Source organism: Streptomyces sp. E11-3 (assembly GCF_046540415.1).
In the GTDB taxonomy this organism is placed as follows: Bacteria; Actinomycetota; Actinomycetes; order Streptomycetales; family Streptomycetaceae; genus Streptomyces.
Genome location: NZ_JAZGRL010000001.1, coordinates 781113 through 838783, shown reverse-complemented (window position 1 = coordinate 838783; position 57671 = coordinate 781113). Strand labels below are relative to the sequence as shown.

The following is a 57671-nucleotide window of genomic DNA, read 5'->3' as shown; positions in this document are numbered from 1 at the left end:
ACGGGCCTGGGGGGCGAGGGAGCGCGCCGACGAGATCGAGCTGATCGCCGACGAGCTGATCACCAACGCGCTCCTGCACACCGAAGGCGCCGCCGTCGTCACCCTGCGCGTGCTGACCGGCGCGGCGAGGCGGCTACGCGTCGAGGTCGAGGACACCTCCAGCGCCCTGCCGCGCCGCCGTGAGGCGGGCGAGTCGGGGGTCTCCGGGCGCGGACTGCTCCTGGTCGACCGGCTGGCCGACGTCTGGGGCGTGGAGTCACGCGGCACCGGCAAGTGCGTGTGGTGCGAGTTCACGGTCCCGGACCGCGAGTAGCCACGGGCCGGGGTGCGTTGGGCCCGGGCCCGCGCGCCCTCGCGCCCGACCGCGAACAGTCCGCGCGCCTGCCGCCCGCAGCCGGCGCGAGACGAGGCGTCTGTGCGCGCCCGCGCCGACGGTGAGCGGCTCGCGTGCCTGCGGCTCGGAGCTGGTAGCCGCCGCGGCACGAGGCGCCCGTGCGCACCCGCACCCGACCGCGGCAGCCCGCGCGCCCGCAGCCCGGAGCCGATGGCCGCGACGCGAGGCGGCTGTGCGCGCCCGACCGTTGGGAGCCCGCGCGCCTGCACCCGACTGTGAGCGGCTTGCGTGCCTGCGGATCGGGCTGGTCGTCACCGAGGCACGAGGCGCCCGTGCGCGTCCGCACCCCGCCGTGAGCAGTCCGCGCCTGCGGCCCGGAACTGGTGGTCCTTGCGGCGCGGGACGCCCGTGTGCGTCCGACCGTGAGAGGCTCGTGCGCATCTGCGCCCGACGGCGAGCAGTCCGCGCCCGCGGCTCGGAGCTGGTGGTCGCCGCGACGCGAGGCGCCCGTGCGCGCCCGCGGCTCGGAGCTGGTGGCCGCTGCGCCGCGAGGCGGCCGCGCACCCGACCGCTGCAGCCCGCGCGCACCCGCAGCCCGGAGCCGGAGGCCGACGCGGCGCGGCGGGGTCGGGCGCGCCCAACCCCGCCGTGCCCGCAGCCCAGAGCCGGCGGCCGCCAACGGAGCGAGGCGCCCGCGCGTCCGTCGCCGCGTGGGACCCGAACGGCCCGACCGTAGCCCGGTGGGGGCACGGCCCGCGCGTACCCGCGTGGCCCCGCACCCGGGACGCCGCCGCGTCGACCCCGCGTACCGGATTGGCCGCTGCCGGGTGACCCCATACACTCCACCCGCATGCTGCGCATACTGGCTGTCGACGACGAGGAACCCGCGCTCGCCGAGCTGCTCTACCTGCTGCGGGCCGACCCCCATGTGCTGAGCGCGGAGGGTGCCACCGACGCCACCGACGCGCTGCGTCGGATCTCCCAGGCCATCGACGCGGGGGCGGACAGCCCGGACGCGATCGATGTGCTCTTCCTCGACATCCAGATGGCCGGGCTCACCGGACTCGACGTGGCACGGCTGCTCGCGGGGTTCGCCAGGCCGCCGTTGATCGTTTTCGTCACCGCGCACGAGGGGTTCGCCGTCCAGGCCTTCGACCTCAAGGCGGTGGATTACGTACTCAAACCCGTGCGCACCGAGCGCCTCGCCCAGGCCGTGCGACGGGCCGCCGAGCAGCTCGCCGCGCAGGAGAACCGGCCGCGCCCCGTGCCGGAGACCGCGGCCGGGCACATCCCCGTTGAACTGGGTGGGGTGACGCGGCTCGTGGCCGTCGCCGACATCGTGTACGCCGAGGCGCACGGGGACTACGCACGGCTGTACACCGGAGCGGAGAGCCACCTCGTCCGGATACCGCTCACCACCCTCGAAGAGCGCTGGCAGCCGCACGGGTTCGTCCGCATCCACCGCCGCCACCTGGTCGCCCTGCACCGCATCGACGAACTCCGGCTCGACGCGGGCAGCATGAGCGTGCGCGTCGGCGGCGCGGAGCTGGCCGTCTCGCGGCGGCACGCCAGCCGGCTGCGTGACCTGCTGATGCGCACCGACCGCCGCTGAGAGCCAGGGCTTCCGCCACGCCGTCCGCGCTGCGTACACTCCACGCCGTGTCCGCAGAGCCCGCGCCCCGCCGCGAAGTCGTGACCGGGGAGCCCCGGCGGGTGCACCTGCCGCCGGGCCACCGAACCCAGTCGGAGATCGACGAGCAGACCACCCTCGGCGCCGCCTACGTCCGCTCACTGATGCGCAGCCAGCTACGGGCCGGGCTTTCCGCCTTCGGGGTGCTCGCCCTCACCGTCGCGACCCTGCCGCTGTTCTTCGACGCGCTCGGCAAGCCCGCGGTGGTCTGGACCGTCCTCGGCTTCGGCTGCTATCCCGTGCTCGTACTCATCGCGTGGTGGTACGTCCGGCGCGCCGAGCGCAACGAGCGCGACTTCGCCCGCCTGGTGCAGGGCGCCGAGGGCGCGGAAGGCCGCTGAACCGGCCGTGCACCAGTCGTACGCGATACCCGCCGTCGCCGCCGTCGTCCTCGCCACCGTCCTGATCGGCGGCTTCGGCCTGCGGATCTCCCGCACCACATCGGACTTCTACGTCGCGTCCCGCACGGTCGGCCCGTCCCTGAACGCCGCCGCGATCAGCGGCGAGTACCTGTCGGCCGCCTCCTTCCTCGGCATCGCGGGACTGCTGCTCCTGCACGGCCCCGACATGCTCTGGTACCCGGTCGGCTACACCGCCGGATATCTCGTGCTGCTGCTCTTCGTCGCCGCCCCGCTGCGCCGCTCGGGCGCGTACACCCTGCCGGACTTCGCCGAGGGGCGGCTGGAGTCGCGCCAGGTCCGCAGGCTGGTCAGCGTGTTCGTGGTGGGCGCGGGCTGGCTGTACCTGGTGCCCCAACTCCAGGGCGCCGGGCTGACCCTGGAGATCCTTACCGGGGCGCCGCGCTGGCTCGGCGGCACCCTGGTCGCCACCGTGGTGGTGCTCGCCGTCGCCGCGGGCGGGATGCGCAGCATCACCTTCGTCCAGGCCTTCCAGTACTGGCTCAAGCTCACCGCCCTGCTGGTGCCCGCCCTGTTCCTGGTCCTGGCCTGGCAGGGCGACGGCCGTCCGCAGGCCGAGTTCGACGAGCCGGCCCACCTCCGCGCCCAGCAGTCGGTGCGGGTCGCGGAGCGGGTCGACATCCGGTTGAACGCCCCGCTCACCGTCACCGTGGACGGCACGGTCGACGGCCGCGCGTACGACCACGCGCGCGTGAACCTCGACGACGGCACCCACCGCATCGACGGCGGCACCCACCTGACGTTCCCCGAAGGCTCCCAGGTCCCCGGCGCCGAACCCGGCTCCAGCGCCAGCCGCCCGCTGGCCAGCAGCCGCGCCGACCACCCGCTGTACGCCACGTACGGACTGATCGTCGCCACCTTCCTGGGCACCATGGGCCTGCCGCATGTGGTGGTGCGCTTCTACACCAGCCCCAACGGCCGCACCGCCCGCCGCACCACCGTCGTGGTGCTCGCCCTGATCGGCGCCTTCTATCTGCTGCCACCGCTGTACGGCGCACTCGGCAGGCTGTACGCCCCCGAGCTCACCCTCACCGGGCACGCCGACGCCGCCGTACTGCTGCTCCCCGAGCGGGTGATCGGCGGGCTCGGCGGCGACCTGCTGGGCGCGCTGGTCGCGGGCGGCGCCTTCGCCGCGTTCCTGTCCACCGCGTCGGGACTGACCATGGCCGTCGCCGGGGTGCTCAGCCAGGATGTGCTGCCCTCGCGCGGGGTACGGCACTTCCGGCTCGCCACGGTGCTGGCCACGCTGGTGCCGCTGGCCGGTGCGCTGCTGGTCACCGGGGTCCCGGTGGCCGACGCGGTGGGGATGGCGTTCGCGGTGTCGGCGTCGTCGTTCTGCCCGCTGCTGGTGCTCGGCATCTGGTGGCGGCGGCTCACCCCGCCGGGCGCCGTCGCCGGGCTGCTCCTCGGTGGTGGCTCGGCGACGGTCGCGGTGGGCCTCACGGTGGGCGGCGTGGTCGGCTCGGGCTGGCCGCACACCCTGCTGGCCTGGCCCGCCGTGTGGTCGGTGCCGGTCGGGTTCCTGGCCATGGTGCTCGGCTCGCTCGCCACGCCCGGCAGCGTGCCGCCGCACACCAGCGCCACCATGACCCGGCTGCATCTGCCCGAGTCGCTGACGGTGCGGCAGACCGCCGCAGCGGCGGAAGGAGACCACAAGTGAGCCCCGCCATCGCGGATGGAGAGCGGCCGTGACCGTCGCCATCCTGCTCGCCCTGTGCCCGCTGCTGCTCGCGGGCGGCTTTCTGCTCGGCCGCCGCACCGCCCACCCGCTGGGCCGCAGCGACGTCGGCACCCCCGTCGAGCGCGCCACCTTCGACACCCTGCACACCGCCTCACTGGCCGCGCCCCCGCTGCGTGCCGGACTCACCGACGACACCGCGCGCAAGGCCGCGGGACGGCTGCGCTCCCTGCTCGGCACCGACGCGCTCTGTCTCACCAACCGCAGCGCGGTGCTCGCCTGGGACGGCGCGGGGGAGCAGCACGGCAAGCACGTCATGGGGGCGCTCGGCGCCCTCCTGGACTCCGGGCGGAGCGCCGCCTTCGACTGCGCCTGCGGGGACCTGGACTGCCCGCAGCGCTGGGCGGTGGCCGCCCCGATCGTCGTCGACCAGCGGGTCCTGGGCGCCCTGGTGGCGTACGCGCCACGGGAGTCGGCGGTGCTGGCCAGAGCCACCGACGAGGTGGCCCGCTGGGTTTCCGTACAGCTGGAACTCGCCGAGCTGGACCGCTCCCGCACCCGGGTCATCGAGGCGGAGATCAAGGCGCTACGGGCGCAGATCTCCCCGCACTTCGTCTTCAACTCCCTCGCCGCGATCGCGTCGTTCGTCCGGACCGATCCCGAGCGGGCCCGTGAGCTCCTCCTGGAGTTCGCCGACTTCACCCGCTACTCGTTCCGCACGCACGGCGACTTCACCACCCTCGCCGACGAGCTGCACTCCATCGACCAGTACCTGGCCCTGGTCCGCGCCCGGTTCGGCGACCGGCTGTCGGTGACCCTGCAGATCGCCCCCGAAGTGCTGCCGGTGGCGCTGCCGTTCCTGTGTCTGCAGCCGCTGGTGGAGAACGCCGTCAAGCACGGCCTGGAGGGCGCGGTCACCCGCAGCCGGATCACCATCGGCGCCCGGGACGCGGGCGCCGACGCGGAGGTCGTCATCGAGGACGACGGCGTCGGGATGGACCCCGAGCGACTGCGGCGGATTCTGCGCGGGGAAGGCGGGCCCTCGGCAGGTATCGGCCTGTCGAACGTGGACGACCGGCTGCGGCAGGTGTTCGGTGACGGATACGGGCTGGTCATCGAGACCGGGGTGGCCGCGGGGATGAAGATCACGGTACGGATCCCCAAGTACCGCGCGGGCGTGCACTCCTCGCCCACGGAGCACTCCGAGGGCTGAGCAGGGGGCCGAGAGCCCCGGTCAGAACAGGTGGATCGCCAGATGCCCCAGCGGCAGCCCCAGCTGCCAGGCGGGCGTCCACACCTGCGGCCCGCCCTCCTCGCCGTGCGGCGCCCCGCCGTCCAGGACCACCGCGTCCAGGTCGGGCGCGAGCAGCTCGGTCTCCTCCAGCCACTGCCAGGCCAGCTGCGCAAGCCGCAGATCGGGCCCGCCGCGGCCGGGGCCGAACGCCTCGCCGGCCAGCCGCTCCCGGACCCAGTCCTGCCACGGCTGGTCGTACGCGGTCAGCGAGAGCCAGGTCTCCAACTGGGTGATGACGCGGATGCCGGAGAGCTCGCCCCCGGAGTCGGCCAGGAAGATCGTCAACGCCAGCGCGTCGCGTCCCGCCCGGTACTCGAAGGACGTGGGGGGCATCAGATCGCCGGTGCGTAACAGCTCGTCAGCGATGTACTCGGCGTACAACCACGCCATCGGGACGGTCAGTTCGGCACTGCCGCCGGTGTCGTCGTCGGTGCTTCTGTGTGGCATCCTCTTTCGCCTTCCTCCGGTCTGTGACGCAGCGAGGCCCCTGGGGACCGTCGTCAGACTCCCGCCTGCCGCGCGACGCCATGCACGCACTCTCGCCGCACCGGGCACAGACCCGAGTACGTCCAGTACGAGGGCCTGCACCCGGCACGCCGAGAGCACGCACCTGACGCCGCGCGGCCCGCCCTCCGGGCGGACGGCGGGAGTCTGACGACGGCCCCCAGCTCTCGTACCGAAACACGGATGGGAGTAGCCGATTACTCAATCGGCCGATGAGCAAGGGGCTTTGCGGAGGTTTGACCCAGCCGTTTGTTTCACCGCAGGTCACCCGCGTAGCCCGGAAGGACTCGCCGCAGCGCGCGCAGAGCGTAGTACGCACGGGACTTCACGGTACCGGTCGGGATGCCGAGCTCTTCGGCCGCCTCCGCCATGCTCGCCCCGCGAAAGTACACCTGATGGAGCACCGCACGGTGCTCGGGGCTGAGTGTCCCTACGGCCTGTCGTACGTCGAGCACCGCCGTGGCGCGCTCCGCGTGGTCCGCGCAGACCGGGGCGCTCTCCAGGACCTGGCCGCCCACCTCCAGGGGCCTGGCCTGCCGCTGGCGGCGCGCGTCGATGGCCAGTCGGCGGGCCACGGTGAACAGCCAGGGGCGGATGGACGCGTGTTCGGAGCGCAGGGCCTCGGGGTGCTGCCAGGCGCGCAGCAGCGTCTCCTGGGCCAGGTCCTCGGCGCGCTGCCGGTCGCCGAGTGTGAGCCGGTGCAGAAAGCAGAGCAGGGCCTGTCCGTGCTCGCGCTGCAGCTCGGCCAGGGTGCGTTCGTCGGTGCGGGTCGCCGTCGTCATGGCGGTATGGCAGCGCAGCGCGCGGCGCACGCACATACGGCGTACGGCGGTGTGCGGCGGGCGGTCGAAGGGGTCGACGAGCGGTGCGGCGAGCGGGCCACCGGACGGGCGAACGACCGGGCGTGAGTCCGATTCAGGGACTGCGGCGGCCTTGATCCTTGACGCCTCATTCATCCCATTATCTCTTGATATGGCCGATATCCCCGAATGACGGAGCCCGGTCGATGACCCAGCGCACCTCGCCCACGTCGCCCACCCCGCCCGCGCGAGGGGCGGCGACCGCCCTGGTCGCCGTACTGATCGGGGCCGCGGGCTGTGCGGCACCGCAGGACCCGCCGAAGGCCCCGGCCTTGAAGGCCGCCGCCTCGGGCAGTCCATCGGCGGCCAGTGGCGCCAAGGCCGAGCAGCGGGCCTTCACGTTGGTCGCCACCGGCGATGTGCTGCCGCACTCCTCGATCATCGAGCAGGCGCGCGCCGACGCGGGCGGCGACGGATACGACTTCCGCCCGATGCTTGCCGGGGTGAAACCGCTGATCTCCAAGGCCGACCTGGCGATCTGCCACATGGAGACGGTCTACGGCGCGGACGGCGACTACACCGGCTACCCCACCTTCAAGTCGCCGCCCCAGGTGGCCGCGGCCCTCGCCGCCACCGGCTACGACTCCTGCTCCACCGCCTCCAACCACACTCTGGACGACGGGACCGAGGGGCTGCGCCGCACCCTGGACGCGCTCGACGAGGCGGGCGTCAAGCACGCGGGCTCGGCCCGCTCGGCCGCCGAGTCCCGGCAGATCACCCTGCTCAAGGCGGGCGGGGCCAAGGTCGCCCATCTCGCGTACACCTACGGCACCAACGGCTTCCCGCTGCCCACCGGCCGTCCCTGGGCGGTCAACCTCATCAACGAGCAGAAGATCCTCTCCGACGCCCGAGCCGCCCGCAGAGCGGGCGCCGACGTGGTGGTGGTCAGCCCGCACTGGGGCACGGAGTGGCAGGACGAGCCGAGCGCCCAGCAGCTCCGGCTCGCCAAGGCGCTCACCGCCGCCACGACCGACGGCCGCCCCGACATCGACCTGATCGTCGGCACCCACGCACACGTCCCGCAGGCGTACGAGAAGGTCAACGGCTCCTGGGTGGCGTACGGCCTGGGCGACCAGATCGCCGGAGCCATGAACAACCACTCCGGCGCGTACGACCCGCGCGGTAACCAGGGCACCATCGGCCGGTTCACCTTCACGCCCCCGGCGAAGCCCGGCGGCCGCTGGGAGGTCACGAAGGCCGAGTTCATCCCGCAGTGGTTCGACACGAACGCCGGGCGGGTGGTGAACCTGAACGCCGCCATCGACCGCGGCGCCGACCACACGGCCCTGCGCGACCGCATCAAGCGCGTCGTGCTGAGCCGTGACGCGGCCAAGGCGGGCCTGGTGATGGGAAAGTAGCGGAGCCCGGGGCGTACGTACGCACGTACGCCCCGCTCGACAGGCGGCGGTGCCAGCGCCTTCCTAGAGTCGGACCATGAGCGCCAGCGTCCAGGAATCCGGGCCCGCCACAGGCGAACCAGCGCCGCGGGACACGCGCGGGAACCGCCCCGGCGACCGCTTCCTGCGGAAGGTCCCCGAGGGCTTCGCGACCTTCTTCGGGCTGCTCGGGGCGTTCTGTGCGCTGCTCGCGCTGATCCACCCGCTGCGCCGCCTGCTGCGCCCCTTCACCAACCTGCTGGACACCCTCACCGTCCCGTTCAGCGCGAACCTCGCCTACGCGGTGTTCCTGTTCCTGCTGGCCGCGGCCTGCGCGTCCCGCAAGGCCATCGCCTGGCGGATCGTCGTCGTCTATCTGTCCCTGCTGCTCATCGCCGATGGCGTGTGGATCGCCGTGGGACTGTGGCAGGAGGCGCTGCCGTCGGCGATCGTGTGCGGCGCCGCGCTGGTGCTGCTCGCCTCGGCACACAAGGAGTTCTCCGCGGACGCCCGGCGCGGCGCCTTCCTGCGGGCGCTCGCCGTCCTGGCCGGGGGACTGGTCGTCGCGATCCTCGTCGGCTGGGGCCTGGTCGAGCTGTTCCCCGGCACCCTGGAGCGCGGCCAGCGGCTGCTCTGGGCGGTCAACCGGGTCTGCGGGGGACTGGTCAGCACCGGCCAGTTCGACGGCAGAGCGGCGCGCCCGGTGAACTTCTTCCTCGGTCTGTTCGGCGCCCTGGCCCTGCTGAACGCGGTGGCCGTCCTCTTCCGCTCCCAGCGCATGGAGGCCGCCCTGCACGGCGACGAGGAGGCCCGCATCCGGGCCCTGCTCGGCGCGTACGGCGGCCAGGACTCGCTCGGCTACTTCGCCACCCGCCGCGACAAGGCCGTCATCTTCGCGCCCAGCGGCAAGGCCGCCGTCACCTACCGCGTGGAGGCGGGCGTCTGCCTGGCCAGCGGCGACCCCGTCGGCGACGTGGGGGCCTGGCAGCCCGCCATCGAGGCGTGGCTGGCCGCGGCCCGCCGCTACGCCTGGGCGCAGGCCGTGATGGGCGCGTCCGAAGAGGGCGCCAAGGCCTACGCGCGCGCCGGACTCGGCGCCCTGCAACTCGGCGACGAGGCGATCCTGCACACCGCGAAGTTCGACCTGGACGGCCGCGACATGCGGGTCACCCGACAGGCCGTCAACCGGGTCCAGCGCACCGGCGCCAGCTGCCGGGTGCGCCGCCACGCCACCCTCTCCGACGCGGAGATGCGGGAGGTCATCGACCGGGCCGACGCCTGGCGGGACACCGAGACCGAGCGGGGCTTCTCGATGGCGCTGGACCGCCTCGGCGACCCGGCCGACGGCGACTGCCTGCTCGCCGAGGCACACGGCGCCGACGGCAGACTCCTTGCCCTGCTGTCCTTCGTGCCCTGGGGCAGGGACGGTATCTCCCTCGACCTGATGCGGCGCGACCGCAGCGCACCCAACGGCGTCATGGAGTTCATGGTCGCCGAAGTGTGCGCCCAGGCGGGCAAGTTGGGCGTGCGCCGGATCTCCCTCAACTTCGCCGTGTTCCGCTCCGTCTTCGAGGAGGGCGCCCGCATCGGCGCGGGCCCTGTGCTGCGCCTGTGGCGCAAGCTGCTGCTGTTCTTCTCCAAGTGGTGGCAGCTGGAGGCCCTCTACCGCTCCAACGCCAAGTACGACCCCGAGTGGTACCCGCGCTTCATCTGCTACGGCGACGCGGGCTCGCTGGCCCGGGTCAGCCTGGCCTCCGGCATCGCCGAGGGTTTCGTCTCCGTGCCGAGCCTGCGCAAGCTGTGGGGCAACGGCCATCGCTCGGCCGCGTTCTCCGTACGCCCGTCCACCACCGAAGGCCTGCCGTCCCTCACCGCGCTCGGCCTGACCGGTGACGCGCCGCAGGCCGACCGCGACCCCGTCGACGACCTCCCCGAACAGGTCCGCGTCCGGCACCGCAAGCTGGAGCGGCTGCGCGCCGACGGCACCGACCCCTACCCGGTCGGCATCGCCCAGCGCACCCACACCCTGGCCGCCGTCCGCGCCGCACACCCCGCACTGGCCGCGGGGACCCGCACCGGGGAGCGCACCACCGTCGCGGGCCGCGTGATGCTCGTACGCGACCTGGGCGGCGTCGTCTTCGCCGTACTGCGCGACTGGTCGGGCGACCTCCAACTCGTCCTCACCCGCGTCGACTCCGGCGCCGGGCTCGACGGTTTCACGGCCGACACCGACATCGGCGACCACATCACGGCCAGCGGCGAGATCGGCGCCAGCGACCGGGGCGAGCTCTCCGTCTTCGTCAGCGACTGGCAGCTCACCGGCAAGTGCCTGCGCCCGCTGCCCGACAAGCGCCGGGGCCTGGCCGACCCCGAGGCCAAGGTCCGCCGCCGCTATGTGGACCTCGTCGCCAACCCCGACGCCCGCGCGGTCGTACGCAACCGCTCCACCGCCGTCCAGGCCCTGCGCCAGGGCCTGTTGGAGCGCGGCTACCTGGAGGTCGAGACGCCGATGCTCCAGCAGATCCACGGCGGCGCCAACGCCCGCCCCTTCACCACCCACATCAACGCCTACGATCTCGACCTGTACCTCCGTATCGCCCCCGAGCTATACCTCAAGCGGCTGTGCGTGGGCGGCCTGGAGAAGGTCTTCGAGATGGGCCGCACCTTCCGCAACGAGGGCGTGAGCTACAAGCACAACCCCGAGTTCACCATGCTGGAGGCGTACCAGGCCTTCGCCGACTACGACGTGATGCTCGACCTCACCCGCGAACTCATCCCGGGCGCGGCCACCGCCGCCTTCGGCTCACCCATCGCCCACAAGCCCGACGCGAGCGGCCGCCTCGTCGCCCACGACATCTCCGGTCCCTGGCCGGTCAAGACGGTGTACGGCGCCGTCTCGGACGCGCTCGGCGAGGAGGTCGACGCCGACACCGAGCTGGCCGCCCTGCACCGGCACTGCGACCGGGCGGGAGTCCCGTACACCGTCGACGACGGCCGCGGCGACGTCGTCCTGGAGATGTACGAGCGCCTCGTCGAGGAGAAGACCACCCTGCCCACCTTCTACAAGGACTTCCCGACCGACGTCTCGCCGCTCACCCGCCAGCACCGCCATGACCCACGTCTGGCCGAGCGCTGGGACCTGGTCGCCTTCGGTACCGAACTGGGCACCGCATACTCGGAGTTGACCGACCCGGTGGAGCAGCGCCGCAGGCTGACCGCGCAGTCGCTGCTGGCCGCGGGCGGCGACCCGGAGGCGATGGAGCTGGACGAGGACTTCCTGGACGCCCTGGAGTACGCGATGCCGCCCACCGGTGGCCTCGGCATCGGTGTGGACCGCCTCGTCATGTTCCTCACCGGCCTCACCATCCGCGAGACGCTGCCCTTCCCCCTCGTACGCCGCCGCTGAGCATCCCGCATCCCGAGCCGGTCCCATCAGGTGCTTTCGTACGCGCCGCCGTGTTGGTGAAGCCCGCCGGGACGCGGCCGTGCGAGGTAGTAGTCATGAAAAACGATGAACTGCCCGCCATGCTCCAGGGGCGGCTGCCAGCTCGGCGGGTGCTGCTGCGCGGCGCGGCCCTCCTCAGCCTCACCGCCGCGGCCGGCTGCTGGAGCGCGGACCGGGCGGGCACGCCGACGAAGACACCCGCCGCCTCACCGCCGCCCGCGCCAGGACCCCCGGCCGGCCGCCCTCGCAACTCTGCCGCCTACCGGCTGCGCCCCATGACCGGCTACGGCCCGCAGCGGGAACTGCCCGCCAGGCCCGCCGTGCGCAAAGCGCCGATCCTGAAGATGGCGGACTCGGAGCGCCGGATGGTGCTGACGTTCGACGACGGGCCCGACCCCCGCTACACCCCCGGCATCCTGAAGACCCTGCGCCGCTACGACGTACGGGCGATGTTCTTCGTCTGCGGCGAGATGGCCGAGGCCAACCCGGACCTGATGCGGCGGATGGCCGACGACGGGCACACCGTCGGCAACCACACCTGGTCGCACCCGCAGCTCACCCTGCTCTCCCGGTCCGCGATCCGCCGCCAGATCGAGCGCACCAGCGACGTCGTGGACGACCTGGTGGGGGAGCCGCCGCGCTGGTTCCGCGCACCGTACGGGGCCTGGAACCGGGCGACGTTCCAGCTGGGCTCCGAGTTCGGTATGGAGCCGCTCGCCTGGACCGTGGACACCCTCGACTGGCGCGAGCCGGGCACCGGCACGATCGTGCGGCGGGTGCTGGACGGCGCGGGCCCCGGTGTCGTGGTGCTGTCGCACGACGCGGGCGGCGACCGCTCACAGAGCGTCCAGGCGCTCAGGACGTATCTGCCGCGGCTCCTTGACGCGGGCTACCACTTCAGCGCGCCCCGAAGCATGGCGGTCTGAGCCCCCCCAGCGGACATTCGCCCCCCAGCGGACATTCGCCCTTCAGCGGGCGTTCGCCCGCCCGGTCAGCGGGTGCTGGCCAGGCGGGCGAACACCACGACGTTTCCGTCGTAGCCCTCGCTCTTGGAGAAGCCGCCGCCGCAGGTGATCACCCGCAGTTCCGCGGCGCCGGTGTTTCCGTAGACCCTGGTGCCTGGGAAGTTCCGCTTTTCGAACACCTCGATGCCGTAGATCTCGAAAACGGCGGTGCGCCCGTCCTTGCGCAGGACTTCGACGCGATTGCCCTTCTTCAGCGAACCGAGCCCGTAGAACACGGCCGGGCCCGAGTCGTTGTCCACATGGCCGTCGATGACGGCGGTTCCCTTCTCGCCAGGCGATACGGCACCGGTGAACCAGCCCGCGAGGTTGGGCTCTTCGGCGGGCGGCGCGTCCACCCAGCCGTCGGGGTCCAGACCCACGGGCTGGACCGGCGCGTCCACCTGGATCGCGGGAATCCTGATGCGGTCCGCCAGCGAGAAGGGCAGCGGCGCGGGGCCCAGGTTCTTCCGCGCGGCGGGGACACTGCTGTCGGCGGCGGCAGCACTCGCGGGCTGCGGCGGCCCTACGGCGAATTCGCCGGACCCATTCCGTATCAGAGCGAGGCCGGTCAGCAGGACAAGCGCTATCACGCCCCAGGGCGCGCGCCTGCGCTGCGGCTCCTCCTCTTCGGCCGGGTGGGACGAAGGCATCTCTATCCCCTCTCGACGCGGCGGGGCCGCCACGTCCGTTGCACATGGCAGAACGCTAAGCGCGCGGCGCGAGAGTGGCGACAGAGCGCGGGCGAACGGGTGGTGGACCGTGGTGCGGTGCGCCATCCGAGTTGCGTGCGGCAGGAGATTTCTGACGGTCCGTGACCTGCGGGTACGTCATTTTGTATGGACTTCGCTCGGCGTGTCGGCTCACCGGTACGGCGGATCCCCGAAATGCGGGCCCAGGCAAGGCGCCTGAGGGTCTTTCTGGGAGGCGCTCTCGCCAATCGACCGGGGACGGTTCCCCGGGGCGCCTGCCGCGGAGGTCCCAATGCGTACTACTCGTGCCCTGGCGGTCGCGGCCGTCGCCGGTACGTTCCTCGGGCTCGCAGCGCCTGCTGCCAGCGCCTGGGACGCCAGTGCTGTCAGCGTGTCCCCGAGCGTCGTCCCACGCGGCGGCACGGTGACCATCTCGGTCAGGGAGCACGCCTGCTCCGGCGGGAGGGTGTTCTCGGACGCGTTCCCCACGGCGAGGCTGCGGCACCACCAGGGCGATGTGTTCCGGGCCCGCGCCACGGTCAACAGCAACGCCACCGTGGGGGCGAAGGACGTGACGGTGCACTGCGGCAGCAGCACCGTCACCAAGAACGCCGCCTTCACCGTCATCCACGGCGGCGTGCGCGGCGGTGTCGGCGGCAGCAGCAGCACCGGCGCGACGCCGACCGACATGGCGATCGGCGGCGGTCTGGTAGCGGCCGCGGCGATCGGCGGTGGCGTGTTCTGGATGCGCCGCCGCGGTGAGTCCAGGGCCTGACACCCCGCCGCCGTCCGTGCGGTCGGCGCGGCGCCGTAGACAGCACTTCGCCCCGGGATTCCCTCGAATCCCGGGGCGAAGTGCTGTGTGGTGGTGGGTGGTTCAGGCTTCGTCCTCGCCGGGGCGGCGACGCGCCCAGTACACGGCGGAACCCAGCGCCCCGACGATCAGCGCGGCGCCCAGGGCGATCTCGCCGATGTCCAGGTTGCCGAAGCTGCCGCCGGCGCCCGCCTTGACGCCCCGGTGGATGGTGCCACCGGTGGTGTTCTGGTGGTTGCCTCCGGCCGCGATGGTGAGGTCGGTGGTGCCCGTCTCGCCCTTGCAGTCGAAGGTGATCTCGTACGTCGCACCCGGCTTGGCGTCCCAGTCCACCTTGGCCGAGACCGTGTCGCCCTTGGGGATCTTGACGGTGTCGAAGACCCCGGAGGTGACGGTGACCGGCTTGTCGCAGCCGTCCGCCTTGAGCGTGACATGGCCACCGGCCGCGACGGTCGACGGCGTGACGCTGAAGCCGAACGACGTGATGTTGCTGGTGTCGCCCGTTATGGCCGCACTGGCGGTGGTGGAGCCGAGCGCCAGGGCGCCGGCCGAGAGCAGTGCGACGGACGCCGTCCGTATCGCGCGCATGGTGAATCCTCCGGGTCCCCGAGGAGCAGCCGCGGACCTCTTCCACGTATGCCGTCAATGCACCTCGATGAGCGAAACGCTAGGGAATGCGCCGAGTGGCCGCGATCGCAGTCGAGCGAATGGGGCATCGGTGTCCCCCGGTCAGGGGACCCCGGCGGCGAGCCGCCGAGGAGAGCCGCCGAAAAGAAATCACCGCTCGCGTTGAACACATCCGCACCCCGCTCCCGTACCTAGGGCCATGTGCGGCGCATCCGAGCTCCGCGACATCCCGGAGAACGGCAGGAGTTGACGGACGATGAATACCTGGCGCAGCGCCTCGATGGCGGTGGCGGCCGCGGCCGTGTTGACATTGACGGCGGCGTGCGGTCAGGACAAGGGCTCGGACTCCCCCAAGGGGCAGTCCGTGGGCAATGCCGTCCCCGCGGAAGGGGGCGGATACAGCTCGGGCGGCGGATACGGCGACGGGGCCGCGGACGGCGCGAGTGGCCAGGCCGAGGCGAAGCCCGCGGGCCAGCTCGGGGTCTGGGAGAGCAAGAAGCTCGGCAAGGTGGTCACGGACAGCGCGGGGCTCACCCTCTACCGCTTCGACAAGGACACCGCCGAGCCGCCCAAGTCGAACTGCGAGGGAGACTGCGCCAAGACCTGGCCCGTGGTGTCCGCGGACGACGCCAAGGCGCCCCCCGGCGTGGACGTCGCACTGCTCGGCTCCATCGAGCGCAGTGACGGCACCGAGCAGTTGACCATCGCCGGGTGGCCGATGTACCGCTATGCCCAGGACAAGAAGGCGGGGGACGCCAAGGGGCAGGGAGTGGGCGGTACCTGGTACGCCGCGGCGCCCGACGGCAAGAAGGCGGCACCCGGGAGTGGGGGCGACGCCGACGCCGGTGACCAGGCAGACGCCGGCGACCAGGCAGGCGCCGGTGAGCCGGCAGAAGGGGGCGACGTGGCCGACCTGCCGGGGATGTCGACCCGTAAGGACCCCAAGCTCGGCGAGATCGTCATCGACAAGAACGGCATGACGGTCTACCGCTTCATGAAGGACTCCGCCTGGCCCATGAAGACCGCCTGCACCGGCGAATGCCTGAAGAAGTGGCCGGTGGTCGAGCCCGTCGAAGCGAACGACACCAAGGGCATCGATCTCAAGGGCAGCGGAGAGAACCGGGGCTTTGTCGTCTTCGACCGCCCCGACGGTGCCAAGCAGCAGACCATCGACTGCTGGCCGCTCTACACCTTCGCCGCGGACAAGAAGCCCGGCGACACCAACGGCCAGGGGGTGGGCGGCACTTGGTACGCCGTCTCGCCCGAGGGAAAGCCGGTCGGCGCCCCCAAGAGTTGACCTCGCGCAGGAAGGAGTGATCCCTCGGTAGGCCCCTCTTCCGCTTGGCGGAAGAGGGGCCTACTCATGGGTTTTTCCAGGGAATCGAGAGCCTGCACGTGCAGCTGCAGATGCATTTGCCGCAGGCAGTGACCGAGAACGGACGAGCAATTTCCGGTTCTACTCGACCCGTTGGCGAGCGATCAGTAGCCTCAGCTCGAACACTGGCACGCCAATTCCTTGGAGACACCATGGAGCGACCCGCCTGGGCCCCCCAGGGCATCGACATCTCGGTCCCCAGCGTGGCCCGCGTATACGACTACTACCTGGGCGGTTCGCACAACTTCGAGGCGGATCGCGACGCGGCCCGCAAGGCCATGGAGTTCATGCCGGGACTGCCGAAGATCATGCAGGCGAACCGTGCCTTCATGCGGCGGGCCGTGCGGTACGCGGTCGGGCAGGGCGTCACCCAGTTCCTGGACATCGGCTCCGGCATCCCCACCTTCGGCAACGTCCACGAGGTCGCCCAGGGAGCGCACCCCGGCGCCCGCGTCGTCTACGCCGACCACGACGAGGTCGCCGTCGCGCACAGCCGCGCGGTGCTTGAGGGCAACCCCGACGCCGGCGTCGTGGCCGGTGACCTCAGAAAGCCCCAGGAGATCCTGGGCAGCGCCCCGGTCACCGAACTGCTCGACCTGGACCGGCCGGTGGCGCTGATGCTGGTCGCCGTGCTCCACTTCGTCGAGGACGCGGACGACCCGTACGCCGCGGTGACCGAACTGCGTGACGCGCTGGCGCCCGGCAGCCTGCTGATCCTCACCCACGCCTCGTTCGACGGCGTTCCGCTCCCCGAGGAACAGGCCTCCGGCACCGTCGGTGTATACAAGAACATCCGCAATCCGCTGATCATGCGCTCGCGCGAGGCGATCGCGCGATTCTTCGAGGGGTACGAGATGGTGGAACCGGGACTGGTGTCGATCGCGCGCTGGCGGCCGGAGGCACCGCTCGATCAGGAGGACCCCTTCGCCTTCTCCGGCTATGCCGGGGTGGGGCGCACGGCGTGAACGACGAGCAGGACGGGCCGGAGGGGAGACTGCGCCGGTTCGCCACGATATGGAGCCGGGCGATCTTCCCCGTCACAGCGACGTCGCTGACCCGCCAGGAGTTCGAGGAGGAGCTGCTGCCCCACGCGCGCGTGCTGCGGGACGCCCTCGCGGCCCGCGCCTTCGACGCGGCCGCCGGACACGCGGTGGGTGCCGCGCTCGTCGACACCCACTGCACCGACCCCGAGGCACTCAGCCGCACCCTCGACGTCGTCGACGCCTACCTGGTGCTGTACTGCGGCGCCGAGCGTGGCCAGGAGGAGCTGCGCGTGCGTTGCGCCCGGCTGCAGCACGCGGTCGCCGCGGGCTTCGCCCAGGCGCTGCGCGAGCGGACCCTGGCCGAGCAGGAGGCGATCTCCCGCGCCGCGCTGGACGCCCGGCACGCGGTGGCCGAAGCGCTGCACGCCAGCGAGGCACGGTTCCGCGCGGTCTTCGAGGGCGCCGCCATAGGCATCGGCATCGCCGATCTCGACGGAACGGTTCTTCAGGTCAACGACGCCATGCTGCGGATGTTCGGCGGCGGTCTCGACAAGCACATCCGCGGCCGCAAGGTCAGCGAGTGGACCCATCCCGACGACGCCCCCCAGGTGTGGCGCCTGTACGAGGAGCTGGTGCGGGGCGAGCGCGACCACTACCGCGTGGAGAAGCCGTACTACCGCCAGGACGGCACCGTGCTGTGGACCAACCTGACGGTCTCGCTGCTGCGGGACGCCGACGGCAGGCCGCAGTACCAACTGGCCCTGATGGAGGACACCACCGAGCGCCGCCTGCTCAACCTGCGGCTGCGCTACGAGGCCACGCACGACGCGCTCACCGGGCTGCCCAACCGCACGCTGTTCTTCGAGCGCCTGGAGAAGGCGCTCGCCGGGGCCGACGGCAAGCGCTTCGGCCTGTGCTACCTGGACCTGGACGGCTTCAAGGCCATCAACGACAGCCTCGGCCACGCGGCGGGCGACCGGCTGTTGGTCGAGGTCGCCGACCGGCTGCAGTCCTGCGCCACCGCACCGGGTGAGATGGTCGCCCGGCTCGGCGGCGACGAGTTCGTCGCCCTCACCACCGGGCCCGACACCGAGCGCGAGGTCGACGAGCTCGCTGGACGCATCCTCAGTATGTTGGCGATCCCGATCCGTATCGAGGGCCGGGAGCTGACCGTCCGCGGCTCCATCGGCATCGTCGAGGGACCATCGGGCGAGCGCACCCCCGCCGAGGTGCTGCGCAGCGCCGACATCACGATGTACCGCGCCAAGTCGGCCGGCGGCAACCGCTTCGAGCTCGCCGACCCCAAGGTCGACGCCAGCACCATCACCCGGCACTCGCTCACCACGGCCCTGCCCGCGGCGCTGGAGCGCGGCGAGTTCTTCATCGAGTACCAGCCGCTCGTACACCTCGGCGACGGGAACGTCTGCGGCGCCGAGGCCTTGGTGCGCTGGCTGCATCCGCAGCACGGGGTGCTGGGTCCCGACCGGTTCATCCCGCTGGCCGAGGACACCGGGCTCATCGTGCCGCTCGGGCGCTGGGTGCTTGAGGAGTCCGTGCGCCAGGCCCACAACTGGCACCAGCGGCACCTGCCGGGCGGCCCGGTGCGGATCAACGTCAACCTGTCGCCCTGCCAGCTCTACCACCCCGGCCTGGTGGCCGACACGGTGGACATCCTGGAGCGGGTCGGTCTGGAACCCGGCGCGCTCTGCCTGGAAGTCACCGAGTCGGCCCTGATCGGCGCCGACGACGATCTGCTCAAACCCCTGCGCCTGCTGGCCGAGATGGGCGTCAACATCGCCCTCGACGACTTCGGCACGGGCTACTCGAACCTGGCCAACCTGCGCCGGCTGCCGGTCAGCGAACTCAAGCTGGACCGGTCGTTCACCCAGGGCATGCAGCACTACCCCGCGGACCGGGTCGACCTCAAGATCGTCGAGGGGATCGTGTCCCTGGCCCACAGCCTGGACCTGTCGGTGACGGTGGAGGGCGTGGAGACCGGAGTCCAGGCCGACCAGCTGCGTCGCCTCGGCTGCGACACGGCCCAGGGCTGGTACTACGCACGCCCAGGACCACCGGACCGGCTGCACACCCTGGCCCTGGTGGACGCGGTGGGCTGACGTCGCCAGGGCCGGCGGGCCCGCTCACCAGGCCCAGGCGACTCGCTCGCCGGGCCCGAGCGGCTCGCTCACCGGGCGCGGGTGGCTTACTCACCGGCCCGAGCGGCTCGCTCAACCGCGCTGCCCGCGCGCCAGATACGGGGCGGTGCGGCTGCCCGCCGCCCGCGCGACGTCGGCCGGTGGCCCGCACGCCACCACACGGCCGCCCTCGTCGCCGCCGCCGGGGCCCAGGTCGATCACCCAGTCGGCCGCCGCCACGACATCCATGTCGTGCTCGACGACCACCACCGAGTGGCCCGCGTCCACCAGCCCGTGCAGCTGCCGCATCAGCACCTCGACATCGGCCGGGTGCAGCCCCGTCGTCGGCTCGTCCAGCAGATACAGGGTGTGGTCGCGGCGTACCCGCTGCAGCTCGCTGGCCAGCTTGATGCGCTGCGCCTCGCCGCCCGACAGCTCAGTGGCGGGCTGCCCCAGGCGCAGATAGCCGAGGCCCACGTCGAGCAGCGCCTTCAGGCTGCGCGCCGCGGCCGGGGTGTCCGCGAAGAACTCGGCGGCGCTCTCCACGGTGAGGTCCAGGACCTGGGCGATGTTCAGGCCGCGGTGGGTGATCTCCAGGGTCTCGGGCAGATAGCGCGCCCCCGCGCAGTCCGGGCACGGCGCGTACGTACTGGGCAGGAACAGCAGCTCCACGGAGACGAAGCCCTCACCCTGGCAGGTCTCGCAGCGCCCGCCCGCCACGTTGAACGAGAACCGTCCCGCCCGGTAGCCGCGGGCCCTGGCTTCGTCGGTCTCGGTGAAGAGCTTGCGTACGACGTCGAACAGACCGGTGTACGTGGCCAGGTTGGACCGCGGCGTACGCCCGATGGGCCGCTGGTCGACCTGCACCACACGCCGCACGGCCTCGGCACCGTCGATGCCGCCGAGCCCCGCGGGCGACGTGACGGGAACCCCCTCCTCGCCGCGCTCCGCCAGCAGACCGGGCAGTACCTGCCCGACCAGCGTCGACTTCCCCGACCCCGAGACGCCCGTCACGGCCGTGAGCACCCCGAGCGGGAAGGACGCGTCCAGGCCGCGCAGGTTGTGACGGCTGACACCGGTCAGTTTCAGCCAGCCCTCCGGAGCGCGTACCGGGCGCGGCGGCGCGGGCTCCCGGTCGAAGAGGAAGCGGCGCGTCGCCGACTCCTCCACCCCCGCCAGGTCCGCCACCGGGCCGCTGTGCAGCACCCGCCCGCCGTGCTCACCGGCGCGCGGGCCGACGTCCACCAGCCAGTCAGCCTGCCGTACGACCTCCAGGTGGTGCTCCACGACGAACACCGAGTTGCCCGCCGCCTTCAGCCGGTTCAGGACCGTGAGCAGCGCCTCGGTGTCCGCGGGGTGCAGCCCGGCCGACGGCTCGTCCAGGACGTACACGACCCCGAAGAGCCCCGAGCGCAGCTGGGTCGCGAGCCGCAGCCGCTGGAGCTCGCCCGCGGACAGCGTCGGCGTCGGGCGGTCCAGCGAGAGATAGCCGAGGCCGAGCTCCGTGACCACCTCGATCCGGGCCAGCAGATCGGCGCTGAGCACACGGGCCGTCTCCGAGCCGCCCGCGGCGCCGAGATGCCCGGCCAGCGCGGCGAGCGGCAGCGCGGCCAGTTCGGCGATCGTCCGGCCCGCGAAGGTAACGGCCAGGGCGCGGCGGCGCAGCCTGCTGCCGTCGCACTCCGGGCAGGGCGCGCTCCGCAGGAACCGCTCGGCCTTGGTGCGCAGGGTCTGGCTCTTGGAGTCCGCGAAGGTCTTCAGGACATAGCGCTGGGCGCTCATATAGGTGCCCTGGTACGGGCGTTGGATACGGCCCGCCTCGCGCACCGGGTGCACCGTGACCACCGGCTGCTCGTCGGTGAACAGAATCCAGTCCCGGTCTTGCTGGTCCAGCTCGCGCCAGGGCCGGTCGACGTCATAGCCGAGCGCGTCCAGCACATCGCGCAGGTTCTTGCCCTGCCAGGCACCCGGCCAGGCGGCCACCGCCCCGTCCCTGATGGACAGCGAGGGGTCGGGGACCAGCAGCTCCTCGGCCGTACGGTGCACCAGGCCGAGCCCGTGGCACTCCGGGCACGCCCCGGCCGCGGTGTTCGGCGAGAAGGCGTCCGAGTCGAGCCGCTCGGCGCCTTCGGGGTAGTCGCCCGCACGCGAGAACAGCATCCGCAGCGAGTTGGAGAGCGTGGTCACCGTCCCCACCGACGACCGCGAGGTCGGCGCCGAACGGCGCTGCTCCAGGGACACCGCGGGCGGCAGCCCGGTGATCTCGCCGACTTTGGGCGCGCCCACCTGGTGGATGAGGCGCCGTGCGTACGGCGCGACGGACTCGAAGTACCGCCGCTGCGCCTCCGCGTAGATCGTCCCGAACGCCAGCGACGACTTCCCGGACCCCGAGACCCCGGTGAAGACGGCGAGGACATCCCGCGGAATGTCGACATCGACCCCGCGCAGGTTGTGCTCGCGGGCGCCGCGGACGCGCACATACGGATCGTGGGGGCTGTGCATCGGGACTCTCCGCGGTGGCTGTGGGGCGGCAAACCCCACGATCCTAGGCGCTGGTGAGTCCTGCCAGCCGGGCCAGGCCACGGTAGGAGTCCAGGAGGGCGTCCCGGTCGTACGTCGACGTGGTGACCAGGACCTCGTCCGCGCCGCTCTTCGAGATCAGCTCCTCAATCGCGCCGGCCACCTCGTCCTCGGTGCCGTACAGCTGGCCGCGCATCCCCGACTCGTACAGCTCACGCTCCTTGGGCGTCATCTCGCGCGCCTCGGTCTCCTCGGCCGGGACGAGCGGCGGGAAGACGCCGTGGGTGCGCGAGTACGCCATCGACCAGGCCTCCGGGATCAGCAGCCGACGGGCCCGCTCGGCGGTGTCGGCGACCGCGACGCTGCCCGAGATGACGACATACGGCGCGTCCGCCCAGCGGGAGGGCTTGAAGCGGTCGCGGTACCGCTGGATCGCGGCCAGCATCCGGCTACGGCCGCGGATGTCGCCGATGACCAGCGGCAGCCCGGCGTCCGCCGCGATGTCCGCGCCCGCACCGGTGGCCAGCACGTACGGGGGTATGTGCAGGCCCTCGGCCGGGCGGGCGTGCACCTGGGGGTAGGTCCGCTGCTCGCCGGTGAGGAACCCGAGCAGCAGTCGCAGCTGGTCCCCGAAGTCCTCGGCGTCCTCCTTGTCCCGGCCCAGCGCCTTGCGGATCAGTTTCGTGAAGCCGACCGAGCGGCCGAGCCCCATGTCGATCCGGCCGGGGAACAGCGACTCGAGCACCCCGAACTGCTCGGCCACGACCAGCGGCTGATGGTTGGGCAGCATCACCCCGCCGGTGCCGACCCGGATCCTGGACGTGGCGGCGGCCACGGCGGCCGCGAGCACGGTGGGGGCCGAGCCCGCGACGCCCGGCACGCTGTGGTGCTCCGACACCCAGAAGCGGTGATAGCCGAGCGCCTCCGCCTGCTGGGCGAGGCGCACCGTGTCGCGCAGCGCCTCGGGGGCGTCGTGGCCCTGGCGGGTGCGGGAGCGGTCCAGGATGGAGAAGCGGGTCTTCGGGATAACTGAGGTCACCTCCGGTTCAACGCTCGGGAACCGTGGGGATTCCCCTCGGTCGTAGGCTGTGGCCATGGATCACGCGCAGCGGCCGCTGGCCGTGTTCGACCTGGACAACACCCTCGCGGACACCGCGCACCGCCAGCACTTCCTTGAGCGCAGACCCCGCGACTGGTCGGCCTTTTTCGCGGCCGCGCCCGATGACCCGCCGTTGCGGCAGGGCATCGAGCTGGTGCTGCGCAGCGCCGCGGAGTGCGAGGTCCAGTACCTCACCGGGCGGCCCGAGCGCTGCCGCGCGGACACCCTCGCGTGGCTGGAACTGCACGGTCTGCCCGCGGGCCGGGTGTGGATGCGCCGCAACGACGACCGCAGACCGGCCAGGCACACCAAGCTCGCGATCCTGCGCCGGCTGGCGCGCGGCCGCGAGGTGCGGATGCTCGTGGACGACGACGAGCTGGTGTGCGACGAGGCCGAGCGGGCCGGGTTCAAGGTCGTACGGGCCCGCTGGGCGACGGAGTCACCGGCCCTGACAGAGGCACAGGAGCGGGACGGCCGGACCTAGCCTCGGCCGTGGACCGCTACCCCTCCGCGTCCTCCAGGCGGAAGCCCAGCTTCAGGCCCACCTGGTAGTGCTCGATCGCGCCCTCCACGATGTGGCCGCGCACCTGTGTCACCTCGAACCAGTCCAGGCCGCGCAGCGTCTGCGAGGCGCGGTCGATGCCGTTGCGGATGGCCTGGTCGACGCCCTCCTGTGAGGTGCCGACGATTTCGGTGACCCGGTAGGTGTGGTCGGACATGGCGTCGCACTCCTTCGCTCGCTGGTCACTCCACCGTGCCCCAGAGGGCCGCCGCGCGCGAGGCGGTGGGGTCCACCGGCTGGGAAAAGACCGTGGAACCCTTGACCAGTCCATTGGTACATACCAAAATCCAGCCACACCCGAACAAGCGCACGGCGCTTCCCCCACATCGGGCGATCCTCCGTGTCCGCACACCAAAGGGTGACCCACGTGCTGCAACAGCGACTTCTCGCCGTCTGTCTGGCCCTCGCCACCACGGCCGCGCTCGGCGGCTGCGGACTTCTGTCCGGCTCGGACGACGAGCGGGACACGGTCACCGTATGGCTGATGAAGGGCAGCGCGTCGGCCGGATTCCTGGAGAAGTTCACCGAGGCGTTCGAGCGGAAGCACACCGATCTCACCCTGGACATCCAGATCCAGGACTGGACCGGCATCGGCGCCAAGGTCTCCGCCGCCCTGGAGAACGAGGACGCCGCCGCCCCCGATGTCATCGAGGTAGGAAACACCCAGGTCGCGCAGTACGTAGGCGACGGCGGACTGCTCGACCTCACCCTGGAGTCCATGCGGGACTTCGGGATGGACGACTGGCTGCCGGGCCTCGCCGAACCCGGCAGCCACGGCGGCGCCCAGTACGGCATCCCCTGGTACGCCGCCAACCGTGTCGTCATCTACGACAAGCAGCTCTTCGACGAGGCCGGGATCACGAAGCCGCCCACCACGCGCGCCCAGTGGCTGCGCGACACCGCACGCCTCAACACCGGCCCGAACCAGGGGATCTACCTCGCCGGGCAGGACTGGTACACCCTCGCCGGGTTCATCTGGGAAGAGGGCGGCGAGCTCGCCAAGGAGCGAGGCGGACGCTGGAAGGGCGCCCTGGACAGCCCCCCCGCGCTGCGCGGCATGGACTTCTACCGGCAGCTGCAGGCGCTCGGCAAGGGCCCCAAGGCCGCGGACGAGGAGGACCCACCGCAGTCCGGGGTCTTCGCCGACGGCGGGGTCGCGCAGATCATCTCGGTGCCATCGGCGGCCACCCTCATCGAGGAGCAGAACCCCGAACTCAAGGGCAGACTCGGCTTCTTCCCTATCCCGGGCAAGCGTGCGGACAAGCCGGGCGCTGTCTTCACCGGCGGCTCCGACCTGGTCGTCCCCCGGCGCACCGACCAGCCGCGCGGCGCGGTCGCGGTGGTCGGGGCACTGGCCGGAAAGACCTGGCAGACCGAACTGGCCAAGGCCATGAACTACGTACCGAACAAGACGACCCTGGCCGGTGCCGTCGCCGACAAGGAGGCCGTCGCGGCCATGGCGGCGGGCGCGGCGCACGGGCGCGCGACGCCCAGCGCGCGGCGGTGGGCGGCCGTCGAGTCGGAGAACCCGATCAAGCGGTACATGACCGATGTGCTGATCGGCGGCGATCCGGCACGAGAGGCCGCGAAGGCTTCGCGCCGGATCACCGAACTCCTCGACGAGAACCGCTCCTGAAGAGAGGCGGTACGCGTCAGCCGCGGGCGAGCGACAGGGCGAACCGGCCCGCCGCGTCCGTCCACCACCGCACGGGTTCGAGCCCCGCGGCGGTGAGCTCGGCCCGGACCCGCTCCTCGCGGAACTTCGCCGACACCTCCGTACGCAGCTCCTCGCCCGCCGCGAAGTCGACGGCCAGATCCAGCGCGGGCACCTTCACCGAGAGCGCGGTGCGCGCCCGCAGTCGCATCTCGATCCACTCCCGCTCGGCGTCCCAGCGCGCGACATGGTCGAACGCCTCGGGGTCGAAGTCGGCCCCCAGCTCACGGTTGATGACCTTCAGGACGTTCTTGTTGAAGGCGGCGGTCACCCCGGCCGCGTCGTCGTACGCGGCCACCAGCCGCGCCTCGTCCTTGACCAGGTCGGTGCCGAGCAGCAGCGTGTCACCGGGGTCGAGGAGGGTGCGCACCGACGCCAGGAACGCCGCACGCTCGGCGGGCAGCAGATTGCCGATCGTGCCCCCGAGGAACACCACCAGCCGCGGCCCCGGCGTCGGCGGCAGTTCCAGACCGTGGGTGAAGTCCGCGATCAGGGCGTGTACGTCGAGGCCTGGGCGCTCGGCGGCCAGTGCCTGCCCGGCCTGCTCCAGGGCGCTGGCGCTGACGTCGACCGGGACGTAGGCGTCCAGTTCGGGCAGCGCGTCCAGCAGATGCCGGGTCTTGTCGGACGATCCTGAGCCCAGTTCGACCAGGGTGCGGGCCCCGGACGCCGCCGCGATCTCCGGCGCGCGGGCCAGCAGGATCTCCCGCTCGGCGCGCGTCGGATAGTACTCGGGCAGTGCGGTGATCTGCTCGAACAGCTCGCTGCCCTGGGCGTCGTAGAACCACTTGGGCGGCAGCGTCTTGGGGTCCTGGGTCAGCCCGTGCAGCACGTCGGCACGCAGCGCGGCGTCGGTGGCGTCGTCGGGCAGGGTACGGGTGAGGTGGAACGGACTCACGCCATGGGCTCCTTGGTGGGTACGGGTGGGGCGGTGTCGCACTGTTCTTCGGGTGCTGCCGGTGCTTCCTTGAGCGGAGTGAGCAGGACGTCGGCCGGGCTAGGTCCGGCCGTCACACTCCCGCCGTCCGCCCGGAGGGCGGACCCTGCGGCGTCAGGTGCGTGCTCTCGGCGTGCCGGGTGCAGGCCCTCGTACTGGACGTACTCGGGTCTGTGCCCGGTGCGGCGAGAGTGCGTGCATGGCGTCGTGGGGCAGGCGGGAGTGTGACGGCAGGGCCTAGCAGCCAGCAGGGTGCGGTCGGGGACCTCGCGCCAGTGCGGATCGTCGTCGTAGGGCTCCGACGCCACGACCGTGCGGCGGCCCGGAGCGGACAGATACCAGAGGCTGTCGCCCCAGGCGGTGGCGGTGATCGACTCGCCGTCCGTGAGGAGGAGATTGAGCCGCGAGCCCGGCGCGGCGGCCGCGACCTGCAGCACGGTGTCGGCCAGGGCCTGCTCTGCCTCCGCACCGGACCGCAGCCGGTGCAGCACCAGTTCCCAGACCAGGGCCGAATCGCAGCGGGCCTCCAGGGCGAGCAGCCGCTCGGGTGGCAGAGCGGCCGCGACGGCGGCCAGGGAGCGCGGCCAGCCGGACACCGCGCCGTTGTGGCTGAACAGCCAGCGGCCCGAGGCGAACGGCGCGGCCGCCGCCTCCCCGTCCGCGCTCGCCACGGTCGCGTCCCGCACCGCCGCGAGGACGGCTGGGCTGCGCACCACCCGGGCCAGGTCGGCGAACGAGGCATCGCCCCATACCGGACCCGCCCTGCGGTACCTGGCGGGCACCGGATCGCCCTCCGCGTACCAGCCGACCCCGAAGCCGTCGGCGTTGACCGTGCCGTACCGCTGGCGGCGCGGCGCCCACGACTGCCGGTACAGGCTGTGCGGCGGCCGTACGAGGAGGTCGCCGAGCGGCTCCGGCGGGCCCAGGAAAGCGAGGTGACGGCACATCAGCCGCGCCCCCCTGCCGCGGGATCCGCGTCGCGTGCCGTACGGAACCCGGAGAAGATCTGCCGACGGACCGGGTAGTCCCAGTTGCGGAACGTGCCACGGCAGGCCACCGCGTCGACCGCGAAGGACCCGCCGCGCAGCACCTTGTGGTCGGGCCCGAAGAAGACCTCCGAGTACTCCCGGTACGGGAACGCGGCGAACCCCGGATACGGCAGGAAGTCGCTCGACGTCCACTCCCATACGTCGCCGATCAGCTGGCGCACCCCGAGGGGAGAAGCCCCCGCCGGGTAGCTGCCCGCGGGAGCGGGGCGCAGATGGCGCTGGCCCAGGTTGGCCCGCTCCGGCGTCGGGTCCGTGTCGCCCCACGGATAGCGCAGCGAGCGGCCCGAGACCGGGTCGTGCCGGGCGGCCTTCTCCCACTCGGCCTCGGTGGGCAGCCGCCGCCCCGCCCAACGGGCGTACGCGTCGGCCTCGTACCAACTGACGTGCAGCACCGGCTCGTTCAGCGGCACCGGCTCGGTCACCCCGAACCGTCTGCGCAGCCACTGGCCACCCTCGCGGTGCCAGAACAACGGGGCCTCGATGCTCTGCCGTTGGATCAGCGCCCATCCCGCCGGGTCCCACCAGCGCTCCTGTGCGTACCCGCCGTCCGCCATGAACTCCAGGTACGCGGCGCAGGTCACCGGGGTCGTGTCGATCCAGTACGGGGCCACTTCGCGCTGATGCGCCGGGCGCTCGTTGTCCAGCGACCACGGCTCGGCCGACGTGCCCATCGTGAACGGGCCCCCGGGCACCAGGACTTCACCGGGCAGCGGTGGCCCCGAGGGCGCGGGCGCCGGGTCGGGGGCGGTCAGCGCGGCGGGGCCGCGGCGCAGCTGGTGGGTGATGAGCATCGTCTCGTCGTGCTGCTGCTCATGCTGGGCGATCATGCCGAAGGCGAAGCCCGCGTCCAGCAGCCCCGAGCCCTCCAGCGGAGTGCGCTCCAGCAGGTCCAGGACCCTGCCCCGTACCTCCGACGCGTACTGCCGGGCCTCGGCGGGCGGCAGCAGCGGCAGGGTGGGGCGCTCGGCGCGCGGGTGCTCGAAGGCGTCGTAGATCGAGTCGATCTCCGGCCGCATCGGCTCGCGTCCGGCGACGGCGCGCAGCAGCCACTGCTCCTCCTGGTTGCCGATATGCGCCAGGTCCCAGACCAGCGGGGACATCAACGGCGAGTGCTGCGCGGTGAGTTGGTCGTCCTCGACGCAGCTGGTCAGCAGGTCGGTACGGTCCCGGGCCGTGGTGAGCGCGGCGACGGCACCCGCGCGCAGCGCCTCGGGGTGCGGTGGGCTCTCGAAAACGGCGGTCACGGTTGCCTCCCGTGTACTCGGTCCAGCAGATCGTCGGCGGGGCAGCGCCCCCGGTCCACATAGCGCTCGGCGAACGCCCCGACCGCGTCCCGCACGGCCGTGGGGACGCCGCGCCTGGGCAGCGCGTCGAGGGCCGCGGCGAAGCAGCCCGCGGCGGCGTCGCGCAGTTCGGGGTCGGCCAAGCCATGCCGCGCGGCATCCAGCCACAGGGCGTCGTGCGGCGCGGTGGCGGTGCGGGCGGTGGCCGGGTCCGGGGCGGTCGAGGCCCGCTCCGCCAGGGGCTTGACGAGGCGGTAGGCATGTTCGGCCGCCTCGGGGTCGTCGAAGAGCGCGTCCACGACCGCGAGCGGTACCACCCAGCCGTCGTCGCCCGACTGGGCGTCGATCATGCGGAGTTCGAGATGGCCGCGCGGCCGTACGGGCGGAAACAGGGTGGTCAGGTGGTACTCGAGATCGGCGCGGGTCGGCGGCCGCGGCAGCCCACCGCGCAACCAGTCACGGAAGGACAGCCCTCGCGGCACCGCCCAGGGCGCGTCCGGGCTTCGGACGCACATCACCGGCGCGTCCAGCACATGCCGGGTCCACGCGGACCTGGGCTCCTCGTCGAGCGGCGGGGCCGCCGACCGGCCCGGTTCGATCGCCGCCCACACCGCCTGGCGCGTCGACCGCCAGCCGGTGGGCCGCCCGTTGTCCAGCGGTGAGTTGGCGAACGCGGCCACCAGTACCGCGCCCAGCAGATGCGCCAGGCGCCAGCGCCGTGCGTATCCGCGTGGCCCCGGCTCCTCGAAACCGGCGTCCACGCAGATCTGTACGGAGGCCGTCGAGCACATCATGGAGCGGCCCGCGGGACCTGTACGGTCGAGATAGGTCTCCATCGCGTCGTACCGCGGCTCGTGCAGCAGGCGGCGCGGCGGATGCCAGGGGTCCTGTCCGGCTCCGGTGAGACCGAGCCCGAAGCGGCGGAGTTCGGTGCGTACGCGGTCCAGGTCGGCGCGGGCGGCGGCGACGCACTCGGCGGGGGATGCGGCGGGCAGCGAGCTGAGCTCCAGCTGGCCGCCGGGTTCGACCGTGACGGCCGAACTGAGAGGGAGCGCGCGTATCGCGGCGTAGGCCGCCGCGCGCCGGTCGGGTGGTACGGGGAGCCGCGGTTCACGCAGCTCGTGGACGAGCCATTCCAGTTCGACACCGAGGGCACGAGGGGGGCCGGTCTTGAAGCAGATGCCGTGGACCAGTGCCTGTACCTCGCTCTCGCTCACCCTCTGGTGACGCTCCGTGCAGTCGGCCTCAGTCATGGCCGGACACTCCTTCCGAAGACCAGCGGAGAGTCCGTCGACCCGGATACAGGTGATCCGGGTCGGCGCACGCCTCATCCACCCAAGACGCTCGGGAAGCTTCACACAAGAGCGCCTGGAGCGCACCGGAATTCTTTTGCGTCACCCGACACTCGGGGCTCACCGCGCGTTCACGCGGGTACGTGGGTCACGCGGGCCCCGGGGCGGACGCGCGGCTCACTGCCAGCCGTAGCGCTCCTGCAGTCGTCGCACGACCAGGTTGAACCGCATCCGGTCCAGCGCACACGCCTCGCGCCGCATGCCCTGGTCGTGCACCCGCAGCACCCGGTCGGTGTCCGCCCAGGAGTCGCGTCCTGTGCGGTCCCACGGTCCACTGCCCAACGGTACCCAGTCCCGGTCGTTCCCGCGCGCCCGGCTGGACAGCTGCACGCCCAGCAGCGTGCCACTCGCCTCACGGGCGACGATCAGCACCGGGCGGTCCTTGCCGCGGCCGTCGTTCTCCTCATACGGCACCCAGGTCCACACGATCTCTCCGGGATCGGGGTCGCCGTCCTTCTCCGGGGCGTACGTCGTCCGCACCTGCCCCACTCGTTCGGGATCGGCCTCAGTCGTCGCGCAAGGGCCGCTGCGGCCGGGGGAGTCGGGCACCTGTGCGTCATCCGTGTACGTGGTCACGCGGGGAAGGGTATGGCCTGGTCGGAGCGGGTGGTCGCGCAGGGTCGCACGTTCCCTGAACCAGACCGTGGCGCTCCCTGAACCAGACCGTGGCGCTCCCTGAACCAGACCGTGGCGTTCGCGGAACTAGACCGTGGGCGTCACCAGTTCGTCCGGCGCGGGCCAGCGCTCGTACCACCGCTGGTCCGCCTCCAGCTGCGCGGCCAGGGACACCAGCAGCGGCTCGCAGTTGGCGGGCCCCAGGAGCTGTGCCCCCACCGGCAGCCCGCCCGGCGTGAACCCCGCGGGCACACTGACACCCGGCCAGCCGAGCACGTTCCACGGCCAGGCGTACGGGCAGGCGGCGATCATCGTCCGGTCGGTGCGCCAGCCGCTCAACTCCGCGAACGTGCCGATCCGCGGTGGGGGAGTGGCCGTCGTCGGCGCGAGCACCACGTCGTACCGCCGGAAGATCTCCCCGACCCGTCGGTGCAGCGACACCTCCGCCCTGCGGGCCAGCCGCAGCGGCGCTCCGCGGAGCGTCCGACCGAGCCGGGCCGCCTCCTTGGTGCGCGGATCGAGCAGGGACGGGTCCGGCACCCGCGTGACCCAGTCGGCGACCCCCGTGGTGGCGCGCGGCACGAACGACAGGCCGATCTGGCCGTAGTGCGGGTCCGCCTCCTCGACCTCGTGGCCGAGCGCGGCCAGCCGGGCCGCGAGCCGCAGCACGGCCGCCCTGACCACGGGGTCGAGGTGCTTGGGCGTCCCCGTGAACGGCATCCGCAGCGACAGCGCGATCCGCAGCCGCCCCGGATCACGGCCCACCGCCTCACCGAGCCGGACGGCGGGCGGCCGGTGCAGATCACCGGGATGGCTGCCGCTCGCACAGTCAAGGAGCAGCGCCGCGTCCTCGACGGTCCTGGCCAGTGGACCGTTCACCGTGATGCCCTGGAACGCCTCCGGGTCCGGCCAGGTCGAGATCCGGCCGCGCTGCGGCTTGATCCCGACCAGATGGGTCCAGGACGCGGGTATCCGCACCGACCCCGCACCGTCGGAGCCGAGCGCCGCGGGCACCAGCCCCGCCGCGACCGCCGCCGCCGAGCCGCCCGACGAACCCCCGGGCGTGTACGCGGTGTTCCACGGATTGCGGGTGTCGCCGAAGGCCGGGCCCTCGGTGAACGGCCACTGGCCCAGCTCGCAGGTGTTGGCCTTGCCGACGATCACGGCACCGGCCGCCCGCAGCCTGCGTACCGCCTCGGCGTCCGCACTCTTGGGCGGGAAGTCGCCGCGGCAGCCGAACGCGGTGGGCTCGCCCGCCACATCCATGTCGTCCTTCACGGCGACCGGCACCCCGAGCAGCGGCAGCCGTTCGCCCGCGGCCAGCCGCCGGTCCGCCGCGTCGGCCTCCTCCAGTGCCGCGTCCGTACGCACCCGCCTGAAGGCGTTCAGCGTGGGCTGCGACGCGGCGATCCGCGCCAGGCTCTCCTCGACCAGCTTCCGGGACGAGACCGTGCCGTCGGCCAGCGCCCTGGCGGTCTGCGCGAGGCCTGCCGCGCGATCGGGAGTCGCGGGGGTCATACGGAACACCTCTCGCCCGGGGATCTGTACCTGTGAACGAACGTTAGCCGCCGACGGCGTGTCGCGGTATGCCGGAGGCGCGCCACGAGCGGCGCGCTACGGATTTCGTTGCCGAAGCGGGCCCGGCCCGGTGCGCGGCCACCGCCGTCTGGAAAGATGCGAGACGTCATGGCGCAGATACCGAAGCAGACACCGCAGTCGCGAGTGCAGCCGTCCGCGCAGCCGTCAGCGGAGCCATCCGTGCACCCGTCCGCGCACCGGCCGGCACCGCAGCCGTCCGCGCCGGGCCCCGTGCCGACCAGCGCCGACGTGGCGCGGCTGGCCGGTGTCTCGCGCGCGACCGTCTCGTACGTCCTGAACAACACCGAGGCCGTCCGCATCAGCGAGCCCACCCGCCGCCGCGTCCGCGAGGCCGCCGAGGAACTCGGCTACGTCCCGCACGCCGCCGCCCGCAGCCTGCGCGCCGGACACAGCCGGATGGTGCTGATGCCCACACCGCAGGCCCCGGTCGGGCCGCTGTACAGCCACTTCATCAGCGAACTCCAGTGGGCGCTGCGCCGCCTCGACTACACCGTCGTGCACTACGGCAGCGTCGGTATGCGCGGCGACGAGGCGGCCCGCGCCTGGGCCGAACTGCGCCCGGTCGCCGTCCTGCTGCCGGGCACGGGACCGCTCACGCCGCGCGGCGTGAGCGTACTCAAGCGCTCCGGGGCCAGAGCCGTGCTCACCCTCGGACCCGAGCGGGTCGAGGGCGCGCACGCGCTGCTGATGGACCAGCGGGAGATCGGCCACCGCGCGGGGACGCACCTGCTCGAACGCGGCCGCCGCCGGATCGGCGTGGTCGTGCCCGAGGAACGGGGCCTGGACACCCTGTCGGGGCCCCGGCTCGAAGGCGTACGCCAGGCCGTGGCGGGCACCGACGCACGGGTCGAGCCGCTGCGGCTGGCCTACGAGGAGGAGTCAGCCGCGGCGCTCGCGGGGCGCTGGCGGGCGCTGGGCCTGGACGCCGTTTTCGCGTACAACGACGAGTACGCGATGCTGCTGATGCGGGCGTTGCAGGACGAGGGGATCGACGTGCCGGGCGACACCGCGGTGATCGGCGCGGACGATCTGCTGCTCGGCCGCCTGCTGCGCCCCCGTCTGTCGACGGTCCGCCTGGAACTGCTGTCGGGCCAGCGCCTCGCGGAACTGGTCGACCGGGCGGTCCGTGACGCGGGCGGCCCCCTGGAAACGCACGACGTCCTGACAACGAGCCTCATCGCGCGCGAGTCCAGCTGACGTTCGACGGGGGTTCAAAGACAGGCTCTCAAAGCTCCGCCACCCGGTGCGCGAGAGGAGAGCTCACCGCCCGCGCGGCTGACTGAAGCGCAGCATGTTGCCTGAAGGGTCGCGGAAGGCGCAGTCGCGGACGCCGTAGGGCTGGTCGACCGGCTCCTGCAGCACCTCGCCGCCCCCGGCGCGGAGGCGCTCGAAGGTGGCGTCGCAGTCCTCGGTCCGGAAGATGACACCGCGCAGCAGGCCCTTGGCCAGCAGTTCCGCCATGGCCTCCTTGTCGGCGGGCGAGGCGTTCGGGTCCGCGAGGGGCGGTTCGAGGACGATGTCCACATCGGGCTGTGCGGGCGAGCCGACGGTCACCCAGCGCATCCCCTCGAACCCGACGTCGTTGCGCACCTCCAGACCGAGAACGTCCCGGTAGAAGGCGAGCGCCTTGTCGTGGTCGTCGACGGCGATGAAGCACTGTGAAAGGTTGATGTCCATGCGTTCCAAGCTAGGAGCGCGGAGGAGTTTTCGCTTCTCCGTTCCTGACCGGTCGCGTGTGGATCTTGGCGACGCAGGCCGGGATGGCGGCGCCCTCGTCATGGGGGTGGGCGCGGTAGGAGCTCGGGCTCTCGCCGACCAGCTCGGTGAACCGTGAGCTGAAGGAGCCCAGCGAGGTGCAGCCGACCGCGAAGCAGACCTCCGTGACCGCCAGGTCGCCCCGCCGCAGCAGCGCCTTGGCCCGCTCGATCCGGCGCGTCATCAGGTAGCTGTACGGAGTCTCGCCGAAGGCGGCGCGAAAGCTGCGGGAGAAATGGCCCGCCGACATGAGGGCGCCGCGCGCCAGCGCGGGAACGTCGAGCGGCTCCGCGTACTCGCGGTCCATCAGGTCACGGGCCCGGCGCAGCCGGACGAGATCCTCCAACGTCACACGACCACCATCCCACAGCGCCAGGTGGCATCAACCGTCCGTTGACACGACGCATCCCGCACCCGAGACTCGACCCCGCCCCCGACAACCGCAGGAGCCCGCAGCGATGACCCGCCCCGCCGTGCGCGATGTCTATATCGTCGACGCCGCCCGCACCCCGATCGGCAAGTTCGGCGGCGCCCTCGCCTCCGTACGCCCCGACGACCTGGCCGCACACGTCGTCCGCGCCCTCGTCGACCGCACCCCGGACCTGGACCCCACCCGCATCGACGACGTCGTGTTCGGCGACGCCAACGGCGCGGGCGAGGACAACCGCGACGTGGCCCGGATGGCCGTCCTGCTGGCCGGACTGCCGGTCTCCGTGCCCGGCGTGACCGTCAACCGCCTCTGTGGCTCAGGCCTGGAGGCGGTGATCCAGGCGGCCCGCGCCATCGCGCTCGGCGACGCCTCGGTCGCCATCGCGGGCGGCGTCGAGTCCATGTCCCGCGCCCCCTGGGTCCTGCAGAAGCCCGAACGTGCCTTCCCCGCGGGCCACCAGCAGTTGCACTCGACCACCCTCGGCTGGCGCATGGTCAACCCCGAGATGCCCGCCGAGTGGACCGTCTCGCTCGGCGAGGGCGCCGAACTGATCGCCGACAAGCACGGCATCACCCGCGAAGAGCAGGACGCCTTCGCACTCGCCAGCCACCAGAAGGCCGCCAAGGCCTGGGCGGCGGGCCTGTACGACGGCGAGGTCGTCCCGTACGACGGCAGCGACCTGACCCGCGACGAGTGCATCCGCGAGAACAGCGACATGGCGTCCCTCGGCCGACTGAAGCCCGCCTTCCGCAAGGACGGCGGCACCGTCACGCCGGGCAACTCCTCGCCCCTGAACGACGGCGCCGCGGCGCTGCTCCTCGTCGACGAGGAGGGCCTGCGGGCCACCGGGCGCGAGCCGCTGGCCCGCGTGAGCGCCTCGGCCGTCACCGGCATCGAGCCGCAGCTCTTCGGCCTCGGCCCGGTCGAGGCCGTACAGCGCGCCCTGACCAAGGCCGGGAAGTCCTTCGGCGACCTGACCACCTTCGAGCTGAACGAGGCCTTCGCCGCCCAGTCGCTCGGCTGCCTCGCCGCCTGGCCCGATCTTGACCCGTCCGTGGTGAACCCGCGCGGCGGCGCCCTCGCCATCGGCCACCCGCTCGGCGCATCGGGGGCCAGGCTCGCCGGGTCGGTCGCCCACCAGCTCGCCGCGGCGGGCTCGGGGACGGGCCTGGCCGCGCTCTGCATCGGCGTCGGCCAGGGGCTCGCCCTCGTACTGGAGCGCTGAAACCGATAGCGCGGGCGGGGGCACGTGGCAGGTGCCGCGTCCCCCGCTCCGCCGCTACTCCTGCTCCTGGGCCTTCTCCTCGGCCTTCTGCTGCTCCGCGGCGATCTGCTTGCGGACCTCGTCCATGTCCACCTTCCGGGCCTGCCCGATGACGTCCTCAAGCGCGGACTCCGGCAGCGCGCCGGGCTGCGCGAAGATCGCGACCTGGTCCCTGATGATCGCCAGCGTCGGGATCGACTGGATGCCGAAGGCCTGCGCCAGCTCGGGCTGCGCCTCCGTGTCGACCTTGCCGAAGACCACGTCGGAGTGGCGCTCCGACGCGCCCTCGTAGACCGGGGCGAACTGGCGGCACGGGCCGCACCACTCCGCCCAGAAGTCGATCACGACGAAGTCGTTCTCCGACACGATCGTGTCGAAGTTTTCCTTGGTGAGTTCCTGGGTGCTCACAGCTTCCTACCTCTTCCGGGCGACTACGTCGTGGTGCCCCCGCACAACGCCGAGGGCGGTTTCCCTATTCCGGGACACTGGTCCGGCTGCCCCCTGTGGCCGTGCCGCACACCTACGGGAAGACTGGCTGACATGGGACAGCGATACGGACAGGAACACGCATCGGGACACGCGCCGGGACACGCGCCGGGACATGCGCCAGGACAGGCTCCGGCCGTCGCGTACGACGTCATCGTCATCGGAGCGGGGGCGGTGGGCGAGAACGTCGCCGACCGCGCCCGAGCCGCCGGTCTGAGCACGGCCGTCATCGAGAGTGATCTGATCGGCGGTGAGTGCTCCTACTGGGCCTGTATGCCGAGCAAGGCGCTGCTGCGCCCTGCCCTGGCTCGCGCCGACGCCCGTGCGGTGCCCGGCCTGAGCGGGGCCGTGCAGGGGCCGCTGGACGCCGGCGCGGTCCTCGCGCACCGGGACTACATCACCTCGCACTGGAAGGACGACGGCCAGGCGGGCTGGCTCGACTCCGTCGGCGCGCGGATCTACCGGGGCCACGGCCGGATCACCGGCCCCAAACGGGTCGCGGTCACCAGCCCGGAGGGCGACCACCATGTGCTCACGGCCCGGCACGCCGTCGTCGTGTGCACCGGCAGCCGCGCCGTCGTGCCCGAGCTGCCGGGCGTCAAGGGCGCCAAGGTGTGGACGAGCCACGAGGCGACCAGCGCGCACCGCGTACCGAAGCGGCTCGCGGTGGTCGGCGGCGGGGTGGTCGGCGCCGAGATGGCCACGGCATGGCAGGCGCTCGGCTCGCAGGTCACCCTGCTGGTACGGGGACCGGGGCTGCTGCCCCGGATGGAGCCGTTCGCCGGGGAACTGGTCGCCGAGGCGCTGCGCGAGGCGGGCGCCGATGTGCGGACCCGGACCTCCGTGACGGCGGTCGCGCGCCACCCGGACAGCGTCACGCTCACGCTCGAAGGCGGCGACATGGTGGAGGCCGACGAGGTCCTCTTCGCCACCGGGCGTGCCCCGCGTACCGACGACATCGGCCTGGACACCGTCGGTCTCGCACCGGGCACCTGGCTCACCGTGGACGACAGCTGCCGGGTCGAGGGCAGCAGCTGGCTGTACGCGGTCGGCGACGTCAACCACCGGGCGCTCCTCACGCACCAGGGCAAGTACCAGGCACGGATCGCGGGAGCCGCGATCGCGACACGCGCGCGCGGCGTCCCGATCCTGGAGTCCGACCCCTGGGGCGCGCACGCCGCGACCGCCGACCACGCCGCCGTACCCCAAGTGGTCTTCACCAACCCGGAAGTGGCGGCCGTCGGCCTGTCGTTGGCCGAGGCCGAGGCGGCGGGGCACCGGGTCCGTGCCGTCGACTACGACCTGGGTTCGGTGTCGGGCGCGGGCCTGTACGCGCGCGGCTACCGGGGGCACGCCCGGATGCTCGTCGACCTCGACCGGGAGGTGCTGCTCGGCGCCACCTTCGTCGGCCCCGGCGTCGGCGAACTGCTGCACGCGGCGACGATCGCGGTCAGCGGCGAGGTACCGATCGACCGGCTCTGGCATGCGGTACCCGCGTATCCGACGATCAGCGAGGTGTGGCTGCGGCTGCTGGAGACGTACCGGGGTTAGCCCACCATCGACACCACAGCAGAGCGCCGGAGTAAGCGGCGACGCCCGAGAGGTCAGCGGCGACGCCCGAGAGGTCAGCGGCGACGCCCGAGAGGTCAGCGGCGACGCCCGAGAGGTCAGCGGCGACGCCCGAGAGGTCAGCGGCGTGGTGGCCGGGTGTCGGCCAGTTGGCGGGCGTACCGGTCTACTCGCGCTCGGGACAGTGAGGCCGGGGCGCGGTGCGGGTGGCCACGTATCGACGCCTTGACCAGGCGCAGGGTCTGCAGTCGGCCGCTGCACACCCAGCAGCGGTCCAGGTGCGCGGCCATCCGGGTACGGCGTGCGCCGGTGAGCTCGCCGTCCGCGTACGCCTCCAGGTCGCCGCGCAGCCGCAGATGCCGCACGCGTTCGAGGCACTCGGCCCAGACGTGGCGCGGTCGTGGCATGCGCGGTGTGCTCATGGTCCGGGAACCCGTTCGGCCACCCGGACCATTCCATGGAATGCCGCGGACGAGCTGGCGGGTTTCCGGTGCGTGGAAGACAGAATCAGCGCGCCCGGCGATGCGTCGGACCCCCGGGGTCAGGCGTTCGCCACCTATGTGCTGCCCGAGGTGGAGGTGCTGCTGCGGGTGGCGATGACGCTGACCCCGCAGCCCGCGGACGCCGAGGACCTGGTGCAGGAGACGCTGCTGCGCGCCTACCGGGCCGTCGACCGGTTCGACGGGCGGCATCCGCGTGCCTGGCTGCTCACCATCATGCGCAGGGCGGAGGTGAACCGGCACCGCCGCCGCAGGCCGCACCTCCTGGACGACCCGGACAGGGACCTGGAACGGCTCGGCCCGACCAGTACGGAAGGGTCGCCGGAGGCGGTGGTGGTGGGCGAGGCGTTCGACGAGGTGGTCGACGAGGCCCTCGCGGCGCTGCCCGACAAGCACCGCAAGGTCGTGCAGCTGGTGGACATCGACGGCCTGTCGTACGCGGAGACCGCCCGGTTGCTGGACATCCCGGAGGGCACCGTGATGAGCCGTCTGCACCGGGCACGGAAACGGATCAGAGCCCGGCTGACCGCGGCCGGACTGGCACCGAAGCGAGGTCTGATGTGAGCAGAGTGCCCTGGCGCGGCGGCCCGCGCGCGCAGCGCCGAATGAACTGCCTGCAGGTGGCCCGCGTGTTGCAGTCCTACGTGGACGGCGAGGCCGACGAGGTCACCGCCCGGCGGGTGGCCGCGCATCTGGCGGACTGCCGCCGCTGCGGCCTGGAGGCCACCGTGTACCAGGAGATCAAGAGCGCCCTGGCACGCCGTCAGAGCCCCGACGACCTGACGCTGAGACGGCTGCGTGACTTCTCCACGGCGCTGCTGCGGGACCCGCCGCCGGACGACGACTCGGCCGACGGGACGGCCGACGGCGCCTGACGCCGCGCGGAGTGACCCCCGAGAGGCGTCAGGCATCGACGTGCAAGCGGCGTAACAGGGAACCGAGTTGGGCGCGTTCCGCCTCGGACAGGGGTGCCAGGAGGTCGTCGTCGACGGCGGAGATCTCGGCGTTGAGCGAGGTGAGCGCGGACCGCCCGGCGGGCGTCAGCGCGACCTCGATGCGGCGCCGGTCGGCGGTGTCGCGCGTACAGGTCACCCAACCCGCCCGGTCCAGATCGTTGACGATCTTGACCAGGTCGCTGGGGTTCATGTCGAGCCGGGCCGCCAGGTCCCCCTTGGGCCGCGGGCCGATGTCGGCCAGTAAGGCCAGCGCCGTCGCGTGCCACAGCCGCAGTCCGCGGGCCGTCAGCCGCTCGGTGAGTCTGCGCCGCGCGGTCTTGCCGATCAGGTACATGAGGTAGGCGTTGAGGTCGAGCACGCTCGACGGGTGGCTGACGTCCCCTTTCCCGATCATCAGGGACGACTGGTGAGGTAGCCGCCCATCGCGGTGAAGTAGTCCGTGGCGGACATGTCCTCGCCGTCCTCGGTGCGTACGCGCGTGATGGCCAGGCCGCGGTTGCGGCCGGTGCGGGCGTCGGCCCCGGCGACGATCACCACGCCGTCGCCCTCGCGGTAGAAGACGCGTCCCGGCGTGCCGCCGTAGCGGCCTTCGGACACGACCGCCGACACGACCTCCAGGCGCCTGCCCTTGTGGTGGGTGAACGCGCTGGGATACGGGGCGGACTGGGCGCGCACCAGACGCTCGAGGTCCTCGGCCGGCCAGTTCCAGTCGATGCGGATGTCCTCGGCGGACCGCTTGTGGAAGAACGTCGCCTGGGACCGGTCCTGCGGGGTGAACTCGGTGTGCCCGGAGGCGATGAGGTCGAGCGCGCCGGTGGTGACCGGGGCGATCAGGTCGACCGTCTTGTGGAAGAGGTCGGTGGCCGTGTCCTTCGGCCCCACCGCCACCGCGTGCTGCATCACGATGTCACCCGCGTCGAGCTGGTCGTCCATCATGTGCGCGGTGACGCCCACCTCGCGCTCGCCGTTGATCAGCGCCCAGATCAGCGGGGAGAAGCCGGCGTACTTGGGCAGCAGCGAGTCGTGCACGTTCAGCGTGCCGTGCCGGGGGAGGCCGTAGACGCGCGGCGGAATCCATGTCCGCCAGTTGTTGGCCACGATGATGTCCGGGTCGGCTTCCTTGAGCCGGATGAACAGTTCCTCGTCGTCGGGGCGGTTGCGGATCAGCACCGGCACCCCGTGCTCTTCGGCGAGATCGGCGACCGAGTCGCTCCAGATCTTCTCGTACGCGTGCTCGCTCTTGGGGTGCGTCACGACCATCACCACGTCGTGTTCGGAGTCCAGGAGGGCGCGCAGGGTGCGGTGCCCCCAGGTCTGATAACCGAACATGACGACCCGCATGGGTTCCTCCTCAGAGCAGGGATGGACTGGCGTCGAGTAAAGCAAGGCTTACCTAAGTTCGCAACGTCGACAGCCTGGCTTGATTAGGTTAGCTTTACCTAAGTTCCACTCGCCCCGCACGATGGGAGTGACATGTCACAGGCTCTTCCTGACGACGCACCACCAACCCACGACCTCATAGGAGTTGGCTTCGGGCCGTCCAATGTGGCCATGGCGATAGCGCTCAGCGAGCACAACGCCCGCGTCGGCAGGCAGGAGGCGGTCACCGCGCACTTCTTCGAACGGCAGCCACGGTTCGGCTGGCACCGAGGCATGCTGATCGACGACGCCACGATGCAGGTGTCCTTCCTCAAGGACCTGGTCACGCTGCGCAATCCGTCGAGCGAGTTCAGCTTCCTGTGCTACCTGCAGAGCAGGGGCAGGCTGGTCGATTTCGTCAACGGCAAGAACCTCTTCCCGCTGCGGGTGGAGTTCCACGACTACTTCGAGTGGGCCGCCGCCCAGGTCGACGACATGGTGTCCTACGGGCACGAAGTCGTCGCCGTACGGCCCGTCGTACGCGACGGAGTCGTCGAGTACGTGGATGTGACGGCCCGTTCGGGCACCGAGACGGTGGTCCACCGGGCCCGCAACCTCGTCATCGGCACCGGTCTACGGCCGCGGATGCCGGACGGCGTCGAGCGCACGGACCGGATCTGGCACAACTCCGACCTGCTGTCCCGGGTGGAGAGCCTGGACGACGCCGAGCCGTCCCGCTTCGTGGTGGTCGGGGCCGGCCAGAGCGCCGCCGAGAACGTGGCCTTCCTGCGCCGCCGCTTCCCCGATGCCGAGGTCTGCGCCGTCTTCTCCCGCTACGGCTACAGCCCGGCCGACGACAGCAGCTTCGCCAACCGGATCTTCGATCCCGACGCGGTGGACGACTACTTCACCGCCCCTGACGAGATCAAGCGGAAGCTGATGGAGTACCACGGCAACACCAACTACGCCGTGGTGGATATCGATCTGATCGACGACCTGTACCGCCAGGCGTACCGGGAGAAGGTCCTGGGCAGCGAGCGGCTGCGCTTCCTCAACGTGTCGCGGCTCACCGACGTCGTGGAGACCCCGGACAAGGTCCGCGCCACCGTCGAGTCACTGGTGACCGGCGAGAGAACTCCGCTGGACGCCGATGTGGTCGTCTACGCCACCGGCTACCGCTCCGCCGACGCCCTCGGTCTGCTCGGCGCGGTCGGCGACCACTGCCATCGCGACGACGAGGGGCGGGTCCGCGTCGAGCGCGACTACCGCGTCGCGACCGACGCCGAACTGCGGTGCGGTATCTACCTGCAGGGCGGTACCGAGCACACGCACGGCATCACCTCGTCCCTGCTGTCGAACACCGCGATCAGGGTCGGCGAGATCCTCGAGTCGATCGTGGACCGGGGCCGTCAGTCCGCGTCCGGCAGCCGCCTGAGCGCCGCCGCCGAGATCAGCACCCCTCTCTAGTTCGCGCCCACGCGCCCCGCCGCATCCCGCCGCATCCCGCCCGGGGTCCGCATCCCGCCGTATCCCGTCCGGAGTCCGTATCCCGCCCGGTGTCCGCTACCCGCGCCGGGCGGGCGCGCCACGCACGGTGAACAACCCCCGCGAAAGGAAAGACCTGTGTCCCTTGGTGCCCGTCCGCTGACGAGGTTCGTCAGATACATCCCGCGCACGGCCCTCGCCGTGGCCGCCGCGCTGGCCCTGACCTCCTGCGGCAGCGGCGACGACGACAAGAAGACCGACAGCACGAAGGCGGCGGCCAAGCCCGGCGCCGAGTCCGGAGCCTTCCCGGTCACCGTCGAGCACAAGTACGGCAGTACGGAGATCGAGAAGGAGCCGAAGAAGGTCGTCACGCTCGGCCTGTCCGACCAGGACGCGGTGCTGGCGCTCGGCGTCAAGCCGGTTGGCGCGGTGGACTGGTTCAAGGAGGACCCGTACGGCAAGTGGCCCTGGACCAAGGAGCTCTGGGGTGACACCAAGCCGCAGATCGTCGGTGAGCGCGACGAGTACAACGTGGAGAAGATCGCGGCCCTGAAGCCGGATCTGATCGTCGCCCAGTACTCGGGGATGAAGAAGGAGCAGTACGACACGCTGTCCAAGATCGCCAAGGTTGTCGCCCAGCCCAAGGGCCACGACGACTACGCGGCGCCCTGGCAGACGATGACCACGCAGATCGGCAAGGCGCTCGGCAAGGAGGCCGAGGCCAAGAAGAAGATCGCGGACATCGACGCGCGGTTCAAGGCCGTACGTGACAAGCACCCCGAGTTCGCCAAGCAGACCCTGACCGTGGCCGACAGCTTCGAGGCGGGTAAGTACTCCGCGTTCACCAAGACCGACCCCAAGTCGATCTTCTTCTCGGAACTCGGCTTCCAACTGAAGCCTGAGATCGACAAGTTGGCCAAGCCGGGCTGGAACGTCGCCGAACTGAGCGCCGAGAAGCTCGACGTACTCGACGTCGACCGGCTCGTCTGGGTGACCTCCAGCACCGAAGCCAACGACCGCATCAAGGCCGAGCCGTTCTACAAGAAGCTCAAGGTTTCCCAGGACAAGCGCGACCTGTTCGTCCCCTACCAGGACCCGGACGTCGGCGCCGCGTTCTCCTTCAACACGGTCCTGTCGATCCCCTACGCGATTGACGAGATCGAGCCGCTGCTGACGGCCATCAAGTAGTTGGCGCCAAGCAGTCGCGCCGCCAAGCAACCGCACCGCCAACCAACCGCACCGCCGCTGACGTACGACCAGGGAAGGCGATCCGACCATGCGCGAGGCCGAGTCCGACCGGACGACCGCGACCGGGACACCCGTGACCGGTGCCCAAACCGGCATCTGGCTGGCCCAGCAGATCGAGCCCGACAGCTCGGTCTACCACCTCGCGTACTCCCTGGAACTGCGCGGCGACACCGACCTCGACCGCCTGGCCGCCGCGGTGCGGCAGGCGGTCGAGGAGGCGGACTGCCTGCACGTACGCATCAGCCCCGACGGCGGGGGAGCGCGTCAGACGCGCACCCCGTTCGCCGTGGACGTCCCGCTGGTCGACCTGCGCGGCGAGCCGGACCCGCACGTCGCGGCGGCGGCCTGGATGGAAGCCGACCGCACCCGGCCCGTCGACCTCGCCGACGGCCCGCTGTTCGGCCAGGCACTGCTCCGCCTCGGCCCCGACCGCGTCCTGTGGTACCAGCGCTACCACCACATCGTGCTCGACGGCACGGGCGTCGCGCTGATCTCCCGACGGGTCGCGGAGATCTACACGGCCGGTGACGGCGGCGCACCCGCCAGGCCCGACTGGGCGCTCTCCCGCCTGGTCGCATCCGACCTCCTCTACCGCACGTCCGAACAACCGCACACCGACCGCGCGTACTGGCTGGACCGGCTGGCCGACCGCCCCGAGCCCGTCCGCCTGGTCGAGCGCTCGGCCGCGCCCATGACGCGGCGGGAACGCCGCACCGTGAACCTCTCGCCGCGGCAGACCACCCGGCTGCGCGTGGCTGCGCGCGGCACCGGGACCCGTCTGTCCCGGGTGCTGGTCGCCGCCGTCGCCGCGTATCTGCACCGGGTCACCGGCGAGCGGGACCTCGTCATCGGCCTGCCGGTCACCGCCCGCCTTGACGCCGACTCGCGGGACGTTCCCGGCGTGGTGTCCAACGTGCTTCCGCTGCGCGTCGCCGTCCACGGGGACATGACCGCGACCGCACTCGTGGCGGCGGTGGACCAGGAGATCGCCGGGGCCGTCGAGCACGGGCGCTACCGCGCCGAGGACCTGGCCAGGGACCTGGGCCTGGTCGACGGGGTGCCGGAGCTGGTCGGGCCGACGGTCAACATCCTCCCGCGCCCCAAAGGCCTGCGCTTCGACGACCACCAGGGCGACCTCCACCCGCTGTGGCTCGGCCCGGTCAGCGATCTGGCCGTCACCTTCAGCGAACCCCGCGACGGCGAGGCCCTCCGTATCGACTTCGACGCGGACGCCGACGCCTGCGACCCGCAGACACTGGCCGACCACGAGCGCCGCTTCCTCCTGCTGCTCGACGCCATGGCGGCGGGCATGGACCGGCCCCTCGCACGTATCGAGCTGGTGAACGCCGCCGAACAGACCCTGCTGGTCGAGGAGTTCGGCACGGCACCCCGCGAGGTTCCGGAACTCTCCTGGCCCGCCGCGTTCGAGCAGCGGGTACGCCGCGCACCGGACGCCGTCGCGCTGGTCTGCGAGGGCCAGGAGCTGTCGTACGCGGAACTCAACGCCGCCGCGAACCGGCTGGCCCGGCTGCTGATCGCACGGGGCGTACGCCGCGAGGACGTCGTCGCCGTCGCCGTACCGCGCTCGCCCGAACTGGTCGTCTCCCTGCTGGCGGTGATGAAGGCGGGAGCGGCGTATCTGCCGCTGGACGCGGACCACCCCCAGGACCGCATCGCCTACATGCTCTCCGACGCAGGCGCCAAGGCCGTCGTCACGACCGGCGAACTCGCCGCCGAGCTGCCCCGGATACCCGGAGTCGAGCGGGTGCTGCTCGACGAGGACACCACGGCCGCCGAGCTCGCCTCGGCCGACGCCTGGGACCCGGATGTGCCGGTCGTCCTCGACCAGGCCGCGTACGTCATCTACACCTCGGGCTCCACCGGCCGCCCCAAGGGCGTCGTCGTCACCCACGACGGCGTCGGCAGCCTGATCGCGACGGCCACCGACCGCATCGGCATCGACGCGGAAAGCCGTGTCGTGCAGTTCGCCTCGGTGGGCTTCGACGTGACCGTATGGGACCTGATCATGTCGCTGTGCGTGGGCGGCCGGGTCATCCTGGTCCCCGCCGAGCGCCGGGTCGCCGGACCGGAACTCACCGAGTACATCGAGGAACACCAGGCCACCCACATGATCCTGCCGCCGTCACTGGTCGCGGCGCTGCCGCAGGACTGCGAACTGCCCGACGGCGCGGTGCTCGTGGTCGGCACCGAGGCGGTACCCGGCGAACTCATCGCCCGCTGGTCCGGGCGCCTCAGGGTCGTCGTCGCGTACGGCCTGACCGAGGCCACGGTCAACTCGACGCTGTGGCCCGCGGGCTCCGACTGGCAGGGCCCGGTGCCGATCGGCCGCCCCGACCCCAACACCCGCTGCTACGTACTGGATGCGGCGCTGGGCCCGGTCGGCGTCGGCGTCGAGGGTGAGCTGTACGTCGCCGGGCGCGGCCTGGCCCGCGGCTACCTCGGCCGACCGGGACTGACCTCGGAGCGTTTCGTCGCCGACCCGTTCGGCGGACCCGGCGCGCGGATGTACCGCACCGGCGACCGCGTCCGCTGGCGCGCCGATGGCAACCTGGAGTTCCTCGGCCGCGCGGACGGCCAGCTCAAGATCCGCGGTCACCGGATCGAACCGGGCGAGATCGAGAGCGCGTTCATGGCCTGCCCGGGAATCGCCCAGGCCGCCGTCCTGGTCCGCGACGACCACCGCGGGGCGCGGCGCCTGGTCGCCTACCTGGTCGGCGACGACGGTACGGACACCGCCGCCGCCGTGGCGGCGGCACGGGCCACCGTGGCGGACACGCTGCCGGACCACATGGCACCCTCGGCCGTCGTCGTCCTGCCCGCACCCCTGCCCCTGACACCCAACGGCAAGCTCGACACACGCGCGCTTCCCGAACCCCAGTGGACGTCGACGGCCGGTGACGCCCCGCCGACGACACCCGAAGAGACCGTGCTCGCGGGGCTGTTCGCCGACGTGCTCGGCCTGCCGGTGGTCGGCGTCCACGACAGCTTCTTCGAACTGGGCGGCGACAGCATCGTCGCGATCCAGCTGGTCAACCGGGCCCGCGCGGCCGGTCTCACGCTCACCCCGCGCGAGGTGTTCCGGCGCCGCACGGTGACGGCGCTCGCCAGTGTGGCCACCACGGACGAGCACGCGGCGGTACCGGATCTGACCGCGCTGGACGAGACAGCGCTGCCGGTGTCCCCGCTACAGGAGGGCTTCTACTTCCATGCGCGGTTCGACGAGGCGGCCGCCGACCTCTACCTGGTCCAGGAACTCCTCGACCTCGACGGACCGGTCGACGCCGACCGCCTGCGGGACGCCCTGCAAACCCTGCTCGACCGGCATCCGCTGCTCCGCGCGTCGTTCCGCCAACTCCCCGACGGGAACGTCGTCCAGCGGCTGGCCGACGACGTCACGCTGCCCTGGCGGGAAGTCGACCTGTCCGAGACCTCACTGGCCGAGCTGCTCCGGGCCGACCGGGCCGAGCGGTTCGACCTAGCGCGGCCGCCCCTGTTGCGGGCCACGCTCATCCGCGACGGGCAACGCAACCGACTGCTCCTGACGCTGCATCACATCATCGCCGACGGCTGGTCGGTGACCGTGCTGCTCCGCGAACTGCTCGCCACCTACCGCGGGGTGGAGCTGCCGCCTCCGCCGCCCCCGCACCCGTACCTGGCCTGGCTGGCAGACCGCGACCGGGACGCGGCCCGCGGCGCCTGGCAGGAGGCGCTGTCCGGCCTGCCGGGACCGACCCGACTGCTCGAACCGACCTGCGACGGCCCGTCGCCGGTCCGCCCGGAGCACATCGACGTCCGGCTGCCCGAGGGGCTCACCGCCGACCTGTCCGCGTACGCCCGCACCCACGGCCTCACCCTCAGCACCGTGCTGCACGGCGTCTGGGGTCTGCTCGTCGGCGGGCTCACCGGGGGCTCGGACGTCGTGTTCGGCACCACCGTGTCCGGACGTACCACGGAGGTGGACGGACTCGACGCGGCCGTCGGCCTGTTCATCAACACCGTCCCCGCACGGGTGCGGATGCGGCCCGACGACTCGCTCACCGAGCTGCTGCGGCGCGTGCAGGACGAGCACGCCGGGCTCATCGACCACCAGCACCTGGGCCTGGCCGACATCCAGCGGCTCACCGGCGGCGGTGAACTCTTCGACACCCTCGTGGTGTTCGAGAACTACCCGAGCGAGACGCTGCCCGCCGAGCCGAGCACCGACGCGCCGCACCTCACCGGCGTCGAGGTCTTCGACGCCGTCCACTACCCCCTCGCCCTGATCGTCCACCCCGGCCAGCAGCTGACCCTGCGGTTCAAGCACGACGCCGCGCGGCTCGACCAACTGGCCGTCGCCACCCTCGCCAGCCGGTTCGAGGCGCTGCTGTGGACCGTGGTGACCGAGCCCGAGCGCAGGCTCGCCCAGATCGACCTACTGTCGGCGCGGGAGCACGAGCACCTGGGCGCGCTCAACGCGACCGCCCACGCGGTTCCCGACACCACCCTCGCCTCCCTCTTCGCCGCGCAGGTGGCGCGTACACCGCAGGCCGCCGCGGTGGTCTTCGAGGACACCACGCTGTCGTACGCGGAACTCGACCAGCGCGCCTCCTCGCTCGCCCGGCGGCTGCGGGCCGGGGGCGCGGGCCCTGAGCGGTTCGTCGCGGTCGCCGTACCGCGCTCGGGCGAACTGATGGTCGCGCTCCTCGCCGTGCTCAAGTCGGGCGCCGCCTACCTGCCCGTCGATCCGGACTACCCCGCCGACCGGATGGCGTTCATGCTCGCGGACTCGGGGGCACGTACCGTCGTGACCACCGCCGAGGTCGCCGGACAGCTGCCCGATGTCCCCGGCCTTGAGCGACTGGTCCTCGAAGACCTGGAAGGCACCGGGGACGTGGACGTGGACACGGAGGCGGGCGCGGGCTGGGGCGCTGCCCCCGACCACCCCGCCTACCTGATCTACACCTCCGGCTCCACCGGGCGCCCCAAGGGCGTCGTGGTCACCCACCGCGCGATCGTCAACCGGCTCGCCTGGATGCAGGGCCGGTACGGCCTCGACCCGGACGACCGGGTGTTGCAGAAGACCCCGTCGAGCTTCGACGTGTCGGTATGGGAGTTCTTCTGGCCGCTCGTCGAGGGCGCCACGGTGGTACTCGCCCGGCCGGACGGTCACCGGGACCCCGCGTACCTGGCCGAGCTGATCAGGGCCGAGCGCATCACGACACTGCATTTCGTGCCCTCGATGCTGGCCGCGTTCGTCCAGGCCATGGAGGTCGCTGGAGGCGGGACGGGCGGGACGGGCGGGACGGACTGGGCGGCGAGCCTGCGTCGCGTCTTCGCCAGGGCGGGACGGGCGGGACGGACTGGGCGGCGAGCCTGCGTCGCGTCTTCGCCAGCGGCGAGGCGCTCACCGGCGATGCGGCCAGGCGCTGGTGGGAGCTGACCTCGCGCTGCGAGTGGGGCCCGGTGCCGCTGCACAACCTCTACGGGCCCACCGAGGCGGCCGTGGACGTGACCTGGTTCCCGTACGAGGGGGGCGCCGAGCTCGCCGTCCCGATCGGCCGACCGGTGTGGAACACGCGCCTGTACGTCCTGGACCGCTTCCTGCGCCAGGTGCCCGACGGGGTGCCCGGTGAGCTGTACCTCGCCGGAGTCCAACTGGCCCGCGGCTACCACGACCGGCCAGGACTGACCGCCGAGCGGTTCGTGGCCGATCCGCACGGCGCGCCGGGTGAGCGGATGTACCGGACCGGAGACCTGGTGCGACGGCGCGCGGACGGGGCGATCGACTACCTCGGGCGCACCGACCGCCAGGTCAAGATCCGCGGCAACCGCATCGAACTCGGCGAGATCGAAGCCGCGTTGGCGGCCCAGACGGGTGTGGCGGCCACCGCCGTGACCGTACGCGACGGCGCACTCGTCGGATACGCCGTACCCACACCGGACGCGGCCGACGCTCTGGGCGCGGAGGCCCTCGGTGCGGACACTCTGCGTACGGCGCTGAGTGACGCGCTGCCCGCGACGATGGTGCCCAGTGCCGTGGTGATCCTGGACGAGCTGCCCCTGACACCCAGCGGCAAGCTCGACCAGAACGCCCTGCCCGCGCCCGCCGTGGCTGCGGCGGCCGGTGGACGTGAGCCGCGCGACGAGCGCGAGCGCGCGTTCTGCGAGGTGTTCGCCGCCGTACTCCGCGTGCCCGAAGTCGGCCCGGAGGACGACTTCTTCGTCCTGGGCGGCGACAGCCTCACCTCGATCGCCGTAGCCACCCAAGCCCGTGAGCGAGGACTGACGATCAGTACGCGCGACGTCTTCGAAGGCCGCACCCCGGCCGCGCTCGCGGCCGCCGCCGGGCACGAGGCGGAGCCCGCCGCCGAGGCCCAGGGCGGACCGGCTGAGCCGGGCGTGACGGTGGCCGCCGCGGACGCCGGGCAGGCCGCCGCCGCCCTCCAGGCCATGCTGGCCCAGCAGTCCGGCGACGCGGTCGACCCCGCCCTGCGGGCCCTGCTCGACCAACTGGTCGCCGCGTCCGGCGCATCCGATGAGCCCCCCGCTCACACGCCGCTGGGCGGGCTCGTGCTCTCGCCGGACGAGACCGGCCGAGTGGCTGCCGTGGCCGGGCTGCCGGTCGCCGACATCTGGCCCCTGTCACCCCTTCAGGAGGGCATGTACTTCCACGCCAGCTACGACGTCGGCGCGGACGACGGCGCACTGGACGTCTATTTGTCCCAGGAGACCCTGCACCTCGACCGCCGCGTCGAAGCCGATCGCCTGCGGGCGGCCTGCCGCACGCTGCTGGCCCGCAACACCGGTCTGCGCGCCGGGTTCACCAGCGACGGCCTGCCGGGACCTGTGCAGTTCATCGTGGACGGCCTGGAGATCCCGCTGACGGAGGTCGACCTCTCCGATGTGCCCGCCGAGCACCAGCGGACGCGGATCGGCGAACTCCTCGCGGCCGACCGCCAGCAGCGCTTCGACCTCGCCGCTCCGCCGCTCTGCCGACTGCTGCTGATCCGACTGCCCGACGGCACGGACCGGCTCGTCGTCACCCACCACCTCATCCTGTGGGACGGGTGGTCCGCGTGGCTGTTCCTGGAAGAGCTGTTCACGCTGTACGAGCGCGCCGGTGACGCCACCGGGCTCGCGCCCGCCGGTTCCTACCGCGACTACCTGGCCTGGCTGGACGAGCAGGACAACCCAACCGCCATCGCGGCCTGGAGCAAGGCCCTGTCCGGGTTCGACGAGCCGACCCTGGTCGCGCCGACCGGGCGCGACGGCGACCCGGTGATCCCGACGGACTTCGACACGGTGCTGCCGCAAGAGGCCAGCGACCGGCTGCGCGCACTCGCCCGCCGCCACGGGCTCACCCTCAACACGGTGCTCAACGCCGCCTGGGGCCTGGTGCTTTCGGCGGTGGTCGGCCGAAGCGACATCGCCTTCGGCACCGCGGTGGCCGGACGGCCCACCGACATCCCGAACGTCGCCGGAGTCATCGGCATGTTCCTCAACACGGTGCCGACCCGTGTCGCCCTCGACCCGGCCGAGCCCCTCCTCGACCTGCTGCGGCGGATGCAGTCCGAGCGCGCGGCCGTCATGCCGTACGAGCACGTCGGCCTCGGGGCGCTACAGCAGGAGACCGGCCACCGCCGCCTGTTCGACACCCTGTTCGTCCTCCGCTCGGCCGACGGCGAGGACCGGGCGGCCGCGCTCAGGCGGCGGCACGGCATCGTCGACGTGTCCAACGTGGACGGCACCCACTTCCCGCTCACCCTGATCGTCACCCCCGAGGCCCGCCTGCGAGTGACGCTGGCGGCACGCGCCGACCTGTTCGACGCCGAGGAGGCCACCACGCTCCTCACCCGGTTCACGACCGTCCTGGAGCGCCTGACCGAGGCCCTCGCCGCCGGAGCCGGTCGTACGTGCGGCGTGGACCTGCTGCTGCCCGACGAGCGAGCCGCCCTGGCCGCCGACTGGGCCGATACCCGACACGCGGTGGCCGATGAGACCATCGCCGACCTGCTCGCCGCCCAGACGGCCCGTACCCCGGACACCGTGGCGCTGGTCTTCGGGGACGACACCCTGACGTACGCCGAACTGGACGCGCGGATCAACCGGTTGGCCCGGCTGCTCCTGGCACGCGGCGCGGGCCCCGAGAAGGTCGTAGCCCTCGCGCTGCCGCGCTCGATCGAGATGGTCGTGGCGCTGTTCGCCGTCCTGCGCACCGGCGCCGCGTATCTGCCGCTCGACCTGGACCACCCCGCCGACCGGCTGCGGCTGATGGTCGAGGACACCGGGCCCCTGTGCCTGCTGTCCACGAGCGCGGTCGCGCCGACGCTGCGCGGAGCGTCCGGCGCCCTGGCGGCCGAGGTCCTGCTGGACGACGCGGGTATCGCGGCGGAGCTGGCAGACCTGCCGTCGGGCGAGGTGGCCGACGCGGAGCGGCCCGCGTTCGCGCACGGTGTGCCCAGCCGCCTGGAGCACCCCGCGTACGTGATCTACACCTCTGGCTCGACGGGTCGCCCGAAGGGCGTCGTCACGCCGCACCGAGGCCTGACGAACATGCAGCTCAACCACCAGAAGGAGATCTTCGACCCGGCGATCGCCGCGGCGGGCGGACGCCGACTGCGTATCGCGCACACCGTGTCCTTCGCTTTCGACATGTCCTGGGAGGAGCTGCTCTGGCTCGTCGAGGGGCACGAGGTGCACATCTGCGACGAGGAGCTGCGCCGGGACGCCGAGGCACTGGTGGCCTACTGCGACCGGAACCGCGTCGACGTGGTCAACGTGACACCCACCTACGTCCAACTCCTTATCGAGGAGGGCCTGCTGGACGACGACCCAGAGGCAGGCCACCACCGTCCCGCGCTGGTGCTGCTCGGCGGTGAGGCCGTGTCCGACACGGTGTGGACACGGCTGCGCCGCACCGACGGCACCTACGGCTACAACCTGTACGGGCCGACCGAGTACACCATCAACACACTCGGCGGCTCCACGACGGACAGCGCGACCCCGACCGTCGGCATGCCGATCCGCAACACCAGGGCGTACGTGCTCGACGCGATGCTGCGCCCGGTCCCGTCAGGCTGCCCCGGCGAGCTGTACATCGCCGGTACCGGGCTGGCCCGCGGCTACCACGACCGGCCGGGACTGACGGCTGAGCGGTTCGTCGCCGACCCGTTCGGCGCCCCCGGCGAGCGGATGTACCGGACGGGCGACCTCGTACGACAGCGCCCGGACGGCCTGATCGACTTCCTCGGCCGCACCGACGACCAGGTCAAGATCCGCGGCTACCGGATCGAACTGGGTGAGATCTCCACGGCGTTGGCCGCACACCCCGAGGTCGCGCACGCGGCGGTCGTGGTGGCCGAGCACGCGGGGACGAAGCGCCTGGTCGGCTACGTCGTACCCGAAGAGGCCCATGCGCGCGGCGATGCCCAGGGAAGCGAGCAGCTGCTCCAGTCGCTGCGCGCGCACCTGAAGGCCGCCCTGCCGGACTACATGGTCCCGGCCGCGCTCGTGACGGTCGCTGCCCTCCCGTTGACCGTCAACGGCAAGCTCGACGTCAAGGCCCTGCCCGCCCCGGACCTCGCCGGGCCGAGCAGCAGCCGCCCGCCCCGGACGCCGCGCGAGGAGACCCTCTGCGCACTCTTCGCCGAAGTGCTTGGACTCGCCGAAGGCAGCGTCGGCATCGACAGCAACTTCTTCGATCTCGGCGGCCACTCGCTGCTCGCGACCAAGCTGATCAGCCGGGCCCGCACCGCGCTCTCGGCGGAACTGGCCATCCGTGACCTGTTCGAGGCGCCGACCGTCGCCGAGCTGGTGGAGCGCGCGACCGGCTCGCCCACGACCGACCGCCCGGCGCTGACGGCAGGCGAGCGGCCCGCCGAGCTGCCGCTGTCCCACGCCCAGCAGCGGCTGTGGGTCATCCAGCAGATCGAGTGCACCTCGGCCGCATACAACTTCCCGCTGGTCATGCGGTTGCGCGGCCCGCTCGACGTGGAGGCCTGGCGGGCGGCTCTCGCCGATGTGACGGCACGTCACGAAGCCCTGCGGACGGTCTTTGCCGAGCGTGACGGTCAGGCCTTCCAACGGGTCCTGCCGGTCGATGAGGCGCACCCCGTGGTGGAGTGCGTACGCGCCGGTGAGGCAGAGGTGGACGGCATCGTCGACGCCGCCGTCAACCGACCCTTCGACCTCGCCGCCGAGCTGCCGCTGCGGGCGACCCTCGTCGAACTCGCGCCGGACGACCACGTCGCCGTACTCCTGCTGCACCACATCACCACCGACGAGTGGTCGGACCGGCCGTTCCTGCGCGACCTGGCCACGGCATACGACGCCCGCCGCTCCGGCGCGGCACCGGAATGGGAGCCGCTGCCCGTCCAGTACGCCGACTACGCCCTGTGGCAGCAGCGGCTGCTCGGCGACCCGGCCGACCCGGCCGACCCGGGGAGTCTGGCCGCCCGGCAACTCGACTACTGGCGGACGACGTTGAAGGGCGCACCCGAGGAGATCGAGCTGCCCACCGACCGGCCGCGGCCCGCACGGCCGTCCTTCACCGGCGCCGAACTCGACATCACGTTCGACACCACGGCCTACCAGGGGCTGAAGCGGCTGTCCCGCGAGAGCGGCGCCAGCATGTTCATGGTGGTGCACGCGGCCGTAGCCGCGCTGCTGCACCGCATGGGCGCCGGTACCGACATCCCCCTAGGCTCACCCATCGCGGGGCGGAGCGACGAGGCGCTCGACGAACTGGTCGGCTTCTTCGTCAACACCCTCGTCCTGCGCACCGACCTCAGCGGCGACCCGAGCTTCACCGAGCTGCTCGCGCGGGTACGCGACACCGACCTGGCCGCGTTCTCGCACGCGGACGTGCCGTTCGAGTCCGTCGTCGAGCAGGTGAACCCGACACGCTCGCTCGCCCGCAACCCGCTCTTCCAGGTGATGGTCGGCTACCACAACCGCACGGGAGAGGAGCTGCAACTGCCCGGTCTCGGCCTTGAGTACGTGCCCTACCGGATCAACTCGGCCAAGTTCGACCTCGTGTTCAGCTTCACCGAGCAGGTGGCGGCCGACGAGGACGCGGGCACGCTGGCCTGCCGACTGGAGTTCGCCACCGAACTGTTCGACCAGGAGACCGCCGAGCGGCTCGGCGACCGCCTGAGGCAGCTGGTCGCGGCGGTAGTCACAGAGCCCGAGGCCCCGGTATCCCGAGTGGAGGTACTCGCCGCCGACGAACGGCAGCTGGTCCTGGAGGACTTCAACGCCACGGCCCGCGCGGTCGACGCGTCCTCGCTGCCCGACTTGTTCGCCCAGCGGCTCGCCGAGCGGCCCGACGCGGTGGCCGTCGTGGAACCCACCAGGTCGGTCAGCTACGCCCAACTGGACGCCCGTGCCAACCGCATCGCACACCTGCTAGCCGCGCGTGGCGTGCGGGACGAGAGCGTGGTCGGCGTGGCGGTACCCCGCTCGGCAGACATGGTCGCGACGGTGCTCGCCGCCCTCAAGCTAGGCGCCGCGTTCCTGCCACTCGACCTGGCCCACCCCGCCGACCGGCTCACCTACATGATCGAGGACTCCGCTGCCGCCCTCGTCGTCGGCACCGAGCCGGTGGCCGGGAAGATCCCCGAAGTACCCTGCGTCCCCGTGGTGTTGCTCGACGCGCCCGAGACCGCGGCCGCGCTCGCCCAGCTGCCCGAGTCCCCACCACGCACCCGGCCGGTGAGCCTGGACCAGGCCGCCTACGTGATCTACACCTCCGGATCGACCGGCCGGCCCAAGGGCGTGGTCGTCCCGCACGAGGGCATCGCCAGCCTGGTGGCCACCGCGGTCGACCGGATGGGCCTGGAACGCGACAGCAGGGTGCTGCAGTTCGCCTCGATCGGCTTCGACGTCTTCGTCTTCGAACTGTCGATGGCGCTGTGCCACGGCGGCCGCCTTGTCCTCATCTCCGACGAGGCACGCGTCGCGGGACCGGCACTCACGGACTTCCTGGCAGACCAGCAAGTCAGCCACATGATCCTGCCGCCCTCCCTAGTGTCGGCGCTCCCCGCGGACTGTGAACTGCCCGAAGGGTCCACGATCCTGGTCGGCACCGAGACGGTCCCACCGGACCTCTTCGACCGCTTCGGCGCCACGGTCGACCTGATCGCGGCGTACGGACTGACCGAGGCCACCGTGAACTCCACGCTGTGGCCCGCACGGCAGGCGGGTGGCGGGCGTCCCACCGGACGGGTGCCGATCGGCCGCCCTGACCCCAACACGGCCTGCTACGTCCTTGACGCCCACCTCCGCCCGGTCCCACCGGGCGTCGCAGGCGAGTTGTACGTGGCTGGACGCGGACTCGCCCGCGGCTACCTCGGCAGGCCCGCGCTGACGGCGGAGCGCTTCGTCGCCGACCCGTACGGGCCGCCCGGCAGCCGCATGTACCGCACCGGAGACCGCGTCCGCTGGCGCCGCGACGGCACCCTCGACTTCCTCGGCCGGGTCGACAACCAGGTGAAGATCCGCGGCTTCCGTATCGAACTGGGCGAGATCGAGGCGGCGCTCGCCGACCACCCGGCGGTCAGCCAGGCGGCCGTACTGCCCGACCGCACCGGCGACATCGTGCGCCTGGTGGGCTACGCCGCCCTGGAAGGCGGCCCGCGAGCCGGAGAACTCGACCCGCGGGAGCTGCGCACCCATGTGGCCGGGCTGCTGCCGGAGTACATGGTGCCCGCTCTCGTGGTGCCGCTGGACGGCCCGCTGCCGCTGACCCCCAACGGCAAGCTGGACCGCAAGGCGCTCCCCGCACCCGACTGGACCCGACTGACCGGTGACGCCCGCCCGGCAACGGCGACCCAGGCCCGCCTGGCCGAAGTCTTCGCGGAGATCCTGAAGCTGGACGACGTCGGCATCCACGACAACTTCTTCGCGCTGGGCGGCCACTCGATGGCCGCGATGCGCCTGCTCGGCCGGATACGGTCCGTCTTCGGAGCCGAACTGAGCATCCGAGACGTCTTCGACGCCCTGACCGTCGCAGGACTCGCCGCAAAGCTGGAGGGCGCGTCGGCCGCCCGGCCCCCGCTGCGCCCGGTCGCGCCGCGCCCCGACGGCGCCGCGCTGCCTGTCGCCCCCGTACAGCGCTGGCAGTGGTCCTCGCACCGACGCCACTCCGGCTTCGATCACGCGCTGGCGCTGCGCTCGCCCGGCGGCCTGGACGCCACCGCGCTCACGGCCGCGCTGGGCGACGTGGTGGCCCGGCACGCGCCGCTGCGCACGGTGTTCGCGGAGCGCGATGGCGCGGTCCACCAGCGCCCCGCGCCCGAGCCGCCCGCCCTGGAGCTCGTACGCTGCACCGATCTGGAGGCCCGACTCACCGAACTCGCCACACAGGCCCCGGACTTGACAGAGGAGCCACCAGTACGGGCCCGACTGCTCACCGCGTCGGACGGCACCCAGGCGGTACTGCTGACCCTGCACTACCTCGCCGTGGACGAATGGTCGGTGGTGCCCCTGTTCCGCGACCTCACCACGGCCTACGCAGCCCGAACCCACGGGCAGGAACCCGACTGGGCGCCGCTCCCGGTCTCGTACGCCGACTACACCCACTGGGCCCACGAGGTGCTCGGCGACCCCGCCGACCCGGACAGCATCGGCGGGCGGCAGTTGGCCTACTGGCAGCGGACGCTGCGGGACGTGCCACGTGAGCTGGCGCTCCCGACGGACCGCCCGCGCCCCGCCGCGCCCCGCCACAGTGCCGCCCACGTCGCCTTCGCACTCGACGAGCAACTCCACGCCGACGTGGACCGGCTCGCCCAGGCGAGCGGCACCAGCATGTTCATGGTCCTGCACTCGGCCCTGTCCGCCGTGCTCACCGCGCACGGTGCGGGCACCGACCTGCCGATCGGCACCCTGGTCGCCGGGCGCCCCGACGACCAACTCGCCGATCTGGTCGGCTGCTTCTTCAACACCGTGGTGCTGCGCACCGACACCGCGGGAGACCCGACCTTCGCCTCGCTGCTGACCCGGGTACGGGAGACCACGCTCGGCGCGCTCGACCGCCAGGACGTCCCCTTCGACGACGTCGTACGGGCGACCGGGCTGCCTCCCGCGGGCCCACAGGTCATGGTGATCCACCACGAGCAGGCGCAGCTCGCCGAACTCGAGGGCGGCGTAGGCCGGTTGGACGCCATACCGACCGGCTCGACGAAGGGGGCGGAACTGACGCTGAGCTTCTACGAGCCGCGTGGCGAAGGCCCGGTCCACTGCGCGCTGATCTACGCGACCGAACTGCTCGGCCGGGCGAAGGCGGAGCAACTCGCCGAAGAACTTCAGCGGCTGCTGCGCCATGCGGCAGCCGACCCCGAGCAGCCGCTCTCTGAGCTGTTCACCGTAATGTCGAAAAGGAGCAACGCATGACCACCAACCCCTTCGAGGACCCGCAGGCCCGCTACCTGGTCCTGGTCAACGAGGAGAACCAGCACTCACTGTGGCCGGCCTTCGCGGAGGTGCCGGCGGGCTGGCGCACGGCGTTCGGCGAGGACACGCGCGAGGCGTGCGTGTCGTATGTCGAGTCCCACTGGACCGACCTGCGCCCGACGAGCCTGATAGCTCAGCAGGCCTGATCCCCGGACGCCCTTCGGGTGTGGCCTCAAACGCCGGCCGGGCTGAAGAATTTCAGCCCGGCCGG

Annotated in this window: 42 protein-coding genes and 1 pseudogene (1 of these 43 only partly in view); 24 read left to right on the top strand and 19 right to left on the bottom strand. The window is 72.2% G+C overall.

Annotated elements, in window-relative coordinates; translation table 11 throughout:
* The 5 genes from U9R90_RS03675 to U9R90_RS03655 form a co-directional block, all read left to right on the top strand.
* Positions 1 to 313 carry the 3' end of a SpoIIE family protein phosphatase gene (locus U9R90_RS03675; protein ID WP_411054908.1) on the top strand. 1763 nt of this gene lie to the left of the window's left edge, so 313 of the gene's 2076 nt are visible here — the last part of the coding sequence; its start codon lies off the left edge, out of view; it ends in the stop codon at positions 311 to 313.
* Between the two features lie 871 nt (positions 314 to 1184).
* Entirely contained in the window at positions 1185 to 1946 is a 762-nt protein-coding gene (locus tag U9R90_RS03670) for a LytR/AlgR family response regulator transcription factor (RefSeq protein WP_411054907.1), read from the top strand.
* A gap of 47 nt (positions 1947 to 1993) precedes the next feature.
* Positions 1994 to 2365 carry a hypothetical protein gene (locus U9R90_RS03665; RefSeq protein WP_411054906.1) on the top strand — a complete coding sequence of 124 codons (372 nt, stop codon included), beginning with the start codon at positions 1994 to 1996 and terminating at the stop codon, positions 2363 to 2365.
* A gap of 7 nt (positions 2366 to 2372) precedes the next feature.
* Positions 2373 to 4103, top strand: a complete 1731-nt coding sequence (locus U9R90_RS03660; RefSeq protein ID WP_411054905.1) for a cation acetate symporter — start codon at positions 2373 to 2375, stop codon at positions 4101 to 4103.
* A gap of 28 nt (positions 4104 to 4131) precedes the next feature.
* Positions 4132 to 5334 (top strand): sensor histidine kinase, encoded by a 1203-nt coding sequence (locus U9R90_RS03655; protein ID WP_411054904.1) that lies wholly within the window; start codon positions 4132 to 4134, stop codon positions 5332 to 5334.
* Between the two features lie 21 nt (positions 5335 to 5355).
* Here U9R90_RS03655 and U9R90_RS03650 read toward each other — a convergent pair whose 3' ends face one another.
* Entirely contained in the window at positions 5356 to 5862 is a 507-nt protein-coding gene (locus U9R90_RS03650; RefSeq protein WP_411054903.1) for a hypothetical protein, read from the bottom strand.
* Positions 5863 to 6173: 311 nt separating this feature from the next.
* Positions 6174 to 6737 carry a sigma-70 family RNA polymerase sigma factor gene (locus U9R90_RS03645; RefSeq protein ID WP_411057628.1) on the bottom strand — a complete coding sequence of 188 codons (564 nt, stop codon included), beginning with the start codon at positions 6735 to 6737 and terminating at the stop codon, positions 6174 to 6176.
* A gap of 188 nt (positions 6738 to 6925) precedes the next feature.
* On the opposite strand from U9R90_RS03645, the gene U9R90_RS03640 reads away from it, so the two are divergent.
* From U9R90_RS03640 to U9R90_RS03630, 3 genes are all read left to right on the top strand, one after another.
* The gene (locus U9R90_RS03640; protein ID WP_411054902.1) at positions 6926 to 8137 is read left to right on the top strand and encodes a CapA family protein; all 1212 of its coding nucleotides are present in this window, start codon (positions 6926 to 6928) and stop codon (positions 8135 to 8137) included.
* A gap of 76 nt (positions 8138 to 8213) precedes the next feature.
* The gene (gene lysX, locus U9R90_RS03635) at positions 8214 to 11561 is read left to right on the top strand and encodes a bifunctional lysylphosphatidylglycerol synthetase/lysine--tRNA ligase LysX (RefSeq protein WP_411054901.1); all 3348 of its coding nucleotides are present in this window, start codon (positions 8214 to 8216) and stop codon (positions 11559 to 11561) included.
* 95 nt (positions 11562 to 11656) lie between these two features.
* Complete coding sequence (locus U9R90_RS03630; RefSeq protein ID WP_411054900.1) at positions 11657 to 12526, top strand: polysaccharide deacetylase family protein; 870 nt, start codon at positions 11657 to 11659, stop codon at positions 12524 to 12526.
* 65 nt (positions 12527 to 12591) lie between these two features.
* Here U9R90_RS03630 and U9R90_RS03625 read toward each other — a convergent pair whose 3' ends face one another.
* On the bottom strand, positions 12592 to 13254 hold the full coding sequence (locus U9R90_RS03625; RefSeq protein ID WP_411054899.1) for a class F sortase: 663 nt from the start codon (positions 13252 to 13254) through the stop codon (positions 12592 to 12594).
* 331 nt (positions 13255 to 13585) lie between these two features.
* On the opposite strand from U9R90_RS03625, the gene U9R90_RS03620 reads away from it, so the two are divergent.
* Positions 13586 to 14068, top strand: coding sequence for a hypothetical protein (locus tag U9R90_RS03620; RefSeq protein ID WP_411054898.1), 483 nt, complete (start codon positions 13586 to 13588; stop codon positions 14066 to 14068).
* 102 nt (positions 14069 to 14170) lie between these two features.
* Here U9R90_RS03620 and U9R90_RS03615 read toward each other — a convergent pair whose 3' ends face one another.
* A complete protein-coding gene (locus tag U9R90_RS03615; protein WP_411054897.1) occupies positions 14171 to 14695 on the bottom strand; it encodes a hypothetical protein in 525 nt (174 codons plus the stop codon).
* 295 nt (positions 14696 to 14990) lie between these two features.
* Here U9R90_RS03615 and U9R90_RS03610 point away from each other — a divergent pair, with 295 nt between their 5' ends.
* From U9R90_RS03610 to U9R90_RS03600, 3 genes are all read left to right on the top strand, one after another.
* Positions 14991 to 16031, top strand: coding sequence for an SCO0930 family lipoprotein (locus tag U9R90_RS03610; RefSeq protein WP_411054896.1), 1041 nt, complete (start codon positions 14991 to 14993; stop codon positions 16029 to 16031).
* A 230-nt stretch (positions 16032 to 16261) separates the two neighbouring features.
* On the top strand, positions 16262 to 17074 hold the full coding sequence (locus tag U9R90_RS03605) for an SAM-dependent methyltransferase (protein ID WP_411054895.1): 813 nt from the start codon (positions 16262 to 16264) through the stop codon (positions 17072 to 17074).
* Positions 17071 to 19209, top strand: a complete 2139-nt coding sequence (locus tag U9R90_RS03600; protein WP_411054894.1) for a putative bifunctional diguanylate cyclase/phosphodiesterase — start codon at positions 17071 to 17073, stop codon at positions 19207 to 19209. The genes U9R90_RS03605 and U9R90_RS03600 overlap by 4 nt, the downstream gene beginning before the upstream one ends.
* A gap of 111 nt (positions 19210 to 19320) precedes the next feature.
* Here U9R90_RS03600 and uvrA read toward each other — a convergent pair whose 3' ends face one another.
* Positions 19321 to 21729, bottom strand: coding sequence for an excinuclease ABC subunit UvrA (uvrA, locus tag U9R90_RS03595; RefSeq protein ID WP_411054893.1), 2409 nt, complete (start codon positions 21727 to 21729; stop codon positions 19321 to 19323).
* Between the two features lie 43 nt (positions 21730 to 21772).
* Positions 21773 to 22786 carry an LLM class flavin-dependent oxidoreductase gene (locus tag U9R90_RS03590; protein WP_411054892.1) on the bottom strand — a complete coding sequence of 338 codons (1014 nt, stop codon included), beginning with the start codon at positions 22784 to 22786 and terminating at the stop codon, positions 21773 to 21775.
* Positions 22787 to 22841: 55 nt separating this feature from the next.
* Here U9R90_RS03590 and U9R90_RS03585 point away from each other — a divergent pair, with 55 nt between their 5' ends.
* The gene (locus U9R90_RS03585; protein WP_411054891.1) at positions 22842 to 23330 is read left to right on the top strand and encodes a hypothetical protein; all 489 of its coding nucleotides are present in this window, start codon (positions 22842 to 22844) and stop codon (positions 23328 to 23330) included.
* Between the two features lie 16 nt (positions 23331 to 23346).
* On the opposite strand, the gene U9R90_RS03580 is transcribed toward U9R90_RS03585, so the two are convergent.
* The gene (locus U9R90_RS03580; protein WP_411054890.1) at positions 23347 to 23565 is read right to left on the bottom strand and encodes a dodecin; all 219 of its coding nucleotides are present in this window, start codon (positions 23563 to 23565) and stop codon (positions 23347 to 23349) included.
* Between the two features lie 213 nt (positions 23566 to 23778).
* Here U9R90_RS03580 and U9R90_RS03575 point away from each other — a divergent pair, with 213 nt between their 5' ends.
* Positions 23779 to 25044 (top strand): extracellular solute-binding protein, encoded by a 1266-nt coding sequence (locus tag U9R90_RS03575; protein WP_411057627.1) that lies wholly within the window; start codon positions 23779 to 23781, stop codon positions 25042 to 25044.
* 16 nt (positions 25045 to 25060) lie between these two features.
* On the opposite strand, the gene egtD is transcribed toward U9R90_RS03575, so the two are convergent.
* From egtD to U9R90_RS03545, 6 genes and pseudogenes are all read right to left on the bottom strand, one after another.
* Positions 25061 to 26020 carry an L-histidine N(alpha)-methyltransferase gene (gene egtD / locus U9R90_RS03570; RefSeq protein WP_411054889.1) on the bottom strand — a complete coding sequence of 320 codons (960 nt, stop codon included), beginning with the start codon at positions 26018 to 26020 and terminating at the stop codon, positions 25061 to 25063.
* 278 nt (positions 26021 to 26298) lie between these two features.
* A pseudogene (gene egtC / locus U9R90_RS03565) lies at positions 26299 to 27006 on the bottom strand (ergothioneine biosynthesis protein EgtC); the annotation flags it as partial.
* A complete protein-coding gene (gene egtB, locus U9R90_RS03560) occupies positions 27006 to 28352 on the bottom strand; it encodes an ergothioneine biosynthesis protein EgtB (protein WP_411054888.1) in 1347 nt (448 codons plus the stop codon). The pseudogene egtC and the gene egtB, both read right to left, overlap by 1 nt.
* Positions 28349 to 29644 carry an ergothioneine biosynthesis glutamate--cysteine ligase EgtA gene (egtA, locus tag U9R90_RS03555; RefSeq protein ID WP_411054887.1) on the bottom strand — a complete coding sequence of 432 codons (1296 nt, stop codon included), beginning with the start codon at positions 29642 to 29644 and terminating at the stop codon, positions 28349 to 28351. Before egtA ends, egtB begins: the two co-directional genes overlap by 4 nt.
* A 216-nt stretch (positions 29645 to 29860) precedes the next feature.
* On the bottom strand, positions 29861 to 30319 hold the full coding sequence (locus tag U9R90_RS03550; protein ID WP_411054886.1) for a type II toxin-antitoxin system PemK/MazF family toxin: 459 nt from the start codon (positions 30317 to 30319) through the stop codon (positions 29861 to 29863).
* 126 nt (positions 30320 to 30445) lie between these two features.
* Positions 30446 to 31876: an amidase gene (locus U9R90_RS03545; protein WP_411054885.1), complete on the bottom strand. Its 1431-nt coding sequence runs from the start codon at positions 31874 to 31876 to the stop codon at positions 30446 to 30448.
* Positions 31877 to 32044: 168 nt separating this feature from the next.
* On the opposite strand from U9R90_RS03545, the gene U9R90_RS03540 reads away from it, so the two are divergent.
* Positions 32045 to 33154, top strand: coding sequence for a substrate-binding domain-containing protein (locus U9R90_RS03540; RefSeq protein ID WP_411054884.1), 1110 nt, complete (start codon positions 32045 to 32047; stop codon positions 33152 to 33154).
* Between the two features lie 63 nt (positions 33155 to 33217).
* Here U9R90_RS03540 and U9R90_RS03535 read toward each other — a convergent pair whose 3' ends face one another.
* A complete protein-coding gene (locus U9R90_RS03535) occupies positions 33218 to 33634 on the bottom strand; it encodes a VOC family protein (protein ID WP_411054883.1) in 417 nt (138 codons plus the stop codon).
* Positions 33635 to 33644: 10 nt separating this feature from the next.
* The gene (locus U9R90_RS03530; RefSeq protein ID WP_411054882.1) at positions 33645 to 34064 is read right to left on the bottom strand and encodes a helix-turn-helix transcriptional regulator; all 420 of its coding nucleotides are present in this window, start codon (positions 34062 to 34064) and stop codon (positions 33645 to 33647) included.
* Positions 34065 to 34170: 106 nt separating this feature from the next.
* Here U9R90_RS03530 and U9R90_RS03525 point away from each other — a divergent pair, with 106 nt between their 5' ends.
* Positions 34171 to 35367 (top strand): thiolase family protein, encoded by a 1197-nt coding sequence (locus U9R90_RS03525; protein ID WP_411054881.1) that lies wholly within the window; start codon positions 34171 to 34173, stop codon positions 35365 to 35367.
* A gap of 54 nt (positions 35368 to 35421) precedes the next feature.
* Here U9R90_RS03525 and trxA read toward each other — a convergent pair whose 3' ends face one another.
* Positions 35422 to 35814, bottom strand: coding sequence for a thioredoxin (gene trxA, locus U9R90_RS03520; RefSeq protein ID WP_411054880.1), 393 nt, complete (start codon positions 35812 to 35814; stop codon positions 35422 to 35424).
* A 132-nt stretch (positions 35815 to 35946) separates the two neighbouring features.
* Between trxA and U9R90_RS03515 the strand changes: the two genes are divergently transcribed.
* The gene (locus U9R90_RS03515) at positions 35947 to 37443 is read left to right on the top strand and encodes a dihydrolipoyl dehydrogenase family protein (RefSeq protein WP_411054879.1); all 1497 of its coding nucleotides are present in this window, start codon (positions 35947 to 35949) and stop codon (positions 37441 to 37443) included.
* Between the two features lie 137 nt (positions 37444 to 37580).
* Here U9R90_RS03515 and U9R90_RS03510 read toward each other — a convergent pair whose 3' ends face one another.
* Positions 37581 to 37868 (bottom strand): anti-sigma factor family protein, encoded by a 288-nt coding sequence (locus U9R90_RS03510; protein WP_411054878.1) that lies wholly within the window; start codon positions 37866 to 37868, stop codon positions 37581 to 37583.
* A gap of 87 nt (positions 37869 to 37955) precedes the next feature.
* Between U9R90_RS03510 and U9R90_RS03505 the strand changes: the two genes are divergently transcribed.
* Positions 37956 to 38525, top strand: coding sequence for an RNA polymerase sigma factor (locus U9R90_RS03505; protein ID WP_411054877.1), 570 nt, complete (start codon positions 37956 to 37958; stop codon positions 38523 to 38525).
* Between the two features lie 41 nt (positions 38526 to 38566).
* Positions 38567 to 38836, top strand: coding sequence for an anti-sigma factor family protein (locus U9R90_RS03500; RefSeq protein ID WP_411057626.1), 270 nt, complete (start codon positions 38567 to 38569; stop codon positions 38834 to 38836).
* Between the two features lie 28 nt (positions 38837 to 38864).
* Here the strand turns inward: U9R90_RS03500 and U9R90_RS03495 are convergent, their stop codons facing one another.
* Both U9R90_RS03495 and U9R90_RS03490 read right to left on the bottom strand, forming a co-directional pair.
* Entirely contained in the window at positions 38865 to 39311 is a 447-nt protein-coding gene (locus tag U9R90_RS03495; protein ID WP_411054876.1) for a MarR family winged helix-turn-helix transcriptional regulator, read from the bottom strand.
* On the bottom strand, positions 39311 to 40258 hold the full coding sequence (locus U9R90_RS03490) for a methionyl-tRNA formyltransferase (RefSeq protein WP_411054875.1): 948 nt from the start codon (positions 40256 to 40258) through the stop codon (positions 39311 to 39313). Before U9R90_RS03490 ends, U9R90_RS03495 begins: the two co-directional genes overlap by 1 nt.
* A 132-nt stretch (positions 40259 to 40390) precedes the next feature.
* On the opposite strand from U9R90_RS03490, the gene U9R90_RS03485 reads away from it, so the two are divergent.
* The 5 genes from U9R90_RS03485 to U9R90_RS03465 all read left to right on the top strand — a co-directional run bounded on the left by U9R90_RS03485 (position 40391) and on the right by U9R90_RS03465 (position 57606).
* On the top strand, positions 40391 to 41743 hold the full coding sequence (locus U9R90_RS03485; protein WP_411054874.1) for a lysine N(6)-hydroxylase/L-ornithine N(5)-oxygenase family protein: 1353 nt from the start codon (positions 40391 to 40393) through the stop codon (positions 41741 to 41743).
* 156 nt (positions 41744 to 41899) lie between these two features.
* Positions 41900 to 42949: an iron-siderophore ABC transporter substrate-binding protein gene (locus U9R90_RS03480; protein ID WP_411054873.1), complete on the top strand. Its 1050-nt coding sequence runs from the start codon at positions 41900 to 41902 to the stop codon at positions 42947 to 42949.
* Positions 42950 to 43037: 88 nt separating this feature from the next.
* On the top strand, positions 43038 to 48449 hold the full coding sequence (locus U9R90_RS03475; protein WP_411054872.1) for an amino acid adenylation domain-containing protein: 5412 nt from the start codon (positions 43038 to 43040) through the stop codon (positions 48447 to 48449).
* Positions 48383 to 57400: an amino acid adenylation domain-containing protein gene (locus U9R90_RS03470; RefSeq protein WP_411057625.1), complete on the top strand. Its 9018-nt coding sequence runs from the start codon at positions 48383 to 48385 to the stop codon at positions 57398 to 57400. The genes U9R90_RS03475 and U9R90_RS03470 overlap by 67 nt, the downstream gene beginning before the upstream one ends.
* The gene (locus tag U9R90_RS03465; RefSeq protein ID WP_411054871.1) at positions 57397 to 57606 is read left to right on the top strand and encodes an MbtH family protein; all 210 of its coding nucleotides are present in this window, start codon (positions 57397 to 57399) and stop codon (positions 57604 to 57606) included. Before U9R90_RS03470 ends, U9R90_RS03465 begins: the two co-directional genes overlap by 4 nt.
* Positions 57607 to 57671 lie beyond the last annotated feature (65 nt).

What these genes read in the sequence shown, in the direction of transcription:
- U9R90_RS03670 (WP_411054907.1), top strand. Translation starts at nt 1,185, where the DNA reads ATGCTGCGCATACTGGCTGTCGACGACGAGGAACCCGCGCTCGCCGAG.
- U9R90_RS03650 (WP_411054903.1), bottom strand. Translation starts at nt 5,862, where the DNA reads ATGCCACACAGAAGCACCGACGACGACACCGGCGGCAGTGCCGAACTG.
- U9R90_RS03645 (WP_411057628.1), bottom strand. Translation starts at nt 6,737, where the DNA reads ATGTGCGTGCGCCGCGCGCTGCGCTGCCATACCGCCATGACGACGGCG.
- U9R90_RS03640 (WP_411054902.1), top strand. Translation starts at nt 6,926, where the DNA reads ATGACCCAGCGCACCTCGCCCACGTCGCCCACCCCGCCCGCGCGAGGG.
- lysX (WP_411054901.1), top strand. Translation starts at nt 8,214, where the DNA reads ATGAGCGCCAGCGTCCAGGAATCCGGGCCCGCCACAGGCGAACCAGCG.
- U9R90_RS03630 (WP_411054900.1), top strand. Translation starts at nt 11,657, where the DNA reads ATGAAAAACGATGAACTGCCCGCCATGCTCCAGGGGCGGCTGCCAGCT.
- U9R90_RS03625 (WP_411054899.1), bottom strand. Translation starts at nt 13,254, where the DNA reads ATGCCTTCGTCCCACCCGGCCGAAGAGGAGGAGCCGCAGCGCAGGCGC.
- U9R90_RS03620 (WP_411054898.1), top strand. Translation starts at nt 13,586, where the DNA reads ATGCGTACTACTCGTGCCCTGGCGGTCGCGGCCGTCGCCGGTACGTTC.
- U9R90_RS03615 (WP_411054897.1), bottom strand. Translation starts at nt 14,695, where the DNA reads ATGCGCGCGATACGGACGGCGTCCGTCGCACTGCTCTCGGCCGGCGCC.
- U9R90_RS03610 (WP_411054896.1), top strand. Translation starts at nt 14,991, where the DNA reads ATGAATACCTGGCGCAGCGCCTCGATGGCGGTGGCGGCCGCGGCCGTG.
- U9R90_RS03605 (WP_411054895.1), top strand. Translation starts at nt 16,262, where the DNA reads ATGGAGCGACCCGCCTGGGCCCCCCAGGGCATCGACATCTCGGTCCCC.
- uvrA (WP_411054893.1), bottom strand. Translation starts at nt 21,729, where the DNA reads ATGCACAGCCCCCACGATCCGTATGTGCGCGTCCGCGGCGCCCGCGAG.
- U9R90_RS03585 (WP_411054891.1), top strand. Translation starts at nt 22,842, where the DNA reads ATGGATCACGCGCAGCGGCCGCTGGCCGTGTTCGACCTGGACAACACC.
- U9R90_RS03580 (WP_411054890.1), bottom strand. Translation starts at nt 23,565, where the DNA reads ATGTCCGACCACACCTACCGGGTCACCGAAATCGTCGGCACCTCACAG.
- egtA (WP_411054887.1), bottom strand. Translation starts at nt 29,644, where the DNA reads ATGACTGAGGCCGACTGCACGGAGCGTCACCAGAGGGTGAGCGAGAGC.
- U9R90_RS03545 (WP_411054885.1), bottom strand. Translation starts at nt 31,876, where the DNA reads ATGACCCCCGCGACTCCCGATCGCGCGGCAGGCCTCGCGCAGACCGCC.
- U9R90_RS03540 (WP_411054884.1), top strand. Translation starts at nt 32,045, where the DNA reads ATGGCGCAGATACCGAAGCAGACACCGCAGTCGCGAGTGCAGCCGTCC.
- U9R90_RS03535 (WP_411054883.1), bottom strand. Translation starts at nt 33,634, where the DNA reads ATGGACATCAACCTTTCACAGTGCTTCATCGCCGTCGACGACCACGAC.
- U9R90_RS03525 (WP_411054881.1), top strand. Translation starts at nt 34,171, where the DNA reads ATGACCCGCCCCGCCGTGCGCGATGTCTATATCGTCGACGCCGCCCGC.
- U9R90_RS03515 (WP_411054879.1), top strand. Translation starts at nt 35,947, where the DNA reads ATGGGACAGCGATACGGACAGGAACACGCATCGGGACACGCGCCGGGA.
- U9R90_RS03510 (WP_411054878.1), bottom strand. Translation starts at nt 37,868, where the DNA reads ATGCCACGACCGCGCCACGTCTGGGCCGAGTGCCTCGAACGCGTGCGG.
- U9R90_RS03500 (WP_411057626.1), top strand. Translation starts at nt 38,567, where the DNA reads ATGAACTGCCTGCAGGTGGCCCGCGTGTTGCAGTCCTACGTGGACGGC.
- U9R90_RS03495 (WP_411054876.1), bottom strand. Translation starts at nt 39,311, where the DNA reads ATGATCGGGAAAGGGGACGTCAGCCACCCGTCGAGCGTGCTCGACCTC.
- U9R90_RS03490 (WP_411054875.1), bottom strand. Translation starts at nt 40,258, where the DNA reads ATGCGGGTCGTCATGTTCGGTTATCAGACCTGGGGGCACCGCACCCTG.
- U9R90_RS03485 (WP_411054874.1), top strand. Translation starts at nt 40,391, where the DNA reads ATGTCACAGGCTCTTCCTGACGACGCACCACCAACCCACGACCTCATA.
- U9R90_RS03475 (WP_411054872.1), top strand. Translation starts at nt 43,038, where the DNA reads ATGCGCGAGGCCGAGTCCGACCGGACGACCGCGACCGGGACACCCGTG.
- U9R90_RS03465 (WP_411054871.1), top strand. Translation starts at nt 57,397, where the DNA reads ATGACCACCAACCCCTTCGAGGACCCGCAGGCCCGCTACCTGGTCCTG.